We start from the raw sequence: 50997 nt of genomic DNA, 5'->3' as shown, positions 1-50997 counted from the left end.
ACACCGCGCCCGTAGACCAGCCCTGGCGTCAGGCGGCCAAGGTCAACCGTGCTGGAAACACCCGCATTTTGCAGCCGCTCGGCATCAAAGGATTGCACAGTGATTGGAACCTTCTGCAAATCCTCGCTACGCCGTTGGGCAGTCACCGTCACCGTCTCAAGCGCCCCAGCCGACTGTGCTGCTTTTTTCGCGCGGTCTGGCTGCTCGTCATGGTCCTTGGCGTCGGCTGCCAGCGTGTGTGATGACACGACGGACAGCGCCGTGAGCAAGCTACAGAGCAAAATACCTCGATCAACTGAATAACTCATGATGCCCCCCAAAAATGACTTAACTGTTTTTGAAATACATGCCCTCGACCAGCCTGTGCTGGGCAAAGGCCAACAGACGCCAGGCGCCACCAAGGGCGTCTGGAGCGATCCGTCGATAGAGCCGAAGCTGCGAGAGAGGTAGGGCGTATCGCCAGTCGTGAACTGGCGTAGACAGGCCATTGGCATGGCACTCCACACCCGCCTTCTCGAGAGGTTCTGGGCAGTGCGCTCAGCGATTACGAACGGTCAAGGGATTTCCCCGACGTCTCGATACCCAGCGTGAGCATGGCGAACACAATCACCAACAAGCAGATGCCAACCACCGCCATCACGCCGACCACCCCGGCGGCGTTGAGTAGCGTCAGTAGCAGGAACGGCAGAAACACCAGCAATAGGCGAACGGTTGCCATCGAAAGCGCCGTGGCACGCGCTCTGACGTTCGTCGGGTACAACTCTGGCAGGTAGAGCCCCATGATCATGCTGCTCAGTACACCCAGGGCTACCTGAAGCAGGAACCCGACGCCGATCAAGGTATGGCCATCGGTAAAGGGAAATACTGCCGCCAGCAGCAAGGCAACAATGGCAGCCCCGATGATGCCTGCCTTCCTGCTTATGCGATCGGCAAAGAGTGTGCGGGCCAACCCGCCTATAGGAATACCCAAGGACATCATCAGGTTGTAGGCCAAGGTGTTCGAGATCGAGAGATGACGCTCAAGTAACAGTGTCGGCAACCAGGTGAGGAAGCCCGTTGTCGCGACATTGAAACAAACCGCTAACAGCACCCCCAGCACGAGGGGCCTGGCCAAGGCGCGGGTGAACAAGCGTTCGACCGGAGCACCACTGGGCCGCGCAGACGTGTCCGATGCCAGAATCGGTCCATCCTGTTCGACGCGCATCTGTGATAGCGCCTGCCGAGCGGCCTCATGCCGGCCACGGGTAGCCAGCCATCGGGGTGACTCCGGCAGCACTGCCGTCAAGAAGTACAAAACGATGCAGCCAGTACCGGGAATGATGAACATCCAATGCCAACCTCCCCACGGCAGCAACAGGTAACCGGCCAGCGCCGCGGCGAACAGAGAGGACGTGCTGATCACGCCGCTGATACCCGTCCAGCGTCCACGCACTGCCACCGGCAGCAGCTCGACCATCAGCGTCAAGCCGACCGCCGGAACTGCCGCCATCCCCAGGCTGGCGACGAAGCGGGCGACGATCAGCAGCTCCATCGTCGGCGCTGCGGCGCACGCCAGCGTACCAAGCCCCAACAAGAGCAACGCGCCGCGCAAGACCCTGAGGCGCCCGAATCGATCGGCGAGCGCGCCTGCAACCAGATTACTGATGACGCCGCCAAGCCCGGTGGCCGATAAAAACACAACGTTGAGTTCGCGCGTCGACCAACCGCTGGATAACAACGCTGCCGTCACGCTTCCAGAAAGCATGAGATCGAAGAAATCGAAAAAGACTGCCAACGCGATCAGCATCACGAACAACCGATGACGGCTATTGACTGGCGCACGGTCGATCACTGAAAGAGGGGCATTGGAAGCGGAGCTTCCCGGATCTAGGGGAACTGTGGTCATGAGTGCGCTCGCAAGGCGATCCTTACTGGAGATCGCAGAAGGGAAGATCAAGGATGGTGGCCGGTGCTTTCATCGCGCACCGGCTTCGGCAGCGCGCAACACACGCAGGACGTTCGCACCCCACAGCTTGGCGATGTCCGCTTCGCTGTAGCCGTGCTCACGCAGCGCCACGCTGACTTGCGGCGCCTGGTCTGCACGCGCCCAGCCTTCGATGCCTCCGCCCTGGTTGAAATCCGAGGCCAGGCTCACGTGATCGATGCCGATGAGCCGCACCGCATGATCGACTGCCCGGATGAGATCCTCCAACGTGGCAGGTTGGGTGACGGCGAGAATCTCCCGGTAGTAGGCGTTGCGTTGTTCCGTGGTCAGTCCCGTATAACCTTCCTTCAGCCCTCCGTAGGCCTGCGTGATAGTCTCGCGGGCCCGCACCTCATCCGGGCTCAGGTTGCGCAGATAGGGGCCGAACGCAACCATGCCGACGACGCCCCCCGCTTGGGCAATGGCAGTCAGCTCCTCGTCCGACAGGTTGCGTGGGTTATCAACCAGCGCGCGCACCCCGGAGTGGGACGCTATCACCGGCACGCGGCTGGCCTTGAGCACCTGAAAAAGCGCGTCACTGGACAGGTGCGATACATCGAGCAACAAGCCCAGGTCATTGGCCTGCGCAACCGCGGCCTGGCCCAGCGGCGACAAACCGCCATGCTGATTGGAGCGCTGGCTGAAAAGCGGCCGGGACGAGTCGGCAAACGCGTTGTTGCCAAGGTGGGCGAGGCCCAGCACGCGAACGCCGTCGCGGTAAAAACGCTCAATCGCGGCCAGATCCGTGCCGAGGGCATGTGTGCCCAGCAGCTCGATCATGATCGCCGTCTTGCCTTCGCCTGCGATGCGGACAAGTTCGTCAGAGGACAGGGCCAACGCTACTTTGTCGGGCTTGGTGGCACAGATCTGTTTGATTGCGTCGATTTTCGCATCAATTATTGCCAGGTCGGACGCCACGCCTGCGCCGCCTTCCCCGGGCACCACGTTCGCAGCGAGTATCACCGCGGCAACAGTGCCCGCGCGAAGCAAGTCCACGTCTATTGCAGTCCCTTCATCGATGGTTCCTTGCGTATCGACCACCAGCGGGTTGGGTACATCAGCGTGTCCATCGATGATGAATAGAGAAGTGTCGCGATAGTTACCAAGAGTCATATTCATTCGCTGCCTTTATTGCGAACACGCGTGTGGCTGAGCGTCCCTGGACCGTTCGCTGGTCACCCGCCTACAACAGGGCACCGCTAAAGAGCGGCCGTTTGCGATGGCGGGTTGTTCAGGGCTCAGCTGAAGAACTTATTAGCGGGGGCCGGTAGATCGATAATGTCGCGCAAGGTACTTCCCGGGTATTCGGTACGGAACAGGCCGCGGCGTTGGAGTTCTGGAATTACCTGGCTCGTGAACAATTGAAGGCTGGTGGGCATGACGGCCGGACCGATCAGAAAACCGTCGCAAGCCCCTGCGCTGTACCACGCCTGCATCTGGTCAGCGATCTGCAGCGCAGACCCTTGGAAGATTGGGCTGCCGAGGGTGCGTGAATAGCGCAGGTAGACATCACGAATACTTGGATGGCCGGTGCGGACCCATTCGTTGATGATCTTCCGTGGCGCACTGGCGCCCTCCATTTCCTCCGGCAGCTCCGGCATCGGGCCGTCGACGTCATACCCGGTAAGATCGGCGCAGACCAGTTTGGACAGATTTCCAAGTGCAACCGCTGGAGACGTCAGCGCATCGAGGGTGTCGCACAACTGCTGCGCCTGCTCAGGCGTCGCCCCTGGGTAGATAGACGCCGACATCAGCACTTTGAGGCTGTCTGCCGAGCGGCCATTACGAACCGCACGGGCCTTCAGATCGGCCGTAATGCGCTGTGCCTGTTGCAGGGTACCGGCCACGGCGAAGACACAATCTGCAGCGTGCGCAGCCAGTTCAAGCCCGGCCTCCGACTGCCCGGCATGGAACACCACCGGGCGCCCCTGCGGCGAACGGGCGACGTTCAGCGGCCCCTTCACCTGGAAATAGTCACCGGTATGGTCGAGCGGGCGTACCCGGTCAGCGTTGAGATAACGACCACTTTGTTTGTCATGCACAAAGGCGTCGTCTGCCCAGCTATCCCACAGCCCCAGCACCACGTCGACGAATTCGCGGGCCCTCTCATACCGCAGGCTCTTGGCAAGGTGCTGTTCGTTGCCAAAGTTGGGGGCGTCCCCTTCATTCGAGCCGGTAACGACGTTCCAGCCGGCCCGCCCTTTACTCAGATGGTCCAGCGAGGCGTAGCGACGTGCGACATGAAACGGCGCATCGTAGGTAGTGGAGGCCGTCGCCACCAACCCTATGCGAGTCGTGACCGACGACAGGGCAGACAGCAATGTGACCGGTTCGAACACGGCCGGCCTGGAACTGGGCGTCATGGCCTCGAAGAGTTCACGGTTCTGCATCTCGCGGACGCCACTGCCATCGGGCAGAAAGACCATGTCGATCTTGGCCTGTTCCGCCATTTGTGCGCACTCGACCAGTTGATCGAAGTTAAGCACCGTATTATCCCAGGCCTCGGGGTGTCGCCAGCCATTAAGATGCATACCCACATTGGTAAGTAACGTCATGATATGCATCATAGTGCCTGATTCCTTTCGTTAAACCGACCACATGGAAACGCTGAGAAATGCATGCACCCCTCCGTCAATGACAAACCTATATAAGCTCAACCGGCCAAACTATTTATTAAAATACACGGCACGCTTTAGCCAATAGTACGAACCCGCCGCCGCCCCCACGAGATCCACAATGGAATAAAACGAGTCATAAGCGGACATTTGCCAATCTCTCAGCTACAGCCCGCTATAGCGCACTTGGCGTGTTGTCTTGCCCGTCCAGCGCTTGAAGGCCCGCCGGAAGTTGGAGCCATCACTGAAGCCTACTTTTACTGCAATATCCTCTGTGCTCATCCTCGTCGTTTGCAGGTATTCCATTGCCAGACTCCCGCGAACATTATCCAGTATCGTTCCGTAGTCCGTACCTTCGGCCTCCAACTTTCTGCGAAGGGTCCGCGTGGTAATTTGCATACTCGAAGCAATCTGTTCCATGGTCGGAAAGTGCCCGGGGGTCAACATGAGCATGTGATGCACCTCCCCTGTTACACCCGAGTAAGCCTTGGTTTGACGGATCAAACGATCACACGCCTCCTGTAATAAGACGTGCGTGAGCCCATTCGCGAACTGAGGGGCATGGGACAGCACCGATTGCGGGTAATGAAGCTCGGTAGCAGGGCAATCGAATACACACTCGCAACCTAAGCATTGTTCATACGTGGCTTTATCACCCGCGTCAGAAAATGCGAACAGGGCCTTGATCGGCCGACAGCCTTCGCCCGCTGTCTCCGTGAGGTGGGCCATCTGCTGAGCCATTTGCTGGCGAATCAGAAACTCTCGCGTCCGCTGGGTGATCATGTGGCCGTAGGTGTCGAAAAATACCCAAACGGCCACCTCCGCCTCTTCCCGCCAATAGAACCGCACGGCGGGCGTTGCCAATGCTTGATACTTCACGGCGAAATTGAAAAAGTCGCGCAGTGTTGCGCTGCACATCAAGCCGTGCCCATAGACGCCGTAAGCTGACAGCGGCAGATGCCCGCCCATCTGGAAGGCGGTTGAGATATGTGCGCAGGCGCCAAGCACATTATCGCAGGCCTCGATGTACTGACTGAGGGACGTCAATGTACTCGAATCATGCATCTGACTGGCATCAAGCTGCGTGCCCAACAAAACGGTATCCTGGGTGATACCTTGTCCTGCGGCCGCCTCGACCAGGGCTGCAATTTTATAGGGCGCAAATAATTTTTGCTTCCAGAAGACTTGAATTTTTGGAGGCATTGCCAATTACTCTTGTGAGCAGCCCGTACGGACTGAAACTGCCCAATAAATATTGCAAGCCGGAGAATAAGTCCTTGTTGTGGTCGTTATAGAAAACGCTTGCGCTTGAGACACGGGGACTACTAACTATTCAAAGGGACCGTTACGTGAACTTGCTAGTAGGAAAGTGATAGTAACGGGGACCCGAAGCGCACTCAAGATTTTTCAGTCACCTGGTTATATCGATGTTTTATATTATTATTTCCGTGTGGGCCTGCAGTTAACGCATTAATACTACACGGTAGACAGGCTGCTGTTTTCGAACGGAAGAGCCCCGTTAACTTTGGCGCAACGTGGAATTACCGTGTAGTTTATCGGGATAATAATATTTTCATGGCTGGCCAACCTGGATATCGGCTGCCATTGAGCTGCGCTGTGGTAACCCATTGCGCAGATTATTACGAAGCTTCTGGGGTGGATTCGAGGTCTTCAGAGGATAAGAAAGAGTCATAATCGGACACCTTCGATGATGCCCAACGGCAACGTGCGCTGGGCACATGGACCGCTCATAGCTGCTGGAAGCGCATAAACGACAAAGCCCGCAACCGTTGCCGGTTGCGGGCTTTGCCTTACTGCGTATGGTGGGTCGTGTAGGATTCGAACCTACGACCAATTGGTTAAAAGCCAACTGCTCTACCAACTGAGCTAACGACCCGTTGGATGGCGCGTATAATACTGATTTCTAACGAGAAATCAACACCCCATCAACACTTTTTTTCAAAAATAACGTGTTGGGTCATCGACCCCGGCGGCTTTGAAGCCGTCCGCGCGCAAGCGGCAGCTGTCGCATTTGCCGCAGGCACGGCCTTGATCATCGGCCTGGTAGCAAGAAACAGTCAGGCTGTAATCCACGCCGCGGGCCATACCCGCCTGCACGATCTGCGCCTTGCTCATGTTCTGCAATGGCGCCTGGATGCGAAAGCCCTGCCCTTCGACACCCGCCTTGGTCGCCAGGTTGGCCATACGCTCGAAGGCTTCGACGAACTCAGGGCGGCAATCCGGGTAGCCGGAATAGTCCACGGCGTTGACACCAATAAAGATGTCACGTGCTTCCAACACTTCTGCCCAGCCCAGGGCCAAGGACAGGAACACGGTATTGCGGGCGGGCACATAGGTCACCGGGATGCCCTCGCCCGGGGTTTGCGGTACATCGATGCTGCTGTCGGTCAGGGCAGAGCCGCCAATGCCATCGAGGTTAAGGCCGATCACCTTGTGCTCAACCGCCCCGAGGTCGCGGGCGACACGCGCCGCTGCGTTCAACTCGGCCCGATGGCGCTGGCCGTAGTCGAAACTCATGGTGTAGCAGCTGTAGCCTTCGGCCTTGGCCATGGCTACCACGGTGGCTGAGTCAAGGCCGCCAGACAGCAGGATTACCGCGCGTTTTTCAGTCATGTGCTTTCACTCTCAATCATCGTCCGGGTTCGTCGTTCCATAGCAGCTTGTGTAGCTGCAACTGGAAACGCACAGGCAGGTTGTCGGCAACGATCCAGTCGGCCAGCTCGCTGGCACTCACCTGGTGGTGGCTTGGCGAGAACAACACCTCACCAGCACGCTCGGCCAGGTTGTACTGGATCAGCTTGGACACTGCCCAGTCATAGTCTTCGCGAGAGCAGATGACGAACTTGACCTGGTCGTTGCGAGTCAGGTGCTCGATGTTTGCGTAAAGATTACGATGGGACTCTTCGGACCCAGGGGTCTTGAGGTCTACCACACGGCTGACGCGGACATCCGTGCCTGAAATGTCCAGGGCGCCACCGGTTTCCAGCGACACCTCATAGCCGGCGTCGCACAGGCGCTGCAACAGCGGCAAGGCATTAGGCTGGGCCAACGGCTCGCCGCCGGTGACGCAGACATAACGCGGCTTGAAGCTGGCAACCTGCTCCATGATCGAATCGAGGGTACGGACGGTGCCGCCACTGAAGGCGTAGGCACTGTCACAGTACTGGCAGCGCAAGGGGCAACCGGTGAGGCGCACGAATACCGTGGGCAGCCCAGCCGTTCGCGTTTCACCCTGCAACGAGTAAAAGACTTCGGTGATGCGTAATGTGTCTTGCATGATCGCCACGGGCGTGACAGCTAAACAGGCTGTCCGCCTCCGTCAGGCACTGTCGCGGACTCGACATGGCGTTATCCGCAGCAGCGTGTTTACGAAAAAAGGGCAGTGATTCTAACGAAAAAACCCGCGACTGGCGCGGGTTTCTTTCGAACGGTGTACGTTAGAGCTTCTGCAGGTCGCGTTGCGCCAGTTGCGCGGCAGAGGTGCCGGGATACTGGGTGATCACCTGCTGCAGGATGCCCTTGACCTTGTCGGTATGGCCCATGCGGCGCTCGACGTCAGCCAGCTTGTACAGCGAATCTGGCACCTTGCTGTGTTTCGGGTACTTCTGGCTGACCTGTGCGAAGGCCTGGCTGGCGCCTTGCAGGTCACCCTTGGCCAGGTTCACCTCGCCCAGCCAGTACTGGGCGTTGCCGGCGTACTGGCTGTTGGGGTACTTGCGCAGGAAGGCGTTGAACGCCTGGCTGGCCTTGTCGAAGTCCTTCTGCTTGATCAGGTCGAAAGCGGCATCGTAATAGAGCTTCTCTTTCGCCGGATCACCCGGCTCGCTGTTGGCGGCGGGTTGTTGCGCAGCAGCGCCAGCGGCGGCTGCTGCTGCACCGGCGGGGGCACTGGGTGCACCACCGGTGGAGGAATTGTCGGGGGTCGCGGCGGGCGCGCCACCACTGTTGATGCGACGGTCCAGATCCTGGTAACGCTCCAGGTTTTCCTGCTTCATGCGGGCGACATCATTCTGCAACTCTTCGATGATGCCTTGCTGGCGGGAGATCTGGTCCTGCATCTGTTGCAACTGCATGAACAACTGACCCTGTGCAGAGGCAGGGGCCGAAGCCCCTGCCCCGGCATAGGCGCCGCTCGTGCCATAACCCGAAGGTGGGTAAGCACCTGCGTTGTCATCTACTACAGGAACCGCAGCCCACGCCGAAAGCGGAAGGCTGAGTGCGAGGACGGTTACAGCACGACGGCACATACGCATGAGAACTTACTTACGCAGTTCTACGCGACGGTTCTGAGCCCAGGACTGCTCGTCGTTGCCGGTGGCAACTGGACGCTCTTCGCCGTAGGAGACCAGTTCCAGCTGAGCAGGGGAAACGCCCTGCAGAACCAGGTAACGTTGAACAGCCTTGGCACGACGCTCACCCAGAGCCATGTTGTACTCGCGGGTGCCGCGCTCGTCGGTGTTACCTTCCAGAACAACGCGGTTGCCGTTGGCTTTCAGGTCCTTGGCGTGAACGTCCAGAGCGCGCATGGCTTCTGGCTTCAGGTCCGAGCTGTCGTATTCGAAGTAGAAGGTGGTGATTGCGCGCAGGGCGGCTTCTTCGCTCAGGGAGCCGTCGACAGCACCCGTGTTGGCACCGTAGCCAGCGTTAGGATCAACAGCGCCTTCACCAGCGTTGTCACCGCCCTTGGAGGAGCAACCTACAGCTACGGCCATGGCCAGAGCCAGCGCCGCAAATTTACCAAACTTCAGCATTTCCATCGTGAAACTCCTAATGAAACCCCAGTGTGTTAAGCAAAAGTATTACGCCGCAATCAGTTCAGGTAAGGGGACCAGGACGGTTCTCTGACTTCGCCTTGAGCGGTAGGAAGTGGGAGCCTCACGCGGCCATTAAGCGACACGAGCATCAAGACTCCCCGGCCCTGCTGGCGGGTGGCGTAGATTAGCATGGTGCCGTTTGGCGCAACAGTGGGAGACTCATCAAGACTTGTTTCCGTGAGAATCTTTACACTTCCGCGTTGCAAGTCCTGAGCGGCCACCTTGAAGTTGGTGAAGCCCTGCTGGCGATGAATCATCACCAAGGTCTTTTCGTCAGCCGACAGTTTAGGGTTGGCGTTGTAGTTACCCACGAACGTTACACGCTCGGCACTGCCACCACTGACCGACTGTTTGTAGATCTGCGGCTTGCCGCCACGGTCGGAGGTGAAGTACAGGGTGTTGCCATCCTTGCCCCAGAACGGCTCGGTGTTGATGCCGGGGCCGGCAGTGACGCGGCTGATCTGGCGCGAGGCCACGTTCATCACGTAAATGTCCGGGTTACCGTCTTTGGACAACACGAACGCCAGGCGCGAACCGTCCGGCGACCAGGCTGGTGCGCCGTTCAGGCCCTCGAAGTTGGTGACCTGCTCGCGGCGACCGGTGTCGATGTGCTGGATGAAGATGCGTGGACGCTTCTGCTCGAACGATACATAGGCGATACGCTTGCCATCCGGCGCGAAGCGTGGCGACAGGATCGGCTCACGCGATTGCAGCAGGGTCACTGCACGCGCACCGTCGTAGTCCGAGCGCTGCAGGGTGTAACGGGTATTGTTGGTCGAGAAGCGCTCGGCGGTCACGTACAGCATGCGCGTGGAAAACGCCCCCTTGATGCCGGTGAGTTTCTCGAACGATTGGTCGGCGATGTAGTGCGACATGTCGCGCAGTTGATCGACGCTGCCGGCAACGCTGCCGGTCAGCACTTGCTGCTCGGTGGCGACGTTGAACAGCGCGTACTGCACCTGCAGGCGGCCGCCGGAAGGCACGATGCTGCCTACCATCACGTACTGGGCGCCCAGGGCTTTCCAGTCACGGAAGATCACTTCGCTGGCCTGGGTTGGCTGGCTGATCATGTTCTGCCGTGGGATGGGCGAGTAATAGCCGGAGTTGCGCAGGTCGTTGCCGATGATGTCGGCCATGTCTTCCGGCAGCACACTGCCACCCTGCAGACCGAACGGCACTACCGCGATGGGTGTGGCCCGATCGCTGCCGCTGGTGACCAGGATGTTCTTTTCCTCTGCCATGGCCATGCCTGCCACGCAGCACAGCATGACCAGCAGTCCTCGAAGGAGTTTAATCACAACGCTAGATCCTCAGGTGTAAATGTCATCTTGAACGAACGGTACGGATTGAACTCGTTCGGCTTCAAGCCCTGCATTTCGGTCAATCGACCAATGTTCTTCACCGCTGCCACCGCCGAACTGTCGAACGGGCCGTCGCCACTGGAGCGCGACACACTGACGTTGGTAATGGTGCCATCCGGCAGCATGTTGATCTGCAGGACTACCGTCATGCCCTTGCGCGCGGAAGGCGGTCGTGCCCAGCCTTCGGCCGCGCGCATACGGATCAGGTCGTCGAAATCGCCGGCCACCTGGTCACCCTGCTCGTCGGCCAGGGCCTGCTGCCGCTCGGTGGTGTCGGACAGCAGCTCGGCCAGGGCCTGAGCTTTCTTGTCTTCCGCCGACTTGCGGGCCGCTTCCTGTGCCTTCTTCTTCTGGGCGTCTGCCGCAGCCTTTTTCTTGGCCTCTTCAGCTGCCTTCTTCTTCGCATCCTCGGCTGCCGCTTTCTTCTTGGCGTCCTCGGCTGCTTTCTTCTTCGCCTCTTCGGCTGCCTTTTTCTTGGCGTCCTCGGCGGCTTGTTTCTTGGCTTCTTCCTCGGCCTGCTTCTTGGCCTCTTCCTCAGCCTTCTTCTTGGCGATGTCGGCCTGCTGCTTCTCGGCGGCCTTCTTCGCCTCATCGGCCTTCTTGGCCTCAGCGGCTTTCTTGGCTTCGGCGGCCTTCGCGGCGTCCTCGGCTTTCTTGGCCTCGGCGGCTTCGCGAGCTTCCTCGGCCTTTTGAGCGGCGTCGGCTTTCTTTTGTTCCGCGGCCTTGATGGCTTCCTGCTCGACCTTCTTCTGTTCCAGCTGCTCGACTTCAGTCTGGCGCGAGGCGGTTTTCTTCGCTTCCCCGGCAATCTTCTGATTGGTCTGGGTAGTCGCCTGGCTCTTGGACTTGAGCTGATACAGCGTAGCCTGAACGATCGGCTTGGAAGGCGGCAGCTCTGGCGTCATGGCAAAACTGACGAACAGCAGCGCGAACACCAGCACATGCAGGCCGATGGCCCAGACACTGGGCCAGAAGTAGCTTTCCGAGGCGGATGGCTCTCGCTGTTGCATCAGGGCGCCTCGGTAATCAGGCCAACGTTACCGACACCGGCCTTCTGCAACCCGCCCATGGCACCCATGACCGCGCCGTAGTCGACGGCCTTGTCGCCACGAATGAAGACCTGGGTCTGCTTGCCCTGGTCCCGACCGGCGGCAATGATCTTGGTCACCGCGTTGGTCATCTCGGGCAAGGTCATGGCCTTGTCCATTTGCTTGTCGGTATCGACTTCGCTGCCGAGGTTCCAGTAGTAGGTCTTGTCGGCCTTGATGGAGATGGTGAGGATCTGGACGTTGTTGTCCTGCGGCAAGGCCTCGCTGGAAACCTTGGGCAGGTCGACCTTCACGCCCTGGTTGAGCATGGGGGCCGTCACCATGAAGATGACCAGCAGCACCAGCATCACGTCGATGTAGGGCACCACGTTCATCTCGGCGACCGGCTTGCGTTTGTGGCGAACTCGGGCCATGGGCTTCTACCTGATTACTCTTCGCTGGTGTGCACTTTGCGGTGCAGGATCGCCTGGAACTCGTCGGCGAAGGTGTAATAACGACCGATCAGCACTTCGCTGCGCGCAGCGAAACGGTTGTAGGCGATCACCGCAGGGATTGCCGCGAACAGGCCGATTGCAGTGGCGACCAGTGCCTCGGCGATGCCCGGCGCCACAGTGGCCAAGGTGGCCTGCTGAGCGCTGGCCAGGCCGCGGAAGGAGTTCATGATGCCCCAGACGGTACCGAACAGGCCGATGTACGGGCTGGTCGAACCGACGGTGGCAAGGAACGGCAGACTCTGCTCGAGCTTTTCTTCTTCGCGCGAGATGGCTACGCGCATGGCACGGCCTACGCCTTCCATGACCGCATCCGGGTCCACCCCCGGCTGCTGGCGCAGACGCGAGAATTCCTTGAAGCCGGCACGGAAGACCTGCTCCACGCCGGAATCCGGATCAGGGTTGCTGCCAGCCTGGCGATACAGTTTGGACAGGTCGATACCCGACCAGAAACGCTCCTCGAAGGCATCCAGCGCACGACGACCGGCGCGCAGCATGGTGCTGCGCTGGAAGATCATGATCCATGAAGTGACCGAGGCGGCCACCAGGGTCAGCATTACCAGCTGTACCACCACGCTGGCATTACTGACCAGACTCCACATGGAGGTATGGTCGACGACGTTAGCTTCCACGCTTATTCTCCTGCATTCGATTGAGTACCCGAGCCGTCCGCCACAAAGGCGTCGCGCAGCTCCGGGGGTATGGCTCGGGGTTTGAAAGTGTCGGCGCGCACGGCGGCCACCAGGAACTGCCCTTCGCAGAGCAGCGTTTCATCCTTTTCCCGCCAGACCTGCTGTACGAAACGCAGGCTGGCGCGATTGAGTTCAAGTACTTGCGCGGTCACCCGCAGTTCATCGTCCAGCCGCGCCGGCGCGTGATAACGCGCTTCGCTGGAGTGGACCACGAACAACAGGTTCTCCCCCGCCAACTGCTGCTGGGAAAACCCCAGGTGCCGCAGGCGCTCGGTACGCGCACGCTCCATGAATTTCAGGTAATTGACGTAATACACCACGCCACCGGCATCGGTATCTTCGTAATAGACGCGACAACGGTGTGCGAACGGTTCCAGGCCATTTTGCGCGCGCATACTCTAGTGCTTACTCCTCAGCTTGCCAATCCGGGGCGGCAACTGTTTTTCAATCATTAATGTCGTATTGCCAGCGCACCAGGGGCATGCCAGCGGTAGGACCACGAAAAGCGGGTTTCGATCTGTCATTCATCGCCTGCCTCGGAAAAATCTGCCCCCTCGCCCAGGCGCCCTGGCACATTCAGGCCAAAGTGCAGGTAGGCGTGGCGGGTTACCACTCGGCCACGTGGCGTACGCATGATGTAGCCCTGCTGGATCAGGTAGGGTTCCAGCACGTCCTCGATGGTGTGACGTTCCTCGCTGATGGCCGCCGCCAGGTTGTCCACCCCCACCGGGCCGCCATCGAATTTCTCGATCATGGTCAGCAGCAGGCGGCGGTCAGAGTGGTCGAAACCGCGCTCATCGACGTCCAGCAAGTTGAGCGCCATGTCGGCGACAGCCTTGGTGATCTGCCCCTTGCCACGCACCTCGGCGTAGTCACGTACCCGCCGCAACAGGCGATTGGCGATACGCGGGGTGCCACGGGCACGGCGGGCGATCTCGTAGGCACCCTGGTCCTCGATGACCAGCCCCAGAATATGAGCGGAACGGCTGACGATGGTCGCCAGGTCCTTGTCGCTGTAGAACTCCAGGCGCTGGACAATACCGAAACGGTCACGCAGCGGATTGGTCAGCATGCCTGCGCGGGTGGTCGCCCCCACCAGGGTGAAAGGAGGCAGATCGAGCTTGATGGAACGGGCTGCAGGCCCCTCGCCGATCATGATATCGAGCTGAAAGTCCTCCATGGCTGGGTACAGCACCTCTTCGACGACCGGGGAAAGCCGGTGGATTTCGTCGATGAACAACACGTCATGCGGTTCAAGGTTGGTCAGCATGGCGGCCAGATCGCCCGGCCGCTCGAGGATAGGCCCCGAGGTGCTCTTGACCGACACGCCCATTTCCTGGGCGATGATGTTGGCCAGGGTGGTCTTGCCCAAGCCAGGTGGGCCAAAGATCAGTGTGTGGTCGAGCGACTCGTTGCGACCGCGGGCGGCCTGAATGAACAGCGCCATCTGCTCGCGCACCACCGGCTGGCCGATGTATTCGTCCAGGCGCAGCGGGCGGATCGCACGGTCCTGGACTTCTTCACGGTCGCGGCCACTGGCGGCGATCAGGCGGTCGGCTTCGATCACTTGGTAATCATCCCTTTGAGGCTGCGGCGGATCAGCTCTTCACTGCTCAAGCCGGCCTTGTCCTTGATAGCGGACACCGCCTTGCTCGCCTCCTGCGGCTTGTAGCCCAGGGATACCAGGGCGCTGACGGCATCGGCTTCGGCCGTGGAGGTACTGCTGACCGGTACAGGTCCGTCGGAGACCAAGGTGAACATCGCAGGCGAGGTTTCCCAGGCCTTGAAGCGGTCCTTGAGCTCGACCAGCAAGCGTTCGGCGGTCTTCTTGCCAACACCCGGCACGCGCACCAGGGCCGAGGTGTCCTGGGCCTGCACGCAGCGCACCAGCTCGTCAGCCTCCAGGCCCGACATCAAGGCCAGCGCCAGCTTGGGCCCGACGCCATTGAGACGAATGAGCTCGCGGAACAGCTCGCGCTCGCGCTTTTCATGGAAACCGTAAAGCAGGTGGGCGTCTTCGCGCACCACAAGGTGGGTATGCACGGTAACCGTTTCGCCGACCTTGGGCAGGCGATACAGGGTCGTCATGGGGACTTCAAGCTCATAGCCTACGCCGTTGACGTCAATAACCAGGTGCGGCGGCTGTTTTTCCGCCAGGGTGCCGCGCAAACGTCCAATCACGTTCCGTTCCTTCCTCTCGGGGAGCCGATCAAAGACCGCTCAACCCTATCAGCAAATGCAACGGGTGAACGATTCACCCGGACAAAATGTGTATCAGCGCATGAAGCGCCTACAGACGCAAGCGCCCGCCGCGCCGCCGTGCCGTAGACAGGCCATGGGGCACCAGGCTGGAGCGGGTATGGGCATGGCACAGGGCGATGGCCAGGGCATCGGAGGCGTCGATCTGCGGCTTCTGGGTCAATTTGAGCAGGTGCATGACCATCAGCATCACCTGCTCCTTGTTGGCCCCACCCGTACCAGCCACCGCTTGCTTGACCTGGCTGGCACTGTATTCGGCGATTTCCAGACCAGCCTCGGCGGCAGCGACGATCGCCGCGCCGCGGGCCTGGCCGAGCTTTAGCGCAGAATCGGCATTTCGCGCCATGAACACGCGTTCGATGCCCATGGTGACGGGGCCATGCTGGGCAATGACTTCACTGACACCGCGAAAAACAATCTGCAGGCGCTCATGCAACTCGCCACTGCCGGTACGGATACAACCCGACGCCACATACTCGCAACCACGGGCGGTCTGGCGAACCACACCGTAACCGGTGATTCGCGAGCCGGGGTCGATACCAAGAATCAGAGTCATAACGCCTGTCGTATAAAGGGATGCGTGATTGCAAACTGTACCGGCCCTTTCGCGGGACAAGCCCGCCCCCACAAGCTCCCTGACATTGGCAGGAGAGCGGCGGGAGCGGGCTTGTCCCGCGAGAGGGCCGGTACAGACGCTGAACAACTCACAGGCCTGGCTGGAACCGCCAGAACACCTTAGCCGAGTTTTTCCATGATCTCGTCGGAAATCTGCGCATTGGAATAGACGTTCTGCACGTCATCCAGGTCCTCGAGCATGTCAATCAGCTTGAGCACCTTCTCTGCGCCCTCCTGGTCCAGCTCGGCGCTGGTGGTGGGCTGCATGACGATTTCCGCGTCATCGGCCTTGAAGCCTGCCTCTTCCAGCGCATTACGCACGGCATAGAAGCTGTTGAACGAAGTAAAGACGTCGAACGAGCCGTCGTCATTGCTCACCACGTCATCGGCATCGGCCTCCATGGCGGCTTCCATCAACGCATCTTCATCGACACCCGGGGCGAAACTGATCTGCCCCTTGCGCTCGAACAGGTAGGCCACTGAGCCATCGGTACCGAGGTTGCCACCACACTTGGTGAAGGCATGACGCACGGCAGCGGCTGTACGGTTACGGTTATCGGTCATGGCCTCGACCATGATCGCCACGCCGCCTGGGCCGTAACCCTCATAGCTGAGCTCTTCGACGTTGTCGCTTTCATTGGTGCCGGCACCCCGGGCCACGGCGCGATCGATGATATCGCGGCTCATGTTGGCACCCAGGGCCTTGTCCAGTGCCAGGCGCAAGCGCGGGTTGGAGGCCGGATCGCCACCCCCTTGCTTGGCGGCAACCGTCAGCTCACGGATCCACTTGGTGAAGATCTTGCCTCTCTTGGCATCCTGGCGCTCTTTGCGGTGCTTGATGTTCGCCCACTTGGAATGACCAGCCATAACGACTCCAAATCCTTGAAACACAAACAGTTACGCCCCAAACGGGGCGCAACGACAAAAAATCCTGCGCCGAAACGCGAAGGCGCATCCATGTGGATGCGCCCGGGGTCCGCTTACTCGACCTTGGTCTGTTCGCGCAGACGGATGTGCAGCTCGCGCAGGGCCTTGGCATCGACCAGGCCTGGGGCCTGGGTCATGACGCACGCGGCACTCTGGGTTTTCGGGAAGGCGATAACTTCACGAATCGACTGGGCGCCGGTCATCAGCATGACCAGACGGTCCAGGCCGAAGGCCAGGCCACCGTGGGGTGGTGCGCCGAACTTCAAGGCATCCAGCAGGAAGCCGAACTTCTCTTCCTGTTCCGCCGCCTCGATACCCAACAGGCGGAACACCGCCTGTTGCATCTCCTTGCGGTGGATACGGATCGAACCGCCACCCAGCTCGGTGCCGTTGAGGACCATGTCGTAGGCGCGCGACAACGCACCCGCCGGGTTGGCCTCGAGTTCTTCCGGGGTGCACTTCGGTGCGGTGAACGGGTGGTGCAGCGCCGTGAAGCTGCCGTCGTCGTTTTCTTCGAACATCGGGAAGTCGACGACCCACATCGGTGCCCACTCGCAGGTCAGCAGCTCGAAGTCGTGGCCCAGGCGAATACGCAGCGCGCCCAGGGCTTCACTGACGATCTTGGCTTTGTCGGCACCGAAGAACACGATGTCACCGTCGACCGCACCCACGCGATCAAGGATCACATTGAGGTTGGCCTCCGGGATGTTCTTGACGATCGGCGACTGCAGGCCCTCGACGCCCTTGGCGCGCTCATTGACCTTGATGTACGCCAGGCCCTTGGCACCGTAGATGCCGACGAACTTGGTGTACTCGTCAATCTTGCTGCGCGGCATGCTGGCGCCGCCTGGCAAACGCAGTGCGGTGACACGGCATTTCGGGTCGTTGGCCGGGCCGGCGAAGACCTTGAAATCGACATCCTTGAGCTGATCGGCCACGTCGACCAGTTCCAGCGGGATACGCAGGTCTGGCTTGTCGGAACCGTAACGGCGCATGGCCTCTTCGAAGGTCATGTGCGGGAATTCGCCGAACTCCAGGTCCAGCACTTCCTTGAACAGCTTGCGGATCATGCTTTCGGTCAGGCCCATGATCTCTGATTCATCGAGGAAACTGGTCTCGATGTCGATCTGGGTGAATTCCGGCTGGCGGTCGGCACGCAGGTCTTCGTCACGGAAGCACTTGGCGATCTGGTAGTAGCGATCGAAGCCGGCCACCATCAGCAGCTGCTTGAACAACTGGGGCGACTGCGGCAGGGCGAAGAAGCTGCCTGCGTGGGTGCGGCTAGGCACCAGGTAGTCGCGTGCGCCTTCCGGGGTGGCACGGGTGAGGATCGGCGTTTCGACGTCGAGGAAGCCGTTCTCGTCCAGGAAGCGACGGATGCTGCTGGTGATGCGCGAACGCAGGCGCAGCTTGTCGGCCATTTCCGGGCGACGCAGGTCGATGAAGCGATAACGCAGGCGCGTTTCTTCGCCCACGTCGGAGTATTCGTTCAGGGGGAACGGTGGGGTTTCAGCTTCGTTAAGCACGTTCAGCTGGTAACCGAGGATTTCGATGGCACCGGAGGCCATGTTGGCATTTACAGCGCCATCAGGGCGCTTGCGCACCTTGCCGGTAATCTGCACAACGTATTCGCTGCGCACGCGGTCGGCAGCGGCGAAAGTTTCGGCGCGATCCGGGTCGAACACGACCTGGGCCATGCCTTCGCGGTCACGGATGTCGAGGAAGATCACCCCGCCGTGGTCGCGGCGACGATGGACCCAGCCGCAAAGGGTGACTTCCTGGCCGTCCAGGCTCTCGTTCAGTTGGCCGCAATAATGGCTGCGCATCATGATGGTGGTTCGCTTCTCGTGATTCGTGTATTCGGTGGAGGCCTTGGCCACCCCGGGAGGGGTTAATACTGCAAGACCCGGCTACTGCAATTCAACTCAGTCGGCCTTGTCGCCGCCGGCCAGATTCTTTTTCGCCCCGGTCTTGAAGTCGGTTTCGTACCAGCCGTTGCCGCTCAAGCGAAAGCCGGGCACCGACAGCAGTTTCTTCAATGCCGGCGCTTGGCAAGCCGGACAGTCGGTCAGTGGGGCGGCGCTGATCTTTTGCAGCACCTCCATCTGATGATTGCAGGAAGCACATTGATAGTCATAAAGGGGCATGGACGTCTCTCGTCAACCACAACGCTGGCTGCCAGGGCAGCAAAAAGCGGGATTATATATGGTTAACAAGCACTGCGCAGCCCGCCCGGCGATCAGCGTACACTTGGCGGATCAAGCAGCCAGGCCACACAGATTACCCGAATCAGCCCGCTAAAGTTGCGTACACCGCCCTGGCGAAGATGCACTTCACGGTCCACATAGGACAGCACTGCACTCACTGAGCACTGGTTGGCCCGAGCGATGCGCTCGAGGATACCCCAATACACTGCCTCCAGGCGCAGACAGGTGGAAAAACCGTTGAGCCGGACCGAACGCGACACTGGCTGAATCTGCAGCATGTCGAAATCCGCCTTGAACGGATCGATCCATTGTTTGCCCGGCCAGCGCCCGTGACCGCACTCTCGCTTGTTCGCCTGCACCTTGCCTTCCACCCGTCGCCTCCACCGCCAAGGGCCTCCCGATGCCCCCATAAAGCCTGTGCATGGCGGCGCGCAACAGCGGCAAAGCCTTCCCGCAGAAACCAAAAAGCCCGGTCGCGCTGGACGCGACCGGGCTTTTGCAACGATCTGACACAACAGGCCGCTATTTGCCGTCCAACAGCACGCGCAACATCCAGGCGGTCTTTTCATGCACCTGCATGCGCTGGGTCAGCAGGTCGGCAGTCGGCTCGTCACTGACTTTGTCCACTACCGGGAAAATGCTGCGCGCAGTCCGCACCACCGCCTCCTGCCCCTGCACCAACTGGCGAATCATTTCGTCCGCTGCAGGCACACCCTCCTCCTCCTTGATCGAAGAGTGGCGCGCATAAAAGGCGTAGGAGCCCGGTGCAGGAAAGCCCAGCGCGCGAATTCGCTCGGCAATCGAGTCGACCGCGAGCGCCAGCTCGTTGTACTGCTCCTCGAACATCAGGTGCAGGGTACGGAACGACGGGCCGGTCACGTTCCAATGAAAGTTGTGGGTTTTCAGATACAGCACGTAGGTATCCGACAACAGGCGGGAAAGCCCCTCGACGATGGACTTGCGATCTTCCTCACTGATACCGATATCGATTGCCATGAAGTTCCCCTTTTCCATATGGCTTGATGATCAAGCGGGCCTGACACACTGTATCAACTCTTTGTGCAACGCGCCTATGACCCGAGGCAACACATCACCGCCAAGCGCCTTCGGTTTGAGAAGGCCCCGCCTTTGCTGTTAAATAGGCACCGTGCCACCCGTGCGGACTGTTATTGCCGGGTGCATAGGCTGGCCCACACGTGTTCGCGCTTTACACCTCATGCGCACCGTGCTGCCAGCTCTTCCTGCGACCGGCCTTATCAACTGTGAGCCAACCCATGTTCAAGATCGTCCACCTGGTGACGGGCGCTGCGGCATTGCTGCTATCGCTCATACCCAGCCTGAAAACCGATGCAACACCCTTCCTGCAGCAACCCGACGCGGTCTACCTGGCCCTGCTCGGCCTGCTCAACCTGCTGCTCGCCCCGGTTGTGCCACTGTATTACAGAGGCACCCGCCAACAGCTACAACACCTGGCCTGCGCGCTACTGGTGGTGGCGGTGGTCCTGCAAACGCTGACCCTGCTGGCCCGCCCAGAAATGGGCAACCTGGCTGCGCTGGTCTGCGCAGCGCTCGCTGTGGTCCTGCACCTGGCCGTCGGCTTTGCCCGCACCGGCCGTAAAGCCCGCGCCAACCAGAGCGCATCCCTGGACGCCGGCAAGCGCGATACCGGTACCGTCAAGTGGTTCAATACGTCCAAGGGCTTTGGTTTCATCTCCCGTGATTCGGGCGACGATATCTTTGTCCATTTCCGTGCCATACGCGGCGAAGGCCACCGCATCCTCGTCGAAGGCCAGCGTGTGGAGTTCTCGGTAATGCATCGTGACAAAGGCCTGCAGGCCGAAGACGTGGTCGCGGTCACCCGCCGTTGATCCACCCGGCCCCGGGGCACCCGGGGCTGCTTCTGCTCAGTAATGAGGCGGCGGCGCCTCCTCCCCCTCGCTGCCATATTGGCCGACCATCTCTTCATAACGCTTGATCAATTCAGCCATCTGCAGCTGCAGACGCTCGATGACCCGCCCCTGCTCGACCACCACATCATTCAGCGCCTGCAGGGCGTCATCCTGGAATGCCTGGCGGGTTTCCAACTCGACAATGCGCGACTCGGCAGACATCTCAGACCTCCTGATAACCATCGAGGCCTAGCGCACGCAAACGCCGGCCAATAGCCTCGACCTGTTCCTGCGTATATTCGAGTGCAGCCACCTTGCCCCAGACCGGCGCCGGCCACGCAGCATCAACACGCCGACGAACGATGACATGCATGTGCAGTTGGCTGACCACATTACCCAGCGTGGCAATGTTCATCTTGTCTGCTGCAAACTCATCTTTGAGCGCTTCGGCCAGGCTAGTGGTTTCCTTCCACAGTTGCGCCTGGTCTTGGGGGCTCAAGTCGAATACCTCGCTCACACCTGCACGCTTGGGCACCAGGATGAACCACGGGTAATTGGCATCCTTGCTCAACAACAGGCGGCACAGCGGAAAATCCCCAAGGACCTGGCAATCCTGCTGCAAACGCGAATCCATCTCAAACAATGCAAACCTCCAACATCAAAACGGTCCCGCCGCACGCGGAAACATTGCCCAAGGATACCGTTCTTCGTCAGTGCCGGCATCAACCGCTGCCCAGTCTCACACTTAAGTTGCTGAACACCAGGCATGCACAGGGGCGGTAACACAGCGCTACTTTTCGCACCAAAATGAGGCCGCAAACGAGCGCACCACTACGCTTTTACTCACATTGACGACTGAGGATGAACAGTTGCCGGTAACACCTTGACTTTTATGGCAGCTTTTAAGTTTTCAACAGGCATTTCCCCGCGCCTCCCTCCAGTGCCCGCCCAGCCCGTGTTTTCGGCACTTTCCGACCTTCGACAGGGGTATTTGTGAAAATTTCATGAAGCGTTGTAAATTTTGAGCACGCTTGTTGCATTCCCTTCACGCCAAGTCGGCACGACATCTGCATCAGGCGATGTACGCACCCAATAACAACAGCGGCATGGGTTACACCAGGGAGTTTCCGAACCGGCGTCTGTTATTACAGATTCTTGACGGCGACAGAAACAGCGCTGGCGTTGTACGCCCCGGAATACCAGGACGTGATTTGCGACATGGAAATACCTACAAGCGACATAGCCATAAACTTACCGAAAGGTTGTTTATGCCCATATCGCCAACAACAGTCAGCGTGCTATACATTTCCGCCGACATAACAAGAAAGAGCTGCCCCATATAACTAAAAAAGGGCGCAGCAGTACTCTTCCAAAAAAACCAAAGGAGCAAATCACGATGCGCGTGATGAAGTGGAGCATGATCGCCCTGGCCGTTTCGGCAGGGACCTCGCAATTGGCCCTGGCTTCTGCCCAGGACGAATCCAAGGGTTTCATCGAAGACAGCCAGCTGAATGTCAAAACTCGCATGCTGTACTTCAGCCGCGACTTCCGTAACAACCCTGCCGGCACTCAGAGCCGCGTCGAGGAAACCGGCCTCGGCTTCCTGGGCACTTACGAATCGGGCTTCACCCAAGGCACCGTAGGCTTCGGCGTAGACGCCATCGGCATGCTTGGCCTGAAACTGGACAGCGGCCGCGGCCGTGCCGGCACCGGCCTGTTCCCCGAAGGCTCCGACGGCCGCTCGCAGGACGACTACTCCGAAGGCGGCGCAGCGGTAAAACTGCGCATCTCCAACACCGTGCTGAAGTTCGGTAACCAGTTCACCGCCCTGCCGGTCTTCGCCACCGACGACAGCCGACTGCTGCCGGAAGTTGCCGAAGGTGCCCTGATCACCAGCAACGAGATCAAAGGCCTGACCCTGCACGCCGGTCACTTTACCGCGATGAATGCCCAGGCTCAGACGTTCCGCGACAGCCTGCACCTGACCGAAGCCAACATCGTCGGTGGTACCTATGCCTTTACCGACAGCCTGAGCACCAGCCTGTACTACTCCAAGGTCGAAGACTACTGGCGCAAGTACTACGGCAACATCAACTGGGCAGTGCCGATCTCCGACAAACAAGGCCTGGTGTTCGACTTCAACATCTATAACACCAAGGGCGACGGCGCCGAGTTCGTCAAGGCGTATGACGGCGCTTCCCTGGACAACACCGCGTTCAGCCTGTCGGCAGCATGGAACATCGGTGCCCACACCTTCACCATCGTGCACCAGCGTGTACACGGTGACGGCGACTACGCTTACGGCGTCGATGGCGGTGGTACCGTCTTCCTTGGCAACTCCGTGGCCCGTTCCGACTTCAACGCCGAAGACGAGAAGTCCTGGCAGGCACGCTACGACCTGAACTTCGCCGAATTCGGCGTACCAGGCCTGACCTTCATGACCCGTTACGTGCGCGGTACCGACGCCAACGTTGCTGGTACCAGCAACGGCAAGGAATGGGAACGCGACATCGACATCAAGTACGTGCTGCAGGAAGGCCCGGCCAAGGACCTCAGCTTCCGCGTGCGCCAAGCCACCTATCGCTCCGCCGATGGCGTCTACTACGGCTCCCCATCGCTGGACGAACTGCGTCTGATCGTCGAGTACCCGCTGAGCATCCTGTAAGCCTGGCTTATAGTGCTCCGCACCTGAAAAAGCCCGGCCCAACCGCCGGGCTTTTTCTTGGCTGACAAGCGTCACGCCCTGGGGCATTCTGTACGCCTTCGTTTCGCCCCCGTACAATGCGGGTCATTTCAATGTCTTAGGCAATCGACACGGCTAACCATGCGCACCAGTCAATATTTGCTCGCCACCCAGAAAGAAACCCCTGCTGACGCAGTGGTCATCAGCCATCAGCTCATGCTACGTGCCGGCATGATCCGCAAGCTGGCCTCCGGCCTTTACACCTGGCTGCCGATGGGCCTGCGGGTAATGCGCAAGGTCGAAGCTGTGGTCCGCGAGGAAATGAACGCCGCCGGCGCCCTGGAAGTGCTGATGCCAAGCATCCAGCCCGCCGAACTGTGGCAGGAATCTGGCCGCTGGGAGCAGTACGGCCCCGAGCTGCTGCGCCTGAAGGACCGCCATCAGCGCGACTTCTGCGTCGGGCCGACCCACGAAGAGGTCATCACAGACATGGCGCGCAACGAGCTGTCCAGCTACAAGCAGTTGCCGCTCAACCTGTACCAGATCCAGACCAAGTTCCGTGACGAGATCCGCCCACGCTTCGGTCTGATGCGCGGTCGCGAGTTCATCATGAAGGATGCCTACTCCTTCCATGCCGACCAGGCTTCCCTGCAGGAAACCTACGATCGCATGCACCAGGCGTACTCCAATGTCTTTACCCGCCTGGGCCTGGACTTCCGTCCGGTGCAGGCCGACACCGGTTCCATCGGCGGCAGCTACTCGCATGAATTCCATGTGCTGGCCGACTCCGGTGAGGACGACGTGATCTTCAGCGACAGCTCCGATTACGCAGCCAACATCGAGAAGGCCGAGGCCATCCCGCGTGAAACCGTGCGCCCTGCTCCTACCGAGGAGCTGCGCCTGGTCGACACCCCAGATGCCAAGACCATTGCCCAACTGGTCGAGAACTTCGGCCTGCCAATCGAGAAGACCGTCAAGACGCTGATCGTGCGTGGCGCCGAAGAAGGCAAGCTGGTGGCGCTGGTGGTCCGTGGCGACCACGAACTCAATGAAGTCAAGGCTGCCAAACTGGAGCAGGTTGCCGACCCACTGGTCATGGCCACCGACGCTGAACTGCGCGAGGCCATCGGTGCCGGCGCCGGCTCGCTCGGCCCGCTGAACCTGCCGTTGGAGTGCGTGATCGACCGCTCGGTCGCCCTGATGAGCGACTTTGGCATCGGTGCCAACATCGACGACAAACACTACTTCGGCGTCAACTGGGAGCGCGATTTGCCTGTGCCACAAGTTGCCGACCTGCGCAACGTTGTCGAGGGCGACCCAAGCCCGGACGGCCAGGGCACCCTGGTGATCAAGCGCGGCATCGAAGTGGGCCACATCTTCCAGCTCGGCACCAAGTACAGCGAAGCCCTCAAGTGCCAGGTGCTGGGCGAGAACGGCAAGCCGGTGACCCTGTCCATGGGCTGCTATGGTATCGGCGTGTCCCGCGTGGTGGCTGCCGCCATCGAGCAGAGCCATGACGACAAGGGCATTATCTGGAACGACGCCCTGGCGCCTTTCCAGATCGCCCTGGTACCGCTGCGCTACGAAACCGACGTGGTACGCGACGCCACCGACAAGCTGTACGCCGAACTGACCGCGGCCGGCTTCGAAGTGCTGCTGGACGACCGCGACAAGAAGACCAGCCCAGGCATCAAGTTTGCCGACATGGAACTGATCGGCATCCCGCACCGTATCGTCGTCAGCGATCGCGGCCTGGCCGAAGGCAACCTGGAATACAAGCACCGCACCGAACAGGATGCTCAAGCGCTGCCACTCAATGAAGTGCTGACCTTCCTGCAGGCCCGCGTTCGCCGCTGATAATCAATGCACGAGTGATCATGTCCAAGCGAAGTACCTTTACCCTGGGGGGCGCCGCATTGTGCGGCGCCCTGCTCGTCAGCGGCTGCGCCAACCAGATGTCCCAGCGCAGCGAGCATGAGGAGCGCGTCGAGCGCAAGCTGCTCGAGCACACCCTGCAGATCGATGTCGGCGAGCCGAAGGTGATGGAGCTTCCGCAGCGGCGTGTGCGCGTTCATGAACAGAAACGCTTCGAAGTCACCGAGTACGAAGTGACCCGTCGCTACGATCGCTATACCCCGTACCAGCCCTGGCGGGAGATCTATGAGATCCCGCTGGGTGCTGTGGCCGTGGTGGCAGGGGTCGGCGCCAACGTGGTGAACATTTTCGCGCTGGGCAACCTGCCAGAAAGCGTGACCCACGATTGGCTCAGCTATGGCGTGGCCGGGCTGAACCCGTTCATGAACGTGCAATCCAACGGTCGCGCCCAGCAGAACCTGGCCGGGATCAGCGAAGTGCAAAAGGACAAGCGCGAGGAATATACCAGCCTGCCCTGGAGCGAGCGTCTGGTCGAGGTCAAGGCTGGCAAGATGAGCCACGAGCTGACCACTGACAGGAACGGCGTATTGCGCCTGAACCTGCTCGACAGCCCGTTCTCGGAGCAGAACCTCAACCATGTGGGCACCCTGCACTTGCAGGTGGTCGACGAGGACAATGCGGTGCGCGGCGATGCCAGCCTGCTGGTCAGCGCCAGCCTGCGCAACAAGCTGCTCGAAGCCCATGAGCTGATCTTCGATGACCTCGAGGATGACGATGTCGGCCAATGGGTGCACCGGGTCCAGCGCCTGTCGGAGCTGGGGCTGGAAGAAGAAGCCAGCGAGATGGAGCAGAGCCTGATCGAGCTGACCCGCAATGACCCGGAGCTGCAGCAGGAGTTTTTGAAGGCCCTGACCAAGGCTACGGGGCGGCTGGTAGCCGATCCAGGCGCACAATAATGAAAAGGGGCCGCACAGCGGCCCCTTTTCATTTATCCGAGAACAGCTCCAGTTGCTCATGCGCCCCGCGCAAATCCCGCAACCTCACCCCCACCCCTAACAGCCGCACCGGCTTGCCGCCGCGGGCAAACGCCTGCCGCAACAGCTGCCGGTAGCTTTCCAGGTCTCTGCCGGCCCCTGCCTGCTCCAGAGTAGTCTGGCTGAAGTCATGGAACTTGACCTTAACGAAGGGCTTCTCCGGCCGATAGCTGCTGTCCATGCGCGCAATGCGCTGATCAAGGCTGGCCAGCAGCTCCGGCAAGCGCTCCAGGCAACTGGCCAGATCAGGCAGGTCTGTGTCATAGGTGTTTTCAACACTGACCGACTGCCTGCGACTATCGTTGTGCACGGCCCGTTCGTCGATGCCCCGCGCCAGCCCCCACAGGCGCTCGCCAAAACTGCCAAATTCGCGCACCAGCGCCAACCGCGTCCACTCGCGCAGGTCCAGGCAGGTATCGATACCCAGCCGAGCAAGCTTGTCTGCTGTCACCTTGCCCACGCCATGGAGCCTTGCAACAGGCAAGGCCGCAACAAAGGCCTCCACCTGGTCTGGGGTCACCACGAAAATCCCGTTTGGCTTGCGCCAGTCACTGGCAATCTTTGCCAGAAACTTATTTGGCGCCACTCCGGCGGAGACGGTGATATGCAAGGTGCGGGCAACGCGCCGGCGAATATCCTCGGCGATGCGCGTGGCGCTGCCGGCGAACCATTGGCTGTCGCTGACGTCCAGGTAGGCCTCATCCAGCGACAGAGGCTCAATCAGCTCGGTGTAGTCCCGAAAGATCGCGTGGATTTCCCGTGAGGCCTCGCGGTAGGCCTCAAAGCGTGGCTTGACGATCAGCAGGTCGGGACAGAGCTTGAGCGCATGCCGCGACGACATGGCCGAACGCACACCGTAGGCCCGCGCTTCATAATTACAGGTCGCGATCACCCCACGATGGTCGGGCGAGCCCCCCACCGCCATGGGGCGGCCGGCCAGGCGCGGGTCGTCACGCATCTCGATCGCGGCGTAGAAGCAATCGCAGTCGATGTGGATGATCTTGCGCAAGGACATGGATGACCGTCAGCACTGTAAATTCATACAGATATTACCGTAGTCCCTTAGACCCACAACAGTTCGGCACGATAATTGGCCTGCAAACCCCGCCCCCGCTGAGCCGCATGCCATATCGGCACGCTAAGGGTTTGAACAAACAAGGTTTTTTCAGAGAAATGCTTGACACACGCAAAGAAATCCGTAGAATTCGATCTCACAGGCGCGGGATGGAGCAGCCTGGTAGCTCGTCGGGCTCATAACCCGAAGGTCGTCGGTTCAAATCCGGCTCCCGCAACCAGATTCGAGAAAAGGCCACTGTTAATAGCAGTGGCCTTTTTCTTTGCCTGAAAATCGGGCGAAGGCAAAAAAATGAAGTGAAATCAATGGTTAGCGCTTGACAACCAACGCCAAGACTGTAGAATCCGCCCCACTGACGCGGGATGGAGCAGTCTGGTAGCTCGTCGGGCTCATAACCCGAAGGTCGTCGGTTCAAATCCGGCTCCCGCAACCATATTCAAGATAAGGCCACTGTTTACACAGTGGCCTTATCTTTGCCAACGGAAAAGCAAGACTGAAAAGTTGTGCTGAACCTGTAGATAGTGCTTGACCCCAATGACCAAAGCTGTAGAATGCGCCCCTCTGACGCGGGATGGAGCAGCCTGGTAGCTCGTCGGGCTCATAACCCGAAGGTCGTCGGTTCAAATCCGGCTCCCGCAACCATATTCGTCAGAACAGACCCCGCCTGTGATACAGCAGCGCGGGGTTTGTTGCGTTTCGTCGCCTGAAATCTTCACCCCTGCTTTTTTGCTATCGGCAAACCCGCTGTTTTGAGATATCACCTTCTGGATGAACTATCTTTAACCGTGCCGGACGACTGAAAGTAACGTTGCCCGGAGTAATATCTGGACACGTATTCCTAAGGGACTTTCACTTGGCCGTACCTTCTCCCCTCCTCGCGCGGTTTGCACGAGGCAACTCATGACCTCCCACACCCCAGATCCGCAAGCACCACTTGCTTCGGCATTGCCTGTCGCTGCCCAGCGCCTTCCCTGGCTCGAACGGTTGAGCCGCTATCGCCAGCCCATTGGCCTTGGCGTCACCTTGCTGTTGTTTGCCATGGCATTGATTGCCTGCCGGCACCTGCTGAGCGAACTGGATATCTATGCGTTGCACGATGCCATGCTCAGCGTGCCGGCACAGTCTCTGCTGGGGGCGTTGCTCGCGACGGTGGTCGGATTTGTGATCCTGCTGGGGTACGAGTGGTCGGCCAGCCGCTATGCGGCCGTGCAACTGCCTGCGCGCACCTTGCTGATGGGCGGTTTCAGCGCCTTCGCTATCGGTAACGCCATCGGCCTGTCGATGCTCTCGGGTGGTTCGGTACGTTATCGCCTGTATGCGCGCCAAGGCCTGGGTGCCGCTGAAGTAGCGCGGATGACCGTGTTTGCCAGCCTCTCCCTGGGCTGCGCGCTACCGCCACTCGCCGCACTGGCGACCTTGAGCAACCTGCCAGCCGCGGCCGCCGCCTTGCGCCTGCCGGCCAGCCTGCTGGCAGGCATCGCCATAGCCGTGCTGGCCCTGACTGCCGTTCTGGTGGTTGGGCTCTACCGTCGACGCCTCGCCGAACAGCCGCTGGCCGACAGCCTGCTGGTGCAAGTCGGGCGGCGCACGTTGCGGCTGCCGGGTGCGCGCCTGGCAGTGCTGCAACTGCTGATTACCGCCCTTGACGTTGCAGCTGCCGCCACCGTGCTCTACCTGCTATTGCCGGACGCTCCACCATTCGGTGCGTTCGTGCTGGTCTACCTGCTGGCATTGGCCGCAGGCGTGCTCAGCCATGTACCAGGTGGCGTAGGGGTTTTCGAAGCGATCCTGCTTGCGGCCTTCGCCGACCAGCTGGGTGCCGCACCCTTGGCTGCCGCTCTGCTGCTGTACCGCCTCATCTATGTCGTGCTGCCATTGCTGCTGGCTTGCGTACTGCTGCTGGCCAACGAGGCGCGCCGCCTGCTGTTCGCCCAACAGGCAATCAAGGCTGCGTCCGGGCTGGCCGCGCCGATTCTGGCAATACTGGTGTTTCTCTCAGGCGTGGTGCTGCTGTTCTCGGGCGCCACCCCGGAAATCGACACCCGCCTTGAGCACATGGGCTTTCTGGTACCCCATCGTCTGATTGATGCCTCGCACTTCGGCGCCAGCCTGATCGGGGTGCTCTGCCTGTTGCTCGCCCAGGGGTTGCGCCGTCGCCTGTCCGCAGCGTGGCTGCTGACCACCGTACTGCTGCTGGTCGGCGCACTGCTGTCGCTGCTCAAGGGCTTCGACTGGGAAGAGGCTTGCCTGCTGACCCTCACCGCTGCCCTGCTTGCCCTGTTCCGTCGTTCGTTCTACCGCCCCAGCCGCCTGCTGGAACTGCCCTTCTCGCCGGTGTACCTGGTGGCCAGCGCCTGCGTGGTAGGCGCCTCGGTATGGTTGCTGCTGTTCGCCTATCAGGATGTACCGTATAGCCATCAGTTGTGGTGGCAGTTCACCCTTGACGCCGACGCCCCCCGCGGCCTGCGCGCAGCCATGGGCAGTGCCGTGCTGCTGGTGATCGTGGCCCTGACCTGGCTGCTGCGCACCGCCCGCCCGGTCATCCATCTACCCGACGACGGCGAATTGCAGCGCGCCAACCGTATCCTGCTGGCATCCGATCAACCCGATGGCGGCCTGGCGCTGACCGGCGACAAGGCCTTGTTGTTCCACCCAAGCGACAATGCATTCCTTATGTATGCCCGCCGTGGCCGCAGCCTGGTCGCCCTGTACGATCCGATCGGGCCTGCCCAGGAACGGGCCGAGATGATCTGGCAATTCCGCGACCTGTGCGACTTGCACCATGCCCGTCCGGTGTTCTACCAGGTACGTGCGGAGAACCTGCCCTTCTACATGGACATAGGTCTTACGGCCCTCAAGCTCGGCGAGGAAGCGCGGGTCGACCTGCGCCGCTTCGACATCGAAGCCAAGGGCAAAGAGATGAAGGACCTGCGCTACACCTGGAACCGTGGTGGGCGCGATGGCCTGAGCCTGGAAATTCACGAGCCTGGCCAGGCACCGCTGGCCGAGCTGAAGGAAATCTCCGACGCATGGCTCGGCGGCAAGAATGTGCGCGAGAAGGGCTTCTCGCTGGGACGCTTCAGCGCCGACTACCTGAAGCATTTTCGTATTGCCCTGATCCGCTTCCAGGGCAGGCCGGTGGCATTTGCCAACCTGTTGGAAACCCACAGCAACGAATTGGCCAGCCTGGACCTGATGCGCGCTCACCCCGAGGCGCCGAAGCTGACCATGGAATTCATGATGATCGGCCTGATACTGCATTACAAAAACCATGACTACGGCCGGTTCAGCTTAGGGATGGTGCCGCTGTCCGGCCTGCAGCCACGACGCGGTGCACCGTTGACCCAACGCCTGGGCTCGATGGTGTTCCGCCGCGGCGAGCAGCTTTACAACTTCCAGGGCTTGCGACGCTTCAAGGACAAGTTCCAGCCGGACTGGGAACCTCGTTACATGGCCGTGCCCGCCGGGCTGGACCCGCTGGTTGCACTGGCTGACACTGCCGCCCTCATCGCTGGCGGCCTGACTGGATTGGTGAAACGTTGATGATCCGACGCTATTGGCTGTACATACTGATACCCGTGCTTCTGGCTGCACTGGCCGGCGCTGGCGCTTTCTGGCTGTGGACTCGCCCTGCCCCCGAAGCGCGCCTTGAACAGTTGACCCTCAATGACACCAGCATCACCCGCGTCACACCCGGTGTGCATGCCAAGGCCAGGGTCGCGATTGGCGTGCCTCAGGACCAGGCCCTTACCGACAAGCAATTGCTGGACCTGAGCCAGGCAGGGGAAGCGCAACTGGTGCAGGTGATCCTGCCTCCGGGCGACTGCAGCAAGCAGCAGCAAGCGCTCGACCAGGCGCTGACCCAATTGTCGGACAAGCCTACCCTGGTGGCGGGTATCGGCCCAGGCGCCGCCCAGGCCTGGCGCTGGCTGGCTGCACAGACAGATGACAAGGCCCGGGCCATCTCCGTGGATTTCAACGTGGAACAGCCCGGCTGCACTGCTGCACTGCCGAAATCCGCCGCACATGGCCACTGGAACGTGGCCTGGAACGACAACCCGGATGACGCAAGCGCCGCCTTCGTGCGCGACCAGAGCAATGCCGAAACCAGCATCAGCGACTACGACATCCATCTGCCACAGGTGCTCAAGGCGCAGCTGACCCAGGCCCTGGTAGGCCGCGACGGCAACGCCCTGGCCATTCCGGTCGTTGAAGTACCGGCTGGGCAGACCACCGATACCGTCACCCTGTTCCTCTCTGGGGACGGCGGCTGGCGTGACCTGGACCGTGACGTTGCCGGCGAGATGGCCAAGCTGGGTTACCCCGTGGTCGGCATCGACACCCTGCGTTACTACTGGCAACACAAGACCCCGGAGCAAAGTGCTGCCGACCTGTCGGAGCTGATGCAACATTACCGTCAGAAGTGGGGCACCAAGCGTTTCGTGCTCACTGGCTATTCGTTCGGTGCCGACGTGCTGCCCGCCATCTACAACCGCCTGCCGGTCGAAGACCAGCAGCGTATCGACGCCGTGATGCTCCTGGCCTTCGCCCGCAGCGGCAGCTTCGAGATCGAAGTCGAGGGTTGGTTGGGCAAGGAAGGCCAGGAAGCACCTACCGGGCCGGAAATGGCCAAACTGCCGGCATCCAAGGTGGTATGCGTGTACGGCGTGGAAGAGACCGACGAGAGCGGGTGCACCGACAAGACGGCAGTTGGCGAGCGCCTGAAACTGCCAGGCGGCCACCACTTCGACGAGAACTACCCGGCGCTGGCCAAACGCCTGATTGGCGAGATTGAAACGCGCCAGGGCAAGTCCAACGTGGCGGAGCAGAACTAAGCAGCATCAGGGGCCGCATTGCGGCCCCGAAACACTCAGATCTCGACCTGCGTCCCCAGCTCGATCACTCGGTTAAGCGGCAGGTTGAAGAAGCGCAGGTTACCGTTTGCGTTCTTCAGCAAGAACGCAAACAGGTTCCCGCGCCAGCGCGACATCCCTTCCAGACGCGATGCAATCACCGTTTCACGGCTCAGGAAGTAGGTCGTGCGCATCGGGCTGAAATCCAGCTCTTGCAAGTGGCACAGCTTCAACGCCGCAGGCACGTCCGGCTCATCCATGAAGCCAAAGTGCAGCAGCACCCGGAAGAACCCGTCACCGTAAGCCTCCACCTCGAAGCGTTCTGTTTCCGGCACCCGCGGACGATCTTCACTGACTACCGTCAACAACACCACCTGGCTGTGCAACACCTGGTTGTGCAGCATGTTGTGCAACAACGCATGGGGCACCGCATCCGGCCGCGCGGTGAGGAACACTGCAGTGCCTTCGACCCTGTGCGGCGGCTGCACACGAATGCTGCTGATGAACACCGGCAACGGCAGCCCGCCTTCATCGATCCGCTCCACCAGGATCTGTTTACCGCGCTTCCACGTGCTCATCAGCAGGAACAGCACACCACCGGCCAGGACCGGGAACGCACCGCCCTGGACGATCTTCGGCACGTTGGCGGCAAAGAACAGCCCGTCGACAAACAGAAAGCCCAGCAGGATCGGTACCGCCAATACCGGCGGCCACTTCCACAACAGCAGCATGACCGCCGACACCAGGATGGTGGTCATCAGCATGGTACCGGTCACCGCCACGCCGTAGGCCGCCGCCAGAGCACCGGACGACTCGAAACCGATTACCAGCAGCACGACACCGACCATCAGCGTCCAATTCACCGCAGCGATATAGATCTGCCCCTGCTCGTCGCTGGACGTGTGCTGGATCTGCATGCGGGGAATGTAACCAAGCTGGATGGCCTGGCGGGTAAGGGAAAACGCCCCCGAAATCACCGCCTGTGAAGCAATCACCGTGGCCATGGTCGCCAGGCCGACCAGCGGCAACAGCGCCCAGCTCGGCGCCAGCAGATAAAACGGGTTGCGCGCAGCGTCAGGGTTTTGCAGCAGGATTGCGCCCTGGCCGAAGTAGTTGAGCACCAGCGCCGGCAGCACCAGGGCGAACCAGGCGCGGGCAATCGGCTTGCGCCCAAAGTGCCCCATGTCGGCGTACAGCGCCTCGGCACCGGTCAATGCCAGTACCACAGCCCCCAGAATGGCGACCCCCATACCGGGGTGAACCACGAAGAAGTTCACCGCCCAGCCCGGGTTGAAGGCCTTGAGCACCTCTGGACTCTGCGAGATGCCGTGCACCCCCAGCGCCGCCAGCACCAGGAACCAGGTGACCATGATCGGCCCGAACAACTTGCCGATCTTTTCCGTACCGTGCTTTTGCACCAGAAACAGCGCCACCAGCACAACCAGCGAAATCGGCACTACCCAGTGGTCGATGCCGTCGAACGCCAGGCCCATGCCTTCCACCGCCGACAGCACCGACACCGCAGGGGTAATCATGCTGTCGCCGTAGAACAGCGAGGCGCCGATCAGGCCGCAGATGACCATCAGCGTGCGCAACCGCGGATAAGCTGCCGTAGCCCGTCGCGCCAACGCCGTGAGCGCCATGGTGCCGCCCTCGCCCTGGTTGTCGGCACGCAGGATGAACATCACGTACTTGAACGACACCACCCACAACAGCGACCAGAGAATCAGTGACAGGATTCCCAGTACGCCATCATGATTGACCGGCACCCCATAACCGCCGGTGAAGACTTCCTTGAGGGTGTACAACGGGCTGGTCCCGATGTCGCCATAAACCACCCCAACAGCTGCCACCAGCAGGCTCAGCGACTTTGCCGCCCCTTGCCCGCCTTCGGCGTGACTGCTTGCCTGAACCATCGACCACTCCCGCAAACGGCCTCTCTGGACCCAAAAAGTTCGCATCGAACACGTAGCTGAACGTACGCATCGCCTTCATAAAACGGATCAGCTAAACACACAGATGCAACGCGGCGAAGCATAGCGCAGCGTTCGTCGTATTTCTGCTGGTCAAGTGACCGCGTGCTCGCTAGAATTGCGCACTTTTTGATCAGAGGCGCCGAAAGCGCCCGCCAGGATCGTCGCCGTTACCGGCCGGACGAGCTGCATTCAATACCGAGGTTAGTCATGTCCACCACCCCCGCCACCCCGAAGGTCGGATTCGTCAGCCTGGGCTGCCCTAAGGCTTTGGTCGATTCCGAGCGCATCCTGACCCAGCTGCGCATGGAAGGCTACGAAGTCGTGCCCACGTACGAAGACGCCGACGTGGTGGTGGTCAACACCTGCGGCTTCATCGACAGTGCCAAGGCAGAGTCGCTGGAAGTGATCGGTGAAGCGATCAAGGAAAACGGCAAGGTCATCGTCACCGGTTGCATGGGTGTCGAAGAAGGCAATATCCGTGACGTACACCCCAGCGTGCTGTCGGTCAGCGGCCCGCAGCAGTACGAACAGGTGGTCAACGCCGTGCACGAGGTGGTGCCGCCGCGCCAGGACCACAACCCGCTGATCGACCTGGTGCCACCGCAGGGCGTGAAGCTGACCCCACGCCATTACGCGTACCTGAAGATTTCCGAAGGCTGTAACCACAGCTGCAGCTTCTGCATCATCCCCTCCATGCGTGGCAAGCTGGTCAGTCGCCCGGTGGGCGAAGTACTGAGCGAGGCCGAGCGCCTGGTCAAGGCGGGCGTCAAGGAGATCCTGGTGATCTCCCAGGACACCAGCGCCTATGGTGTCGACGTCAAGTACAAGACCGACTTCTGGAACGGCCGTCCGGTCAAGACGCGCATGCTCGAGTTGTGCGAGGCGCTCAGCAGCCTGGGCGCCTGGGTACGTCTGCACTACGTCTACCCCTACCCGAACGTCGACGATGTGATCCCACTGATGGCCGCTGGCAAGATCCTGCCGTACCTGGACATCCCGTTCCAGCACGCCAGCCCCAAAGTGCTCAAGTCGATGAAACGCCCCGCTTTCGAAGACCGCACCCTGGCGCGCATCAAGCACTGGCGCGAGCAGTGCCCTGAATTGGTGATTCGCTCCACCTTCATCGTCGGCTTCCCTGGCGAGACCGAAGAGGACTTCCAGTACCTGCTGGACTGGCTGACCGAAGCCCAGCTCGACCGCGTCGGCTGCTTCCAGTACTCCCCTGTCGAAGGCGCCCCAGCCAACGATCTGGGCCTGGAGGAGGTACCAGACGACGTCAAGCAGGCGCGCTGGGACCGCTTCATGGCCCATCAGCAGGCCATCAGCGCGGCACGCCTGCAATTGCGCATCGGCAAGGAAATCGAAGTGCTCATCGACGAAGTCGAGGAGCAAGGCTCGGTGGGCCGCAGCTTCTTCGATGCTCCAGAGATCGATGGCAGCGTGTTCATCGATGGCGACCATGGTTTCAAGCCAGGCGACAAGGTCCGTTGCCGAGTGGTCGATGCCGACGAGTACGACATGTGGGCAGAGCCTGTCTGAGGCCTGCGCACGATGAAGCCCCGCCACTTGCGGGGCTTTTTTTTGCATCTATGGTTTCCTCAATGCCCCCAGAGGAACACTGCAATGCCTTCGGCACTGACGCTGCTAACACCGCACCTGAGCGATTACCCCGAACTGGTCCAGGTCTGGGAAGATTCGGTGCGTGCTACACACGATTTTCTACCCGACGCCTACATTCTGCTGCTGCGTGAACAGGTGCTGCGCAAGTACCTGGACGCGGTGATGCTGATTTGCTGCAAGGACCGCCAGCGCATCTGCGGCTTCGCCGGTGTCGCCAACGGCCGCGTGGACATGCTGTTCGTGGCGCCGCAGTACCGTGGCCGAGGTGTCGGCAGGCGTTTGCTGCGCTACGCGATCAACGAACTCAACGCCGAGCGTCTGGATGTCAACGAGCAAAACCCTCAGGCGTTGGGCTTCTACCTGCACGAAGGCTTCGAAGTGATCGGTCGTTCGGAAACGGACGGCTTGGGGCAACCTTACCCACTGCTTCACATGAAACTGATTCGTACAGCGTCCTAAGGCCAGGTCTGAGGACGCCGAGCGAGGTTTCCGAAATGGCGCATTTGACACAGATTCCCATCATCTACCGCGTATGGGCAGGTACAATGTACGTCTTTCCCTGCCGTGCGAATGCCCCCCATGTCCGAACCCGTCCGCCTATCAAAACGCCTCATCGAGCAGCTCGGCTGCTCCCGCCGTGAGGCCGAGCTGTACATCGAAGGGGGCTGGGTCACGGTCGACGGCGTGGTGGTCGAACAGCCTCAGTTCAAGGTTGAACACCAGCAAGTCGAACTGTTGCCAGGTGCCAGAGCCGACACGCTCGAGCCGGTGACGCTGCTGCTCAACCAGCAGGCGGGTGTCGACAGCGAAACAGCCCGAGCCGGCATCGGCATGGGCAGCCTCAGCGAAGCCCATCGTGAGGGTGTGCGGCCGCTGCATGGGCACTTTGCCCGGCTGTCCTGCATCGCCCCTCTAGAGCGCGGCGCCAGTGGCCTGCAGGTATTCACCCAGGACTGGCGGGTAACCCGCAAGATCGACGCCGACCTGCGTCGCCTCGAGCAGGAATACATCATCGAAGTCCGCGGCGAAACCACACTCCAGGCGCTGGAGCGCCTGGCACGCGGGGCAACGCGCAATGACCGGGAATTGCCCAAGGCCAAGGCCAGCTGGCAGAACGAGACCCACCTGCGCCTGGCCCTGAAAAACCCGCAACCTGGGCAGATCTCCGAATTGTGTGCCTATCTGCGCCTGGAAGTGCGCAGCATGCGCCGCATTCGCCTGGGCGGCGTGTCCATGGGTAAGCTGGCGCTGGGGCAATGGCGCTACCTGGCTGGTAACGAACGTTTCTAAGCAATACGCCGCGCCCAGGCGTGGCTTCTGAACAGGATTTTGCAGCAATGAACCACAACGATGTCCTGCGCAGCCTGCGCTACATGCTCAAGGTGAACGACGCCAAGATGGCCGAGATCATTGCCCTGTCCGGCCTGGAGGTGAATCCGGTGGTGCTTGCCACCTACCTCAAGAAAGAAGACGAGGCGGGTTTCGTGCGCTGCCCGGAGCGGGTCATGGCCCACTTTCTCGATGGCCTGGTGATCTACCGCCGTGGTCGGGACGATAGCCGCCCACGGCTACCGGTGGAGTTGCCGGTGACCAACAATACCGTCCTCAAAAAGCTGCGGGTCGCTTTCGAGCTCAAGGAAGAAGACCTGCATGCCATCCTGAAGGCGGCCAACTTCCCGGTGTCCAAGCCTGAGCTCAGCGCGCTGTTCCGCAAGGTCGGCCATGACAACTACCGGCCTTGTGGCGACCAGCTGTTGCGCAATTTCCTCAAAGGCCTGACCCTGCGCGTGCGCGCCTGAGGGTGGCTATGCAGCATACGGTTTCGCCCGTCGGCATCGTACGCTCCTGCTTCAAGGAGAAATTCGCCATACCGCGCCAGCCACAGCTGGCCCCGGCAGCGCGCGGTGTGCTTGAGCTGCTGCCGCCGTTCGACCAGGGCGATGCCGTTGCCGGGCTGGAGCAGGTCAGCCACGTCTGGCTACTCTTTCTGTTTCACCAGGCACTGGAAGACAAGCCACGCCTGAAGGTGCGCCCACCGCGCCTCGGGGGCAACAGGAGCATGGGAGTGTTTGCCACCCGCGCGACACATCGGCCTAATGGTATCGGCCAGTCGGTGGTGCGCCTGGAGGCGGTGGAGCCGGGGCGCCTGCTGCTCTCTGGCATCGACCTGCTCGACGGCACCCCGGTGTTGGATATCAAGCCTTATGTACCCTATGCCGACAACGTTGCCGGGGCCAGCAACCTGATGGCCAGCGAAGCACCCGAGGCGATTGCCGTGCAGTGGGGCGAAAGCGCCCTGCCCCAGGCCCGGGAGCATGCGTTGCGCCTGGGTGAGCCGCTGGTGGAACTGATCGAGCAGTGCCTGGCACAAGACCCACGGCCGGCCTATCAGGTGCCACCGCCGGAGCGGCTGTATGGCGTGAAGTTCTGGGACGTGCAGGTCAGGTGGCATTATCCGCAGCCGGATCTAATCCGGGTGCTGGAGGTAGTGCGCGAGGGCTGAGGGGCTCGGCTTGATGGCGCGGCTTTGCCCACGAACACAATTGATCAGCTATAAAAAACGCAAGCCGAGGCCTGCGTTTTTTGCTATGCAGTCGCCTTACTTCTCGACGAACGCACGCTCGATCAGGTAGTCGCCCGGCTCGCGCATGCGCGGGGAAATCTTCAGGCCGAAGCTGTCGAGAACCTCGCTGGTCTCATCCAGCATGCTTGGGCTACCGCAAATCATCGCACGGTCGTCCTGCGGGTTGATCGGTGGCAGACCGATATCGCTGAACAGCTTGCCGCTGCGCATCAGATCGGTCAGGCGGCCCTGGTTCTCGAACGGCTCACGGGTAACGGTCGGGTAGTAAATCAGCTTGTCACGCACCGCCTCGCCGAAGAACTCGTTCTGTGGCAGATGCTCGGTGATGAACTCGCGGTAGGCCACTTCATTCACGTAACGCACGCCGTGAACCAAGATTACCTTCTCGAAACGCTCGTAGGTTTCCGGGTCCTGGATGACACTCATGAACGGCGCCAGGCCAGTGCCGGTGCTCAGCAGGTACAAGTGCTTGCCCGGGTTCAGGTCGTCGAGCACCAGGGTACCCGTGGGCTTCTTGCTGATGATGATCTCGTCGCCTTCCTTCAGGTGCTGCAACTGGGAAGTCAGCGGGCCGTCAGGGACCTTGATGCTGAAGAATTCCAGGTGCTCTTCCCAGTTCGGCGAAGCGATGGAATAGGCGCGCATGAGCGGACGGCCATTATCCTGTTGCAGGCCGATCATCACGAACTGACCGTTCTCAAAGCGCAGGCCCGGATCGCGGGTGCACTTGAAGCTGAACAGGGTGTCGTTCCAGTGATGCACACTGAGGACACGTTCGTGGTTCATGTTGCTCATCTAGGGGGCTCCTGAAGAAAAACGCAGCGCGCACACGCGCAGTTGCGCGATAGTTTAGGGGCAGCGACAATATCTGTTAACTGAATTATCAAGATATGTGTTATCGGTTATATAGATATGCGATTCACTCTTCGTCAACTGCAGGTCTTCGTTGCCGTGGCCCAGCATCAGAGCGTCTCCAGGGCCGCCAGTGTGCTGGCCCTGTCGCAGTCGGCCGCCAGCACGTCCATCACCGAACTGGAGCGGCAATCGAGTTGCCAGCTGTTCGACCGTGCGGGCAAGCGCCTGGCCCTCAATGCCTTGGGCCATCAGCTGTTGCCCCAGGCGGTTGCGCTGCTTGATCAGGCCAAGGAAATCGAAGACCTGCTCAACGGCAAGTCCGGTTTCGGCTCGCTGGCGGTCGGCGCCACGCTGACCATCGGTAATTACCTGGCGACGCTGCTGATCGGCAGCTTCATGCAAGTGCATCCGGAAAGCCAGGTGAAACTGCACGTGCAGAACACCGCGCATATCGTGCATCAGGTAGCCCAATACGAAATTGACCTGGGTCTAATCGAAGGCGACTGCAACCACCCGGACCTTGAGGTACAGCCTTGGGTTGAAGACGAACTGGTGGTTTTCTGCGCGCCACAACATCCGCTGGCCAAACTCGGCCGCGCCGATATCGAAAGCCTGTCGCAGGAGGCGTGGATCCTTCGCGAACAAGGTTCAGGCACACGCCTGACCTTCGACCAGGCCATGCGCCATCACCGCGCCAACCTAAACATCCGCCTGGAGCTGGAGCACACCGAAGCGATCAAGCGAGCCGTGGAGTCTGGCCTGGGCATCGGCTGCATCTCGCGCCTGGCACTGCGCGACGCCTTCCGCCGGGGTAGCCTGGTACCGGTGGAGACCCCGGAGCTGGACCTCATGCGTCAGTTCTACTTCATCTGGCACAAACAGAAATACCAGACCTCGGCCATGCGCGAGTTCCTCGAACTCTGCCGTAACTTCACCGCTGGTTTTACCCGCAGTGACGAGATTGTTTTGCCGCCGATTGCCTAAAGCAGGATCACGCCCCACACCATCGCCACCATGGTCAGTGCCACCAATTGCGCGGCGCTGCCCATGTCCTTGGCATTTTTCGACAATGGGTGACGCTCCAGGGAGATGCGATCGATAGCAGCCTCCACAGCCGAGTTGAACAGCTCGACAATCAGGCCGAGCAAGCACACGGCGATCATGATTGCCCGCTCCGCACGGCTGACCGGCAGCCAGAAGGCAATCGGTATTAGCAGTACGTTGAGCAGGACCAGTTGACGGAACGCGGCTTCACCCTTGAAGGCGGCGCGCAGGCCGTCCAGCGAATAGCCGGCGGCGTTGAAGATGCGTTTGAGGCCGGTCTGGCCTTTGAATGGCGACATGTGCGTCACTTCACCGATGAAAGGCCAGCAGACTAGTGCAAAACGAGTAAAAAAAGCGTGAAGGCGCAGGCAGTTAGCTGCTCGCAACCGATTCAAGTTGTTGCAGCAGCAGGGCGGCCTGGGTCCGGGTGCGCACGCCAAGCTTGCGGAAGATCGCCGTCACGTGGGCCTTGATGGTCGCTTCCGACACATTCAACTCATAGGCAATCTGCTTGTTCAGCAAGCCTTCGCAGACCATCGTCAGTACGCGGAACTGCTGCGGCGTGAGGCTGGCCAGGCCTTCGCTGGCAGCCTTGGCCTCGGCCGAGACATCGACCTTGTCGAACGCCTGAGGCGGCCACCAGACGTCGCCGTCGAGCACTTTCCTCACCGCATCCTGAATCACTTCCAGGCCGCTGGACTTGGGAATGAACCCACTGGCGCCAAATTCGCGGGACTTGACCACTACAGCAGCCTCTTCCTGGGCCGAGACCATCACCACCGGTATTTGCGGGTACTGGCCACGCAACAGGACCAGGCCAGAAAAGCCATAGGCGCCCGGCATGTTCAGGTCCAGCAGGACCAGGTCCCAATCGGCCTTTTCGCTCAGGCGGGTTTCCAGTTCAGCGATGCTCGCCACTTCAACCAGGCGCACATCCGCGCCCAGGCCGAGGGTAACGGCCTGGCGCAAAGCGCTACGAAACAGCGGGTGGTCATCGGCTATCAGGATTTCGTAAGTGGCCATCGATCTATGGATCCTGTTCTGTGCCAGGCGCATGCGGGGTAGTAATAGCGCCTGGCGGGGAATCGGCGCCAAGGATGCCGAGCACGGCCGGGGGTGGTCAAGCCAATCGCCCTGCCGCCTCGCCCACCCTGGCTGCCAGCCCGGTCATTATGAACCAAAGTGGAGCGCCTGCCCCTTGGACTATAGGAAGGTATGCAAACGCTGGTGAATCTCGTCCTGTTCATCCAGCGCCAGGCGACGCTTGCCGCTCAGGTAATGCAGGCTGAACACATCCAGGTAGGCATCCAGGGCCTGTGAGGCCTGATTGTCCCCGGCCAGGTCCAGGCACATGGCGGCGACTTCCGCCGTGCAGAAATGATCGTCCCGCTTTGAACGGCGCAGGCGATAGCGCGACATCTGCTCGGCTTGCAGGCTCAGCACGGGGAAGCGGTCCAGGTACGGGCTTTTGCGGAACATCTTGCGCGCTTCGGTCCAGGTGGCATCCAGCAGGATGAACAATGGGCGTTTGCCTGGCTCACGCACGACTTCGCTAACGACCCGCTCCTGGGCGACAAATTCGCCAGGGAAGACAATGTAGGGCTGCCACTGAGGGTCTTCGAGCAAAGCCAGCAAGCGCTCATCCACCGAGGTTCGCAACCAGCCAAAGGCGCTGGTGTCTTCGACCAGGTCCGCAATCAGCCAGCCCGTGTTGGTAGGCTTGAGCGGCTCGGTATCATGCATCAGCAGGCACACCGCAGAATCGGCCTGCACCCGGGGCTTCCAGGCGCACAGGCAATGGGTGGCGATCACTCGGCAGTCAGGGCAACGCTCGGCCCTTGAACCACGGGCGATAAAAGGCTTGTTGCTGCGTGCCAGCCGTTCGGCGCGCAGGCGCGCTACCGCATGGCTCATGCTGGCAGGCCTTTGGACAGGTTATGACTGGGCACTGCGAAAACTCTGCAGAAAACAAAGTGGCAGTCTACCAGAGCGGACATGGGTTTGCCGTGCAGCAAGCCTGTCTGATCCCTTACAATCTATGCTTTGGCGCCCTGAAATCGGCCATGCGGGTTTCACGGAACGTCAGCCGTCAGCGCATGTCAAAGCGCCAGTCATCGAACCAGGAGAGATTCATGCTGCGTCTTATCGTCCCGACCCTGAGCCTGTTGCTCGCCCTGCCACTGGCTGCCCAGGCGGCCTCCAAGCAGGAGTTCGAACTGAACAAGATGCTGCAGAAGGTCGCCAAGGAAAGCAGCGTCGGCACGCCCCGCGCCATTAACGAAGATATCCTCGACCAGGGTTATACCGTCGAAGGCAAGGCCTTGGTCAACCACCTGAGCGTGCGTTCCAGCCATGCCGAACGCATGCAGCAGAACCCGGACCAGGTGCGCAGCCAACTGGGTGACAGCGTATGCCGTAACAGCGGTTACCGTAACCTGATGTCCAAGGGGGCCGTGATGGTCTATCGCTTCACGGTGTACAAGACCAACCAGCCGGTCATGGACCAAGCCTTCGATGCTGCCAGCTGCACCGCCGGCAACAAGAAAAAGTAATCACGTCACCCGCTCATCCTCCGCGCGCCGCAGTGCTTCGTCGGCGCGCATCTCTGCCAACAGCGCCTGCAGGTAGGGTGACTGGCATTCCAACACCGCCAACCTGCGAATACACTCCGACTCCAGGCTCACATGATGAACCTGCGCTGCATTTTCCAGCTGCTGATATAGCTGCCGGTCTACTTCGATGGTCAAGCGATGCATACCGCCACCTCACGCCTCGACACGGTTCGCTTCTCCAGTTAATCAAACCCTCACCGCTATTGGCTGTGTGCCGACAAGTGGCTGCCGACTCGCAAGTCAGCACGAACGGGCGCAAGGGTCTAAATTGATAACGAAGACTCGAAAACCAACAAGATGGTCTTTTGCTTACCGCCCTACACCACTGCATCAATGGCCTTGAAGGCCTACTGCAATGCTCGGGATGCACACTCGAGCCAGAGCAGCCAGCGACACACGTAGTGTCGCGGCCGAGCCAGGCCATCGGTTCGGTCAGAGGTTTTGCTGCAGAAGGAGATGTTGAATGCCTTACCAATCGAACGAACACTTGTTCAATCACTTCAGGGACAGCGGCATCGACCTGAGCAAGGTTGACGAACAGCTGCAACTGGTCGCGCCGAACAGCCCGAACCTGCCGCTGTACCGCGACATGATGCTGACCATTCTGCGCATGGCCCATGACGACCGTGATCGCTGGAGCGCCAAGATCACACTGCAGGCCCTTCGCGAACTCGATCATTCCTTCCGCACGTTGCAACGCTACAAGGGGCGCCGCAAGGTCACCGTATTTGGGTCGGCGCGTACACCACTGGAACACCCGATGTATGCCTTGGCCCGCGAACTGGGCGCTACCTTGGCCCGCTCCGACCTGATGGTCATCACCGGCGCTGGCGGCGGCATCATGGCGGCCGCCCATGAAGGGGCTGGCAGTGATCACAGCCTGGGCTTCAACATCACCCTGCCTTTCGAACAGCATGCCAACGCAACAGTGGACGGCACCGATAAGCTGCTGCCTTTCCATTTCTTCTTCATTCGCAAACTGTTTTTCGTCAAGGAAGCCGATGGCCTGGTGCTCTGTCCTGGCGGGTTTGGCACGCTCGATGAGGCGCTGGAAGTGCTGACGCTGATCCAGACAGGCAAGAGCCCGCTAGTGCCTGTCGTTCTGCTGGATTCACCAGGTGGCACGTTCTGGCGCGATTGCCTGACCTTCATCAGCCGCCAGTTGGAAGAAAACCGCTATATCTTGCCCAGTGACCTGAAACTGGTGCGCCTGGTGCACAGCGCCGACGAAGCCGTAGAAGAAATCAACCAGTTCTACAGCAACTACCATTCCAGCCGCTGGCTGAAAAACCAGTTCGTAATCCGCATGCACCACCGGCTTAGCGAAGCTGCACTGCATGAGATTCAGGAGAGCTTCGCCGATTTGCGCCTGAGCGGTAAATATCACCAGCATGCAGACAGCGGCGTGGAGCACGAGGTAGGCAACTTCAGCCACCTGACCCGCCTGACGTTTGCCTTCAATGGTCGTGACCAAGGGCGGCTGCGTGAGCTGGTGGACTTCATCAACTTGCCGGAGAACTGGGCAAAGCCCCAACCGATGCATACGACGCAGCGGGCACGGGAGGCGTTGAAGGTCAGCTAGGCAGCCGTGATGGGGCCGTCAGATCAATAATCATCAAGGTCGCGCCCGCTGAGTAGTCGGCCGATCATGTCCATGGGAAATCCACGGTAAGCGAGGAATCGCGCCTGCTGGGCGCGGCTGCGGGGGTCCTGGGGGCGTTGCCCAGCAAATTTGCGCTGCCAGGCCTCCTGTAACCGCTGCACCCAGTCCACACCGCTGTCTCGCAGTGCCTGGTCGATGTCGCCACGGTTCAGGCCACGCTGGCCAAGCTCTTCGCGGATACGCGCAGGGCCGTAGCCGGCATTGGAACGGTACCTGATGAAACTCTCGAGATAGCGGGCTTCGCTGAGCAGCCCTTCTTCGGCGAGCCGATCGAGCGCGGGCTCGATCAGCTCATCCGATGCACCGCGCTGACGTAACTTACGCGTCAGCTCGACGCGGCCATGCTCGCGGCGTGCGAGCAGGTCCATGGCTGTCCGTCGAACAGCAACAGGGGTGTCGAGAACGACGGACATACAGGTGGCCTATTGCTCTATCAATAACCGGCGTCGGCGTCAGCCATATCGTCGGCATCAGCCTGCGCGGCAGCGGTTTTGCCAGCAGCGGCAACGGCACCCGAGTTGAGCAGCTTCTCGCGGATCTGCTTCTCGATCTCGGTGCCAATGGCCGGGTTTTCTTGCAGGTACTTGGCAGCGTTAGCCTTGCCCTGGCCAATCTTGTTGCCCTGGTAGCTGTACCAGGCGCCGGACTTCTCGACCAAGCCTTGAGACACGCCCAAGTCGATGATTTCGCCGTTGCGGTAGATACCCTTGCCGTAAAGAATCTGGAACTCAGCCTGACGGAAGGGCGGCGAGACCTTGTTCTTGACGATCTTGACGCGGGTTTCGCTACCGACCACCTCATCGCCTTCCTTGACCGCACCGGTACGGCGGATGTCCAGACGCACCGAGGCGTAGAACTTCAGCGCGTTACCACCCGTGGTGGTTTCTGGGCTACCGAACATCACGCCGATCTTCATACGGATCTGGTTGATGAAGATGACCAAGCAGTTGGCGTTCTTGATGTTACCGGTGATTTTACGCAGCGCCTGGGACATCAGACGGGCCTGCAGGCCGACGTGCATGTCACCCATCTCGCCTTCGATTTCAGCCTTCGGTACCAGGGCGGCCACGGAGTCGACGATGATCACGTCGACCGCGTTGGAACGCACCAGCATGTCGGTGATTTCCAGGGCTTGCTCGCCTGTGTCCGGCTGCGAAACCAGCAGGTCGTCGACGTTCACGCCCAGCTTGCCGGCGTATTCAGGATCGAGGGCGTGCTCGGCATCGACGAAGGCGCAGGTGGCGCCGTTTTTCTGGGCTTCAGCGATGACCGACAACGTCAGCGTGGTTTTACCCGACGACTCCGGGCCGTAGATCTCGACGATACGGCCTTTGGGCAGGCCGCCAATGCCGAGGGCGATGTCCAGCCCCAGGGAGCCCGTGGAAATGGCTGGAATAGCCTGGCGCTCATGGTCGCCCATGCGCATGACCGCGCCTTTGCCGAATTGGCGTTCGATCTGACCCAGGGCCGCAGCCAAGGCGCGCTTCTTGTTGTCGTCCATTGAAATCCTCACGTGTTCGACTTGGCCCTGACGGCCGGGAATACCTGTATAAGTAGCCAGTATTATTCCACAGGGAAGCGTTTGAGCAAACCCCTGTCGTCGATTTACTCCACGCCAAGCTGTAACAAGCCGTCTAACGCAGCGATCACCGTCTGTCGGCGAACCGTTTCGCGGTCGCCGTCGAAGTGGCGGCGCTCGCTGTACACCCGGCTGCCATCGGCCCATGCCAGCCAGACGGTCCCCACCGGCTTGGCCGGCGAACCGCCGTCTGGCCCGGCTACGCCACTGACCGCCACGGCAAACCGCGCGCCGCTGGCCGCCTGGGCGCCACGGACCATGGCTTCGACCACCTCCTGGCTGACCGCGCCCACTTCAGCGAACAAAGGCTCAGGTACATTCAACTGGCGGGTTTTCTGGGCGTTGGAGTAGGTGACATAACCGGCTTCGAACCATGCCGAGCTGCCGGGCACACGGGTGATAGCCTCGGCGATGCCGCCACCCGTGCAGGATTCGGCGGTGGTTACCTGGGCGCCCAGGCGACGCAGGTGTTCGCCAAGGCGGGTGGAGTGTGCGGTGATCGGGTCCATGGTCGGTTCCTTGGAAGACTGAGGGACAACCTAGCATGTCGAGCGGGTGAGCGGGACAGGCACAAGCCAGACGTGGCCATACCTTAGCGCTGCAACGCCTGTACATAATCCTGACACGCCCGCAACGCAATCAATCCCCGGTCCCCGTCATCGGTGATGGCGATAATTCGTCCAGCATGCGCTGGCTCAAGTCGGGCGCGTACGGTTGCATGATCCACGCCGCTGGCGCCGGGGGCGGCAGGCATTGCGGGACCGGCGGCGCCGCGCTCGACCAGGACCGACAGGCGCAGATCAGCAGTAGCGAGACGATCACGCAGGCGAGCCTGAGACTTTTGCACATCGGCAAGCTCCTGAAAATGGCGGGTTTCACTTTCCTGGATGCGCTGCTCCAGGCTTTGGCGACGCGCGCGCTCCGTGAGTAACAGGGAAGCCGCCACGTCGGCCTGGGTTTGGGCCTGCAGCGCCAGCTGCTGCCCATAGCGCCAGCCCTGAACCTGCCAGGCCAACGCAGCAGACAGCAGCATCAACACCACCCCCAGGCCAAGCTGAGTACGGCTCAACACAGTACTTCCCGCGCGCGCGCCCAAAGCGTCAGGCGGTCCTCCAACCCATTCAGGCCACCATTGATATGCCGGGTAATACGGTTGAACTCGCCACGATCAGCCAACGCGTTCAAACCACGTGAATGCCAGAACCATGCTGCCGATTCGCAGGCCCAACGCGGCTGCTCGAGCAACTGCGGTTGCGCCAGCAGACGCTCGTCACCGAACAGGGCACGGCTGCAGGCCTGATAGTTGTTGCGCCCGGTGACCTGAATCAGGCCACGGCCGCAATACAACTGGCCGTCACCGTCAGCCTCAGGCGTGTTGCCCAGGCGCTGGGCCAGGCGACCGGTGTCATAACGCGCCAGATAACGATCATTACCCAGCTCCTTCACATAGCGAAACTGGCCGGATTCATGGCCAACCTGGGCAATGAACGCGGCGACACGCCTGGTGTTGTCGATCTCCCAGCGCGGCAGCGTGACGTTCAAGGCCGAAAGAAAAACGCCCGCGACAGGGCGGGCGTTGGGCAGAATCTGTAGCAGTTGCATTTCTGTGAGCATGTCGAGTCTCCTTACTTGCACGGTGTACCGCAGGCCTCAAGCCATCGTCCCGGCCGAGCGCCGTGGCACCTTGCCCTTGGCATTTGCTTTCCCTGCCTTGCCGCCATTGCCCTGCACCGTGGTGCGCCAACCATCGCTGGTGAACACCTGCTCGACCGAATCGAGCTGATACTGGCCATCGAGCCCGTCACCAAAGCCGATCAGGTCGATGCTGCGCTCGGCGAACAGGTCGGTGCGCCCTGGCAGGTCAAGACGCAGCTGGGCGGTATTGCGATTGAAGCTGGCCAGGCGCGCCTTGGCCGCCTGTTCGGCGCAAGTGCGATTGGGATACAGGTGGCGGTCGGTGTGGATTGGACGATGCCCTTGCCTGCCATCGTCGTTGACCAGTTCAACCTCTTTCAGCTCGCCGCTGGCACTGTCCTGGTGGCGGGTGCGCACAGCCTTGCGAGCGGCCTTGTCATCCAATCGGCAGTGCCATTGGCTGACTTCGCTGCGGGCGATGCTGACGATATCCAGGTGTTGGCCACTGGCGCTCTGCCCTGCTTGACGCGGCAGCACCAGCAGTTGGCCGTTGGCAAGCTTTGCGGTGCAGTCGTACTGGCGAGCCAAACGGGTAATGAAGTTGAAATCCGATTCATTGTATTGGTCGGCGCGCGGCACCTGTGTGGCTACCGGGCATACCGTTTGCCAGCCATTGCGCGCACCGATCTGGGCGATGATGCGTTGCAAAGGTGCCGCCTCCCAGCTGTCACTGCGGATGGTTTTTCCGCTGCCACACAGGTCACTGGCCTTGCCGCGCACCACCAGGGTATCGGGTGGGCCGAACACCTCGACTTCGTCCACGGTGTAGCGCCCCAGCCGAGCCAGAGGCTCGCCGGCATAACCCAGATGCACTTCGATCAGCGCGCCACGGGCAGGCAACGCCACGGCACCGTCACGGGCATCTATGCGCAACTCGAAGTCGTCCGAATCCATCCCCGGCTTGTCGGTGGTGCGCAGCAACAACAGGCGGTCGTTGATCAGGGCGGTGATGTCTTTACCATCTGCCTGGATGCGAAATTGCGGTTGCATGGCATTCACTCCCAGAGTTGTATGGAGGTGGCTGCCGCTGCCGACAACGCCGGCAAGCGCACCACCACCCCGCTGCGAAAAGGCTGCACCTCGTCGGCCAACCCCTGATTGGCTTGCAGCACCGCCTCCACAGTGCCGTCCAGGTGCCCGTAATAGTGATGACAGAGGGTATCGAGCACGTCGCCCTCAGACGTTTTGCAAGTCTTGGCCATAGCTGACGAACTCCAATGAGAATCCCTGTTTGCGTGGAATACCGCCGGCCAGCAAAGCCCCCTGCTCCTCCTCGATGCCGATGAGGCACCAGGTGCCCAGCACTTCGCCATAGCCTGTGGTCAGCGACAGGGGCAACAACTGGCGGCCGATGCCACGCAGCGCTTGCAACTGGCCCAGCCCGCCTTTGAATCCGGGGAAGATCGCACCGCGGATGCTGATGGTTTCTTCACCCAGGCTGATTGCCTGCTGTGCGTTGTCACGGCTAAGGCGCTCCTGGCCAGCCCAGCGAAAACGCGTTTGCCGGCGCAACTGGTCGAAAGCGGCGGTGTCTAGATTGAAGTAATAAGGTGGCGCGTTCGCCTTGAGTGGCTGCAGCACCAGCAGGTGTGGGAAGGGTTTGATCGCCTCGGCCGTCGGCGTCGCCTCAGGCGCGAAGCCCAAGGTCGACAGCACGCCGCTGGCCACTGCGCGTGCATCACCCAGCACACGGCGGATGGCCGCCCCCGCCTTGCCCAGATGTTCAGCGAAAGCATCGACCTGATCACGCACCTTGCGCACCACGTCAAGTGCCTGGTCATACTTGGCTACAACGTTGTCCACGCGCCGCTTGGCCGACTCAATGGCACGCATCGTGCGTTGCAGGCGCTTGCCAATGGCCGGGCCAATCCATGGCAAGGCTTCAAGCTCGGCAGCCGCTTCCTTTGCATGGCCGACTGCCTGGCTCATGGGCTCGAGCATGGCGTCGGCACGCCGACGCCCTTCCTCGCCCGCCCTGACCAGCGCATGCAGCCCACCTTGCAACTGCTCCAGGTAGGTCATGGATCCTCCTTATGGGTGTGGTTGGTCCGCCATCTGCACCGAACGTGCCTGACGCATCAGGTCGTCCAGTACGCGTCGGGCGATGGTTTCCAGTTGTTGCAGGGTGGTCGGGTCGTCGAAGCTGTTGTTGACGGTGACCGGCATGTTGGCGTTGAAGGTGAACTGCTGGTTGATGACCTGTGGCACCGGAGCGCAGGGAAGCTGCGCCGTCGGCGAAGCGACAAGCACCGGGAGGGTTGCACTGTCCAGCGCCGGGGCCGGCTCGTCAGGCATCTTGGGAGCCCCGGGCATACTGGAGCCCTCGACACGAGGGCCTGCCTGGGCCTTGCCCATGGCTGAAGCCACGACACTGCCCAACCAGCCACCCGTGCTTTCTCCACCCATGCCGCCCAGCACGCCGCCAATCAGCCCACCCACTGCCGTGCCAATTACCGGTACCACCGACCCTATTACAGCGCCTGCGGCAGCGCCCGCCAGGGTGCCGCCCAGGCCACCGACAGCACTGCCATAACCTTCAAGCTTGCGTGCCGAACTGGCGTCGCTGTTGTAGGTTTCGACAAGCTCAAGCGTGGTACTTAGAAGAGCAACCCCGGGCAAACGCTTCATAAGCCCTTTGGCTGACGGTAGCCGAGCGGTTGCGTTAACCGGTACAGCACGCGCAGGCGAAGCGGCAGCGTCCTGGGTATGTACGGCCTGCCTCAGTGGCTGCGTTGCCACTGACGAGCCAGGGCTTTCAGGCTGCGTCGCGCTGTTGTTCGGCGCAGCCCTGTCGCCTTGCGTACCCCAGCCGAACAGCGTGCCTCCTGGCCCATCACCCACCGGCTCACGCGGGGGGGCGCCGCGCGTTCTGGCCGGTTTGCTTCTGCCCAACCTGAACAGAACGGTATCCTGTCCCCCATCGCCCACCCCACCCACCGCAGCACC

The 50997-nt window shown here is 60.8% G+C and carries 53 protein-coding genes, 4 tRNA genes and 1 pseudogene; 17 read left to right on the top strand and 41 right to left on the bottom strand.

The window, feature by feature from the left end:
* The 23 genes and pseudogenes from L6D80_RS26320 to L6D80_RS26210 all read right to left on the bottom strand — a co-directional run.
* Positions 1–308, bottom strand: a pseudogene (locus tag L6D80_RS26320) (hypothetical protein); the annotation flags it as partial.
* 236 nt (positions 309–544) lie between these two features.
* The gene (locus L6D80_RS26315; RefSeq protein WP_082422850.1) at positions 545–1885 is read right to left on the bottom strand and encodes an MFS transporter; all 1341 of its coding nucleotides are present in this window, start codon (positions 1883–1885) and stop codon (positions 545–547) included.
* A gap of 69 nt (positions 1886–1954) precedes the next feature.
* Positions 1955–3082, bottom strand: a complete 1128-nt coding sequence (locus tag L6D80_RS26310; RefSeq protein ID WP_176515726.1) for a dipeptidase — start codon at positions 3080–3082, stop codon at positions 1955–1957.
* 119 nt (positions 3083–3201) lie between these two features.
* Positions 3202–4530, bottom strand: a complete 1329-nt coding sequence (locus L6D80_RS26305; protein ID WP_054902631.1) for an LLM class flavin-dependent oxidoreductase — start codon at positions 4528–4530, stop codon at positions 3202–3204.
* Between the two features lie 213 nt (positions 4531–4743).
* The gene (locus L6D80_RS26300; protein WP_054902632.1) at positions 4744–5781 is read right to left on the bottom strand and encodes an AraC family transcriptional regulator; all 1038 of its coding nucleotides are present in this window, start codon (positions 5779–5781) and stop codon (positions 4744–4746) included.
* A gap of 618 nt (positions 5782–6399) precedes the next feature.
* Positions 6400–6475: transfer RNA gene (locus L6D80_RS26295), tRNA-Lys, on the bottom strand.
* Positions 6476–6537: 62 nt separating this feature from the next.
* Positions 6538–7212: a 7-cyano-7-deazaguanine synthase QueC gene (gene queC / locus L6D80_RS26290; protein WP_054902633.1), complete on the bottom strand. Its 675-nt coding sequence runs from the start codon at positions 7210–7212 to the stop codon at positions 6538–6540.
* Positions 7213–7228: 16 nt separating this feature from the next.
* Entirely contained in the window at positions 7229–7876 is a 648-nt protein-coding gene (queE, locus tag L6D80_RS26285) for a 7-carboxy-7-deazaguanine synthase QueE (RefSeq protein ID WP_176515728.1), read from the bottom strand.
* Positions 7877–8036: 160 nt separating this feature from the next.
* Positions 8037–8852, bottom strand: a complete 816-nt coding sequence (gene ybgF, locus L6D80_RS26280) for a tol-pal system protein YbgF (protein WP_176515730.1) — start codon at positions 8850–8852, stop codon at positions 8037–8039.
* Between the two features lie 6 nt (positions 8853–8858).
* Complete coding sequence (gene pal / locus L6D80_RS26275; RefSeq protein WP_023381906.1) at positions 8859–9356, bottom strand: peptidoglycan-associated lipoprotein Pal; 498 nt, start codon at positions 9354–9356, stop codon at positions 8859–8861.
* Positions 9357–9409: 53 nt separating this feature from the next.
* Positions 9410–10681 carry a Tol-Pal system beta propeller repeat protein TolB gene (gene tolB / locus L6D80_RS26270; RefSeq protein WP_054902635.1) on the bottom strand — a complete coding sequence of 424 codons (1272 nt, stop codon included), beginning with the start codon at positions 10679–10681 and terminating at the stop codon, positions 9410–9412.
* A 26-nt stretch (positions 10682–10707) separates the two neighbouring features.
* Positions 10708–11784, bottom strand: a complete 1077-nt coding sequence (gene tolA / locus L6D80_RS26265; protein WP_054902636.1) for a cell envelope integrity protein TolA — start codon at positions 11782–11784, stop codon at positions 10708–10710.
* Positions 11784–12236 carry a protein TolR gene (tolR, locus tag L6D80_RS26260; RefSeq protein ID WP_054890995.1) on the bottom strand — a complete coding sequence of 151 codons (453 nt, stop codon included), beginning with the start codon at positions 12234–12236 and terminating at the stop codon, positions 11784–11786. The genes tolA and tolR overlap by 1 nt, the downstream gene beginning before the upstream one ends.
* Positions 12237–12250: 14 nt before the next feature.
* Positions 12251–12946, bottom strand: a complete 696-nt coding sequence (gene tolQ, locus L6D80_RS26255; RefSeq protein ID WP_054902637.1) for a protein TolQ — start codon at positions 12944–12946, stop codon at positions 12251–12253.
* Between the two features lie 2 nt (positions 12947–12948).
* The gene (ybgC, locus tag L6D80_RS26250) at positions 12949–13401 is read right to left on the bottom strand and encodes a tol-pal system-associated acyl-CoA thioesterase (protein WP_054902638.1); all 453 of its coding nucleotides are present in this window, start codon (positions 13399–13401) and stop codon (positions 12949–12951) included.
* 125 nt (positions 13402–13526) lie between these two features.
* The gene (gene ruvB, locus L6D80_RS26245; RefSeq protein ID WP_054902639.1) at positions 13527–14573 is read right to left on the bottom strand and encodes a Holliday junction branch migration DNA helicase RuvB; all 1047 of its coding nucleotides are present in this window, start codon (positions 14571–14573) and stop codon (positions 13527–13529) included.
* Positions 14570–15187, bottom strand: a complete 618-nt coding sequence (gene ruvA / locus L6D80_RS26240) for a Holliday junction branch migration protein RuvA (protein ID WP_054902640.1) — start codon at positions 15185–15187, stop codon at positions 14570–14572. Before ruvA ends, ruvB begins: the two co-directional genes overlap by 4 nt.
* Positions 15188–15296: 109 nt before the next feature.
* Positions 15297–15821 carry a crossover junction endodeoxyribonuclease RuvC gene (ruvC, locus tag L6D80_RS26235; RefSeq protein WP_054902641.1) on the bottom strand — a complete coding sequence of 175 codons (525 nt, stop codon included), beginning with the start codon at positions 15819–15821 and terminating at the stop codon, positions 15297–15299.
* A gap of 179 nt (positions 15822–16000) precedes the next feature.
* Positions 16001–16747 (bottom strand): YebC/PmpR family DNA-binding transcriptional regulator, encoded by a 747-nt coding sequence (locus tag L6D80_RS26230; protein ID WP_054902642.1) that lies wholly within the window; start codon positions 16745–16747, stop codon positions 16001–16003.
* 113 nt (positions 16748–16860) lie between these two features.
* Positions 16861–18636: an aspartate--tRNA ligase gene (gene aspS / locus L6D80_RS26225; RefSeq protein ID WP_054902660.1), complete on the bottom strand. Its 1776-nt coding sequence runs from the start codon at positions 18634–18636 to the stop codon at positions 16861–16863.
* Positions 18637–18732: 96 nt separating this feature from the next.
* Complete coding sequence (locus tag L6D80_RS26220) at positions 18733–18954, bottom strand: FmdB family zinc ribbon protein (RefSeq protein WP_054902643.1); 222 nt, start codon at positions 18952–18954, stop codon at positions 18733–18735.
* 92 nt (positions 18955–19046) lie between these two features.
* Positions 19047–19292: a ribbon-helix-helix domain-containing protein gene (locus L6D80_RS26215; RefSeq protein WP_223849236.1), complete on the bottom strand. Its 246-nt coding sequence runs from the start codon at positions 19290–19292 to the stop codon at positions 19047–19049.
* Between the two features lie 244 nt (positions 19293–19536).
* Positions 19537–20010: a Dps family protein gene (locus L6D80_RS26210; protein ID WP_023381917.1), complete on the bottom strand. Its 474-nt coding sequence runs from the start codon at positions 20008–20010 to the stop codon at positions 19537–19539.
* 278 nt (positions 20011–20288) lie between these two features.
* Between L6D80_RS26210 and L6D80_RS30135 the strand changes: the two genes are divergently transcribed.
* A complete protein-coding gene (locus L6D80_RS30135) occupies positions 20289–20882 on the top strand; it encodes a cold-shock protein (RefSeq protein ID WP_054902645.1) in 594 nt (197 codons plus the stop codon).
* A gap of 36 nt (positions 20883–20918) precedes the next feature.
* On the opposite strand, the gene L6D80_RS26200 is transcribed toward L6D80_RS30135, so the two are convergent.
* Together L6D80_RS26200 and L6D80_RS26195 are read right to left on the bottom strand one after the other, a co-directional pair.
* Entirely contained in the window at positions 20919–21125 is a 207-nt protein-coding gene (locus L6D80_RS26200; protein WP_054902646.1) for a SlyX family protein, read from the bottom strand.
* Position 21126: 1 nt separating this feature from the next.
* Complete coding sequence (locus L6D80_RS26195) at positions 21127–21546, bottom strand: HIT family protein (protein ID WP_176515734.1); 420 nt, start codon at positions 21544–21546, stop codon at positions 21127–21129.
* Between the two features lie 753 nt (positions 21547–22299).
* Here L6D80_RS26195 and L6D80_RS26190 point away from each other — a divergent pair.
* The 3 genes from L6D80_RS26190 (at position 22300) to L6D80_RS26180 (ending at position 26417) form a co-directional block, all read left to right on the top strand.
* Positions 22300–23568 carry an OprD family porin gene (locus L6D80_RS26190; RefSeq protein ID WP_054902648.1) on the top strand — a complete coding sequence of 423 codons (1269 nt, stop codon included), beginning with the start codon at positions 22300–22302 and terminating at the stop codon, positions 23566–23568.
* Between the two features lie 159 nt (positions 23569–23727).
* On the top strand, positions 23728–25443 hold the full coding sequence (locus L6D80_RS26185) for a proline--tRNA ligase (protein WP_054902649.1): 1716 nt from the start codon (positions 23728–23730) through the stop codon (positions 25441–25443).
* A gap of 20 nt (positions 25444–25463) precedes the next feature.
* The gene (locus tag L6D80_RS26180; protein WP_054902650.1) at positions 25464–26417 is read left to right on the top strand and encodes a hypothetical protein; all 954 of its coding nucleotides are present in this window, start codon (positions 25464–25466) and stop codon (positions 26415–26417) included.
* Positions 26418–26445: 28 nt separating this feature from the next.
* On the opposite strand, the gene dinB is transcribed toward L6D80_RS26180, so the two are convergent.
* Positions 26446–27504, bottom strand: coding sequence for a DNA polymerase IV (gene dinB / locus L6D80_RS26175; protein WP_176515760.1), 1059 nt, complete (start codon positions 27502–27504; stop codon positions 26446–26448).
* Between the two features lie 209 nt (positions 27505–27713).
* Here dinB and L6D80_RS26170 point away from each other — a divergent pair.
* From L6D80_RS26170 to L6D80_RS26150, 5 genes are all read left to right on the top strand, one after another.
* Positions 27714–27790: transfer RNA gene (locus L6D80_RS26170), tRNA-Met, on the top strand.
* Positions 27791–27926: 136 nt separating this feature from the next.
* A tRNA-Met gene (locus L6D80_RS26165) sits at positions 27927–28003 on the top strand.
* A gap of 132 nt (positions 28004–28135) precedes the next feature.
* Positions 28136–28212: transfer RNA gene (locus tag L6D80_RS26160), tRNA-Met, on the top strand.
* 258 nt (positions 28213–28470) lie between these two features.
* A complete protein-coding gene (mprF, locus tag L6D80_RS26155) occupies positions 28471–31113 on the top strand; it encodes a bifunctional lysylphosphatidylglycerol flippase/synthetase MprF (protein WP_176515736.1) in 2643 nt (880 codons plus the stop codon).
* A complete protein-coding gene (locus tag L6D80_RS26150; RefSeq protein WP_054902653.1) occupies positions 31113–32405 on the top strand; it encodes a virulence factor family protein in 1293 nt (430 codons plus the stop codon). Before mprF ends, L6D80_RS26150 begins: the two co-directional genes overlap by 1 nt.
* 35 nt (positions 32406–32440) lie before the next feature.
* Here the strand turns inward: L6D80_RS26150 and L6D80_RS26145 are convergent, their stop codons facing one another.
* Positions 32441–34339, bottom strand: coding sequence for a potassium transporter Kup (locus L6D80_RS26145; RefSeq protein ID WP_054902654.1), 1899 nt, complete (start codon positions 34337–34339; stop codon positions 32441–32443).
* A gap of 267 nt (positions 34340–34606) precedes the next feature.
* Between L6D80_RS26145 and rimO the strand changes: the two genes are divergently transcribed.
* From rimO to tsaA, 5 genes are all read left to right on the top strand, one after another.
* The gene (rimO, locus tag L6D80_RS26140; protein ID WP_054902655.1) at positions 34607–35938 is read left to right on the top strand and encodes a 30S ribosomal protein S12 methylthiotransferase RimO; all 1332 of its coding nucleotides are present in this window, start codon (positions 34607–34609) and stop codon (positions 35936–35938) included.
* Positions 35939–36022: 84 nt separating this feature from the next.
* Positions 36023–36478 carry a GNAT family N-acetyltransferase gene (locus tag L6D80_RS26135; protein WP_176515738.1) on the top strand — a complete coding sequence of 152 codons (456 nt, stop codon included), beginning with the start codon at positions 36023–36025 and terminating at the stop codon, positions 36476–36478.
* 120 nt (positions 36479–36598) lie between these two features.
* The gene (locus L6D80_RS26130) at positions 36599–37309 is read left to right on the top strand and encodes an rRNA pseudouridine synthase (protein ID WP_176515741.1); all 711 of its coding nucleotides are present in this window, start codon (positions 36599–36601) and stop codon (positions 37307–37309) included.
* Between the two features lie 47 nt (positions 37310–37356).
* Positions 37357–37818, top strand: a complete 462-nt coding sequence (locus L6D80_RS26125; protein ID WP_176515743.1) for a YehS family protein — start codon at positions 37357–37359, stop codon at positions 37816–37818.
* 8 nt (positions 37819–37826) lie between these two features.
* Entirely contained in the window at positions 37827–38522 is a 696-nt protein-coding gene (tsaA, locus tag L6D80_RS26120; RefSeq protein WP_176515745.1) for a tRNA (N6-threonylcarbamoyladenosine(37)-N6)-methyltransferase TrmO, read from the top strand.
* A gap of 96 nt (positions 38523–38618) precedes the next feature.
* Here the strand turns inward: tsaA and fpr are convergent, their stop codons facing one another.
* Positions 38619–39398, bottom strand: a complete 780-nt coding sequence (gene fpr, locus L6D80_RS26115) for a ferredoxin-NADP reductase (RefSeq protein ID WP_023381933.1) — start codon at positions 39396–39398, stop codon at positions 38619–38621.
* A gap of 117 nt (positions 39399–39515) precedes the next feature.
* Between fpr and finR the strand changes: the two genes are divergently transcribed.
* Positions 39516–40442, top strand: a complete 927-nt coding sequence (finR, locus tag L6D80_RS26110; RefSeq protein WP_054902064.1) for a LysR family transcriptional regulator FinR — start codon at positions 39516–39518, stop codon at positions 40440–40442.
* On the opposite strand, the gene L6D80_RS26105 is transcribed toward finR, so the two are convergent.
* The 3 genes from L6D80_RS26105 to L6D80_RS26095 all read right to left on the bottom strand — a co-directional run bounded on the left by L6D80_RS26105 (position 40439) and on the right by L6D80_RS26095 (position 42416).
* Entirely contained in the window at positions 40439–40801 is a 363-nt protein-coding gene (locus tag L6D80_RS26105; protein ID WP_054902065.1) for a diacylglycerol kinase, read from the bottom strand. The two genes, finR and L6D80_RS26105, sit on opposite strands and share 4 nt — an antisense overlap.
* A 73-nt stretch (positions 40802–40874) precedes the next feature.
* Positions 40875–41525, bottom strand: a complete 651-nt coding sequence (erdR, locus tag L6D80_RS26100; RefSeq protein WP_054902066.1) for a response regulator transcription factor ErdR — start codon at positions 41523–41525, stop codon at positions 40875–40877.
* Between the two features lie 180 nt (positions 41526–41705).
* The gene (locus tag L6D80_RS26095) at positions 41706–42416 is read right to left on the bottom strand and encodes a tRNA-uridine aminocarboxypropyltransferase (protein WP_054902067.1); all 711 of its coding nucleotides are present in this window, start codon (positions 42414–42416) and stop codon (positions 41706–41708) included.
* Between the two features lie 218 nt (positions 42417–42634).
* On the opposite strand from L6D80_RS26095, the gene L6D80_RS26090 reads away from it, so the two are divergent.
* Positions 42635–43054, top strand: a complete 420-nt coding sequence (locus L6D80_RS26090) for a quorum-sensing-regulated virulence factor family protein (RefSeq protein ID WP_054902068.1) — start codon at positions 42635–42637, stop codon at positions 43052–43054.
* Here the strand turns inward: L6D80_RS26090 and L6D80_RS26085 are convergent, their stop codons facing one another.
* Positions 43055–43258, bottom strand: a complete 204-nt coding sequence (locus tag L6D80_RS26085; protein ID WP_054902069.1) for a hypothetical protein — start codon at positions 43256–43258, stop codon at positions 43055–43057. It lies immediately after the preceding gene.
* Between the two features lie 319 nt (positions 43259–43577).
* Between L6D80_RS26085 and L6D80_RS26080 the strand changes: the two genes are divergently transcribed.
* Complete coding sequence (locus L6D80_RS26080; RefSeq protein ID WP_176515747.1) at positions 43578–44696, top strand: LOG family protein; 1119 nt, start codon at positions 43578–43580, stop codon at positions 44694–44696.
* Between the two features lie 23 nt (positions 44697–44719).
* On the opposite strand, the gene recX is transcribed toward L6D80_RS26080, so the two are convergent.
* From recX to L6D80_RS26035, 9 genes are all read right to left on the bottom strand, one after another.
* The gene (gene recX / locus L6D80_RS26075; protein WP_176515749.1) at positions 44720–45190 is read right to left on the bottom strand and encodes a recombination regulator RecX; all 471 of its coding nucleotides are present in this window, start codon (positions 45188–45190) and stop codon (positions 44720–44722) included.
* A 20-nt stretch (positions 45191–45210) separates the two neighbouring features.
* Positions 45211–46278, bottom strand: a complete 1068-nt coding sequence (recA, locus tag L6D80_RS26070; protein ID WP_176515751.1) for a recombinase RecA — start codon at positions 46276–46278, stop codon at positions 45211–45213.
* Between the two features lie 104 nt (positions 46279–46382).
* Positions 46383–46865, bottom strand: coding sequence for a CinA family protein (locus tag L6D80_RS26065; protein WP_054902073.1), 483 nt, complete (start codon positions 46863–46865; stop codon positions 46383–46385).
* An 83-nt stretch (positions 46866–46948) separates the two neighbouring features.
* On the bottom strand, positions 46949–47425 hold the full coding sequence (locus tag L6D80_RS26060) for a lysis system i-spanin subunit Rz (RefSeq protein ID WP_054902163.1): 477 nt from the start codon (positions 47423–47425) through the stop codon (positions 46949–46951).
* Entirely contained in the window at positions 47422–47970 is a 549-nt protein-coding gene (locus tag L6D80_RS26055; RefSeq protein ID WP_176515753.1) for a glycoside hydrolase family 19 protein, read from the bottom strand. The genes L6D80_RS26060 and L6D80_RS26055 overlap by 4 nt, the downstream gene beginning before the upstream one ends.
* A gap of 36 nt (positions 47971–48006) precedes the next feature.
* Entirely contained in the window at positions 48007–49041 is a 1035-nt protein-coding gene (locus tag L6D80_RS26050) for a phage late control D family protein (protein WP_054902075.1), read from the bottom strand.
* A 5-nt stretch (positions 49042–49046) separates the two neighbouring features.
* A complete protein-coding gene (locus L6D80_RS26045) occupies positions 49047–49253 on the bottom strand; it encodes a tail protein X (RefSeq protein ID WP_054902076.1) in 207 nt (68 codons plus the stop codon).
* Entirely contained in the window at positions 49228–50073 is an 846-nt protein-coding gene (locus L6D80_RS26040) for a phage tail protein (protein WP_054902077.1), read from the bottom strand. Before L6D80_RS26040 ends, L6D80_RS26045 begins: the two co-directional genes overlap by 26 nt.
* A gap of 9 nt (positions 50074–50082) precedes the next feature.
* Complete coding sequence (locus tag L6D80_RS26035; RefSeq protein ID WP_176515724.1) at positions 50083–50679, bottom strand: hypothetical protein; 597 nt, start codon at positions 50677–50679, stop codon at positions 50083–50085.
* Positions 50680–50997 lie beyond the last annotated feature (318 nt).

It is taken from the genome of Pseudomonas ceruminis (genome assembly GCF_021602025.1).
Lineage (GTDB): Bacteria > Pseudomonadota > Gammaproteobacteria > Pseudomonadales > Pseudomonadaceae > Aquipseudomonas > Aquipseudomonas ceruminis.
This window is presented reverse-complemented; position numbering and strand designations above follow the sequence as displayed.

Bases quoted from the DNA above. Each gene is read 5' to 3' on its own strand.
- L6D80_RS26210 (WP_023381917.1), bottom strand. From the start codon at position 20,010: ATGGCAATCGATATCGGTATCAGTGAGGAAGATCGCAAGTCCATCGTC.
- L6D80_RS26065 (WP_054902073.1), bottom strand. From the start codon at position 46,865: ATGGACCCGATCACCGCACACTCCACCCGCCTTGGCGAACACCTGCGT.
- queE (WP_176515728.1), bottom strand. From the start codon at position 7,876: ATGCAAGACACATTACGCATCACCGAAGTCTTTTACTCGTTGCAGGGT.
- L6D80_RS26090 (WP_054902068.1), top strand. From the start codon at position 42,635: ATGCTGCGTCTTATCGTCCCGACCCTGAGCCTGTTGCTCGCCCTGCCA.
- L6D80_RS26315 (WP_082422850.1), bottom strand. From the start codon at position 1,885: ATGACCACAGTTCCCCTAGATCCGGGAAGCTCCGCTTCCAATGCCCCT.
- L6D80_RS26220 (WP_054902643.1), bottom strand. From the start codon at position 18,954: ATGCCCCTTTATGACTATCAATGTGCTTCCTGCAATCATCAGATGGAG.
- L6D80_RS26035 (WP_176515724.1), bottom strand. From the start codon at position 50,679: ATGAAGCGTTTGCCCGGGGTTGCTCTTCTAAGTACCACGCTTGAGCTT.
- tsaA (WP_176515745.1), top strand. From the start codon at position 37,827: ATGCAGCATACGGTTTCGCCCGTCGGCATCGTACGCTCCTGCTTCAAG.
- L6D80_RS26040 (WP_054902077.1), bottom strand. From the start codon at position 50,073: ATGACCTACCTGGAGCAGTTGCAAGGTGGGCTGCATGCGCTGGTCAGG.
- L6D80_RS26145 (WP_054902654.1), bottom strand. From the start codon at position 34,339: ATGGTTCAGGCAAGCAGTCACGCCGAAGGCGGGCAAGGGGCGGCAAAG.
- L6D80_RS26085 (WP_054902069.1), bottom strand. From the start codon at position 43,258: ATGCATCGCTTGACCATCGAAGTAGACCGGCAGCTATATCAGCAGCTG.
- L6D80_RS26125 (WP_176515743.1), top strand. From the start codon at position 37,357: ATGAACCACAACGATGTCCTGCGCAGCCTGCGCTACATGCTCAAGGTG.
- recA (WP_176515751.1), bottom strand. From the start codon at position 46,278: ATGGACGACAACAAGAAGCGCGCCTTGGCTGCGGCCCTGGGTCAGATC.
- L6D80_RS26200 (WP_054902646.1), bottom strand. From the start codon at position 21,125: ATGTCTGCCGAGTCGCGCATTGTCGAGTTGGAAACCCGCCAGGCATTC.
- L6D80_RS26305 (WP_054902631.1), bottom strand. From the start codon at position 4,530: ATGATGCATATCATGACGTTACTTACCAATGTGGGTATGCATCTTAAT.
- queC (WP_054902633.1), bottom strand. From the start codon at position 7,212: ATGACTGAAAAACGCGCGGTAATCCTGCTGTCTGGCGGCCTTGACTCA.
- ruvC (WP_054902641.1), bottom strand. From the start codon at position 15,821: ATGACTCTGATTCTTGGTATCGACCCCGGCTCGCGAATCACCGGTTAC.
- L6D80_RS26190 (WP_054902648.1), top strand. From the start codon at position 22,300: ATGCGCGTGATGAAGTGGAGCATGATCGCCCTGGCCGTTTCGGCAGGG.
- rimO (WP_054902655.1), top strand. From the start codon at position 34,607: ATGTCCACCACCCCCGCCACCCCGAAGGTCGGATTCGTCAGCCTGGGC.
- finR (WP_054902064.1), top strand. From the start codon at position 39,516: ATGCGATTCACTCTTCGTCAACTGCAGGTCTTCGTTGCCGTGGCCCAG.
- L6D80_RS26135 (WP_176515738.1), top strand. From the start codon at position 36,023: ATGCCTTCGGCACTGACGCTGCTAACACCGCACCTGAGCGATTACCCC.
- tolB (WP_054902635.1), bottom strand. From the start codon at position 10,681: ATGCTGTGCTGCGTGGCAGGCATGGCCATGGCAGAGGAAAAGAACATC.
- L6D80_RS26300 (WP_054902632.1), bottom strand. From the start codon at position 5,781: ATGCCTCCAAAAATTCAAGTCTTCTGGAAGCAAAAATTATTTGCGCCC.
- pal (WP_023381906.1), bottom strand. From the start codon at position 9,356: ATGGAAATGCTGAAGTTTGGTAAATTTGCGGCGCTGGCTCTGGCCATG.
- L6D80_RS26095 (WP_054902067.1), bottom strand. From the start codon at position 42,416: ATGAGCCATGCGGTAGCGCGCCTGCGCGCCGAACGGCTGGCACGCAGC.
- L6D80_RS26185 (WP_054902649.1), top strand. From the start codon at position 23,728: ATGCGCACCAGTCAATATTTGCTCGCCACCCAGAAAGAAACCCCTGCT.
- recX (WP_176515749.1), bottom strand. From the start codon at position 45,190: ATGTCCGTCGTTCTCGACACCCCTGTTGCTGTTCGACGGACAGCCATG.
- L6D80_RS26105 (WP_054902065.1), bottom strand. From the start codon at position 40,801: ATGTCGCCATTCAAAGGCCAGACCGGCCTCAAACGCATCTTCAACGCC.
- L6D80_RS26310 (WP_176515726.1), bottom strand. From the start codon at position 3,082: ATGAATATGACTCTTGGTAACTATCGCGACACTTCTCTATTCATCATC.
- L6D80_RS30135 (WP_054902645.1), top strand. From the start codon at position 20,289: ATGTTCAAGATCGTCCACCTGGTGACGGGCGCTGCGGCATTGCTGCTA.
- ybgC (WP_054902638.1), bottom strand. From the start codon at position 13,401: ATGCGCGCGCAAAATGGCCTGGAACCGTTCGCACACCGTTGTCGCGTC.
- tolR (WP_054890995.1), bottom strand. From the start codon at position 12,236: ATGGCCCGAGTTCGCCACAAACGCAAGCCGGTCGCCGAGATGAACGTG.
- erdR (WP_054902066.1), bottom strand. From the start codon at position 41,525: ATGGCCACTTACGAAATCCTGATAGCCGATGACCACCCGCTGTTTCGT.
- L6D80_RS26215 (WP_223849236.1), bottom strand. From the start codon at position 19,292: ATGCTGCAGATTCAGCCAGTGTCGCGTTCGGTCCGGCTCAACGGTTTT.
- L6D80_RS26130 (WP_176515741.1), top strand. From the start codon at position 36,599: ATGTCCGAACCCGTCCGCCTATCAAAACGCCTCATCGAGCAGCTCGGC.
- aspS (WP_054902660.1), bottom strand. From the start codon at position 18,636: ATGATGCGCAGCCATTATTGCGGCCAACTGAACGAGAGCCTGGACGGC.
- L6D80_RS26180 (WP_054902650.1), top strand. From the start codon at position 25,464: ATGTCCAAGCGAAGTACCTTTACCCTGGGGGGCGCCGCATTGTGCGGC.
- fpr (WP_023381933.1), bottom strand. From the start codon at position 39,398: ATGAGCAACATGAACCACGAACGTGTCCTCAGTGTGCATCACTGGAAC.
- L6D80_RS26055 (WP_176515753.1), bottom strand. From the start codon at position 47,970: ATGCTCACAGAAATGCAACTGCTACAGATTCTGCCCAACGCCCGCCCT.
- L6D80_RS26150 (WP_054902653.1), top strand. From the start codon at position 31,113: ATGATCCGACGCTATTGGCTGTACATACTGATACCCGTGCTTCTGGCT.
- ybgF (WP_176515730.1), bottom strand. From the start codon at position 8,852: ATGCGTATGTGCCGTCGTGCTGTAACCGTCCTCGCACTCAGCCTTCCG.
- L6D80_RS26045 (WP_054902076.1), bottom strand. From the start codon at position 49,253: ATGGCCAAGACTTGCAAAACGTCTGAGGGCGACGTGCTCGATACCCTC.
- L6D80_RS26230 (WP_054902642.1), bottom strand. From the start codon at position 16,747: ATGGCTGGTCATTCCAAGTGGGCGAACATCAAGCACCGCAAAGAGCGC.
- L6D80_RS26080 (WP_176515747.1), top strand. From the start codon at position 43,578: ATGCCTTACCAATCGAACGAACACTTGTTCAATCACTTCAGGGACAGC.
- mprF (WP_176515736.1), top strand. From the start codon at position 28,471: ATGACCTCCCACACCCCAGATCCGCAAGCACCACTTGCTTCGGCATTG.
- L6D80_RS26050 (WP_054902075.1), bottom strand. From the start codon at position 49,041: ATGCAACCGCAATTTCGCATCCAGGCAGATGGTAAAGACATCACCGCC.
- tolA (WP_054902636.1), bottom strand. From the start codon at position 11,784: ATGCAACAGCGAGAGCCATCCGCCTCGGAAAGCTACTTCTGGCCCAGT.